Raw genomic sequence first — 56,457 nt, 5'->3', positions numbered from 1 at the left:
GCTGCCGAGCACTCCGTCGGCATCCGACCGAGCGCCGACCGAGCGCCGTGCGATCACCGGCGGAGCGCCGTGCGAGCCGCACCGTGCACGGTGCCGACCGCACGCGTGACCGTGAGCCCTGGACGCAGGGGGCGACGGGCGAGCCCCACGGTCTCCCGGCGCAGCGGCACGGGGCCCCGGTGAGCTCGCGGCCGGTCAGAGGGCGGCGACGACCACGTCGAGGCGGGTGCCCTGGGGGCCGGGGGCGCCGACCTCGACGGTCCAGCCGAGGTCGTGCAGCGCCTCGGCGAGCCGCGCCGGGGTGCGGGGGTTGGCGCCGTCCTCGAGCAGCCCGCGCACGAGGCGGCCCTTGGTGGCCTTGTTGAAGTGGCTGACCACCTTGCGCACCCCGTCGACCTCGTGGAGCACGCGCACGGTGGCCACGCGGCGCGCCTCCTCGGGCGAGGGGCGCCAGAAGGCGGCGTACGTCGAGGAGCGCAGGTCGACGAGCAGGCCGTCGCCGACGGCGTCGAGCACGGCCGGGCCCAGCGCCTCGCGCCACACCCCGGCGACGGGGCCGAGACCGGGCAGCGAGGTGCCGCCGGAGAGCCGGTAGGCGGGGATCCGGTCGGCGGGCCGCACCAGGCCGAAGACGCTGGAGACGACCGCGAGCCGGGTGGCGGCGCGGCGCCGGGCGGCGGGGGAGAGGGTGGCGGCGTCGAGCGCGTCGTAGACGACCCCGGCGTAGACCTGGTCGGCGCGCGCCGTGGGGCTCTCGCGCAGGCGCCGGTCGAGGTCGACGAGGTCGAGCTGGGTGGAGCCGACGTCGAGGGTGCGGGCCGCAGCCTCGGGATCGCCCTCGCACAGGGCGACCAGTGCGTCGACGACGCGCTCTCGGGCGGGGGTGAGCGAGGGGGAGGAGAGGGACCCGAGGTCGAGGGGCTTGCCACGCCGCGGCGCGGTCTTGCCCTCGCTGGGGGGCAGCAGCATCAGCACGTCGCTATGGTGCCTGCATGCCCAGCAACCGCGTGGTCCGGGTCCGCTCCTCCGACGACGGGGTGGCCGCGACCCGGCTGCGCGCCGGGATCGACCGCATCCGCGAGGAGCTGGAGGTCACCGAGGCCTTCCCGGCCGAGGTCGAGGAGGCCGCCGCGCGCGCGGCCGCTGCGCCCCGGCTGCCCGACCTCGACCGCACCGACCTGCCGCTGCTGACCATCGACCCCGAGGGCGCGCGCGACCTCGACCAGGCGCTGCACCTCGAGCGCAGCGACGACGGCGGCTTCGTCGTGCACTACGCGATCGCCGACGTCGCGGCCTTCGTGACCCCCGGCGACCCCGTGGACGTCGAGGCCCACCGCCGCGGCGAGACCCTCTACGCCGCCGACGCGAAGGTGCCGCTGCACCCGCGGGTGCTCAGCGAGGACGCCGCCTCCCTGCTGCCGGGGCAGGTGCGGCCCGCGCTGCTGTGGACGATCACCCTGAGCGCCGAGGGCGAGCGCACCGACGTCGTGGTCGAGCGGGCCCGGGTGCGCTCGACCGCCCAGCTGTCCTACGAGCAGGCCCAGGCCGCGATCGACGACGGCAGCGCGGCCGACTCGCTGCGGGTCCTGGCCGAGCTCGGGCCGATCCGCCTGGCGCGCGAGGCCGCGCGCGGCGGGGTGTCGCTGCCGCTGCCCGAGCAGGAGGTCGACGTCGACGGCGAGACCTGGCACCTCGAGTTCCGCCGGCAGCTGCCGGTGGAGGAGTGGAACGCCCAGCTCTCCCTGCTCACCGGCTTCGCAGCCGCCGCGCTCATGGTCTACGGCCGCGTCGGCCTGCTGCGCACCCTGCCGCCGCCGGACCCGCGCGACGTGCAGCGGCTGCACCGCACCGCCCGCGCGCTGGGCGTCGAGTGGCCCGCCGAGCAGCTCTACCCCGACTTCGTCCGCTCCCTCGACCCGTCGCTGCCCGCGCACGCCGCGATGGTCGTGGCCTGCACCCGGCTGCTGCGCGGCAGCGGCTACGTCGGCTTCGACGGCGAGGTGCCGGCCGACCCGCAGCACGCCGCGCTGGCCTCGGAGTACGCCCACGTCACGGCGCCGCTGCGCCGCTTGGGCGACCGGTACGCCGGGGAGGTGTGCGTCGCGCTGTGCGCGGGGGAGGACGTGCCCGCGTGGGTGCTGGCCGAGCTCCACGAGCTGCCGCGCACGCTGCAGCGCTCGGGCCAGCTGGCCGGTCGCTACGAGCGGGCGGTGCTCGACCTGGTGGAGGCCGGGGTGCTGGCCGGGCGCGTGGGCGAGGAGATGGCCGGCGTGGTCGTCTCGGTCGACGACGAGGGCCACCGGGGCACCGTCGTGGTGGCCGACCCCGCCGTGGAGGCCACGGTCACGGCGGCGGGCGAGCTGCCGCTCGGGGCCGACGTACGGGTCAGGCTGGAGAGCGCCGACGTGACGACCGGGAGGGTCGGGTTCGCGCTGGTGGAGTGAGCGCTGCCGCCGCGGGAGCGTCGTGGGGCGAGGTAGGCCGGCCCCCGGGTCTGCCGCGTCTCGTGCCGGGGGGAACGCGAGCCGCGTCGCAGCCACCCGGGGGGCCGTGGGTCCTACTCTCCCCAGCGCGCGGGGGCGATCACTCCTCCGATCGGACATTTCTGGCCGGGGACCCGGTCAGAAGCGTCCCGACGGGGCTCAGGTGTCGCGGCGCGGGCGCTCGTAGTCCGACGGCTCGCTGTCGATCATGAAGCCGCGGTCGGCCTTGATGCCCTCGACCATGCGGTGCAGCCAGTCCTCGTCGGAGGTCTCGATGTCGCGCTGGGCCAGCTCGCCGCGCAGGTAGTCGAGCAGCTCGGTCTGGCCGGTCGCGTAGGCGACCGAGGTGGAGTCGACCGCGGCCTGCAGGTCGGCGTCGTAGGTGGCCATGGGGTTCCTTCCGTCGGCGCCGCCGGTCGGCGGCAGGTGAGCAGTGTGACGTATGTCGGGGCGGTGCGCTCAGGCGGTGGTGCCGGGCTCCAGCCGCGCACCGGGCTCGAGCACCACGCCCTCGCCGACCGTGCACTCACGGCCGAGCAGCACGACGTGCTCGGGGTCGGGCCGCGAGGCCGTCTCGCGGGGCGCACCGACCATGGCGCCGACGCCCACGCGGCAGCGCACGTCGACGACGGCGTCGTGCACGGCGCTGCGGGCACCGACCACGGAGTCGGCGAAGAGCACGCTGTCGGTGACGATCGCGCCCTCCTCGACGACCACCCCGGGCCCCAGCACGCTGCGGTGCACCGACCCCGCGACCTGGCAGCCCGGGGAGACGAGGCTGTCGACGACGTCGGCGCCGTCGCGCAGCCGCGCCGGCGAGCGCTGCGGCTGGCGGGTGAGGATCGGCCAGTCGGCGCGACCCAGCACCCCTTGGTCGTCGAGGAGCAGGTCGTGGTGGGTGCGCAGGTACTTGTGGGGCTCGCCCAGGTCGCGCCAGTAGCCGTCGAGGGCCAGCGCCCGGGTGCGGCCCCGCTCCACCAGCCGCGGCACCAGGTGGTCGCCGAAGTCGTCGAGCCCGGAGTCGCCGGCCGGGCTGTCGGCGCCGAGCTCGCGGTGCAGCTCCTCGAGCACCTCCACCAGCACGACCGGGTCGTAGGCGATGACCTCGGTCGAGACCACCGAGGTCGCGGGCTCGTCGGGCTTGTAGGCGAAGCCGGTGACGAGGCCGTCGTCGTCGGCCTCGACGACCCCGTGGTCGCCCGCCTCGGAGGGGTCGACCTCGCTGGTGAGCAGGGTGCACTCGGCGCCGCGGTCGAGGTGGGCGGCGACGAGCTCGGCGTAGTCGTAGGTGTAGACGTGGTCGGCGCTCATCACCAGCAGGACGTCGGCGCCGAAGCCGGTGATCTGGTGGCGCAGCCGGTAGAGCTCGTCGGCGTTGCCCCGCGCGAAGCCCTCCTCGTCGAGGCTGCCGGTGCCCTCCTCGGGCATGAGCAGCCGCAGGCCGCCGCGGGTGCGGTCGAGGTCCCACGGGCGTCCGTTGGCGACCTCCTCCTCGAGCGTGCCGCCCTGGAACTGCACCGAGAGCCACACGTCGCTGATGCCGCTGTGGGTGAGGTTGGACAGCGGGAAGTCGACGAGCTGCAGGACGCCGGCCACTGGCAGCGCAGGCTTGGCGCGCTCCCGGGTCAGCACGTCCATGCGCCCACCGGCGCCACCGGCCTGGACGATCGCGAGCACGCGGGGTCTGGTCATGGGTCACCCAAGCACGGACGCCGACCCGCACGCGAGGCCCCCCGGGGTGGTGCGGGCACCACGCGCGCCGCGCCCCGACCCGGGGCTCCGGCCCCGGACGAGGCGCGGGCTCGGCTCAGGCCCCGGCGGCCAGCCGGTGCCGCACCACGCGGCGGCGCAGGGTGGGGGAGGAGACGACCTCGTAGCCGGCCTCGAGGAAGACCTGCAGGAGCCCGACCGACGCCTCGTCCCAGATGACGGTGCGCCCCGGGGCGGGCTCGATCGGGTAGCCCTCGAGGACGTGGGCGCCGACCTGCGCGCCGTACTCGACGGTGGCCGCGGCGAGCTCGTAGGTGAGACCGGCCCTGCGCCAGCCCGACCGCACCACGAAGCAGGTCACCGACCAGACGCCCGGCAGCTCGGGGTCCTGACGCATCCACGGCTGCTTGCGGCTCCAGATGCGGGGGTAGTGCTCGCGCGGCTCGACGGCGACCCAGCCGGCGGGCTCGCCGTCGACGTAGCCGACGAGGCCGGAGGTCGGGCCGTCGGTGCCGCAGGCGGTCTGCGCGACCAGCGCCGCCTCCCGCTGCTCCTGGGTGGTGTCGCGCCAGATCCAGCCCGGCGCCTTCAGGCCCTGGCAGCGGCACCTGCTCGCCCCGCCCGCCGCGAACACGGCCGCGACGTCCTCGGCGGAGGCGCGGTGGGCCGGGAGCCAGGTGAACTCGGGCATCTCGCGACCCTAGGACCTCGGCGTCCCGGGGTGAAGGGGCACGCGCGGTGCAGCGGACCCCGGAGTGCGGACGGGCTGGCCTGTAGGCCGGGTTCTGTGCCGGCTCGCGCCGGCGGCGACCATCCATCTACGACTGCCGTTGCCGACAGCCTCCAGCGGTCTACCCGTGCACTCGGGCGGGTCACCCTCAGACGTGCACGCGTGCGGGGCCTCGCGGCTCCGCACTTCTTGACCTTGCTCCAGGTGGGGTTTGCCTAGCCGCCCCGGTCGCCCGGGGCGCTGGTGGTCTCTTGCACCACCGTTTCACCCTTACCGCCTCGGGCCGGAGCCCTCGGCGGCGGTCTGTTCTCTGTGGCACTGTCCCGCGGGTCACCCCGGGTGGGCGTTACCCACCACCACGCCCTGTGGAGCCCGGACCTTCCTCGGCGCCTCCCGAGGGAGACGACGCGGTCGCCCGGCCAGCCCGTCCGCAGGAGAGAACGTACCGTGGGGGCGTGTCCTCCGACGACCTGGTGCCCCCGCCCCTCGTGTTCCCCGGCCAGACCGGCGCGGAGTCCGCCTACCGTGTCGCCCACGACCTGCTCGTGCGCCGCGCACCGGCCGAGGCGCTCGCCGTGCTCGAGCCCGCGCTCGCCCTCGACCCGACCAGCTCGGGGCTGCGGACCCTGCGCGCCTGGGCGTACCTGCTGCGCGCCCAGCTGACGAAGGCCGAGGCCGAGCTGGCCGGCCTGGTGGAGGACAAGCCCGACGACCTGTGGGCGCGCCACGCGCTGGGGCGCGCCCTGGAGCGGCAGAGCCGCCTCGCCGACGCCCTGCCCCACCTGCGGCTGGCCGCGGCGATGTCGGGCGACCCCGAGCACGAGGTCGCGGTGCTCCGCGTCGAGCGGCGCCTCGCCGAGGCCGGCGAGCGGTCCTTCGACGACCTGACCTGACCCCGACCTGACCCGGCCCCGACCTGACCCGGCCTCGGGGCCCGGGGTGGGTCAGCCGCCCTCGCGGTCGCCGCGGACCGTCGGGGCCGTCGGGACAGCGGCGTGCCCGCAGTAGCGCGGCGCCACCTCGCGCAGCGCCTCCAGCACCACCCGCACCGCGGCCCGCTCGGCCTGGTCGGCGCGGGCGAGCGCGGCGATGCGCCGGGTCTGCACGGGCGCGGCGGTGGGCAGCAGCACCGGCCTGCCCGCCCCCGAGCCGGCCTCCGAACCCGCCTCCGAGGCGGCTCCCGAGGCCGTGTCACCCAGGCGGGCGGCGTGGCGCGGGAGCAGGGCGAGGCCGTGCCCGGCACCCACGAGCGCCTGCTGGGTGCGCAGGTCGGCGAAGCGGTGCGTCACCTGCGGCGCCGGGGCGCCCGCGGCGGCGAACCACGCCAGCAGCGCCCGGTCGAAGGGCCAGCCGGCCGGCACCCCGACCCAGGTCTCGGCGCGCACGTCCTCGACCTCGACCGGCCGGGTGGTGCCGGCCAGGGGGTGGCCGGGCGGCACACCCACGTCGAGCGGCTCCTCGACCAGGTCGACCACCCGCACGCCGCGACGTCGCCACAGGGCCTGCGAGACCGCGCCCGACCACGGGCCGTCGACCGACGCGCGGTGGGCCAGGACGACGTCGGCGAGGTCGGTGCGCGCGGCGTACTCGTCGCCGTGGAGGTCGGCCTCGACCACCTCCAGCTCCAGACCGGGGTGGCGGGCGAGGGCGGTGAGCAGGTGGGGGAGCAGCCCCTGCGCGGCGGTGGGGAAGACGCTGAGCCGCACGGTGCCCCGCACCTCGCCGTGGTAGTCGTCCCACCGGGCCTGCACGCGCTCGAGCGCCTGCTCGACCTCGCCCGCGGCCTCGCAGAGCACCCGGCCGGCGTCGGTGAGCTCGACGCGGCGACCGACCCGGCGCAGCAGGCTGGCGCCGGCCTCGCGCTCCAGGGTCTTGAGCTGCTGGGAGACCGCCGTGGGGGTCAGGTGGGCGCGCCGGGCCACCGCGGTGACGGTGCCGAGCCGCTCGAGGTCGCGCAGCAGCCCCAGCCGCCGGACGTCGAGGTGGCGCGGGGGCGGGGCTTGCCCGGTCGGGACGTCCATGAAGGAAGACTACGCAGTTGCTGCAGCACGATGACATGGACCTTCACGGTGGGTGGCCCCAGGCTGGGAGCATGACTCTCACGCACGTCCCGCTCCGGGTGGACCGCCGGTGACCCGCCGCGACGCCCTGCTCGCCGTGCTCGTCTCGGTCTGCTGGGGCGTGAACTTCCTGGCCATCCACGCCTCCCTGGAGCACTACCCGCCGATGTTCCTGGTCGCGCTGCGCTTCGCCGTGATCGCGGTGCCCACGCTGCTGCTGGTGCGGCGCCCGCAGGTGCCCGCGCGCTGGCTGGTCGGCTACGGCGTGGGCTTCGGCGTGCTCCAGTTCGTGTTCCTCTACGCCGGCATGGCCGCCGGCATGCCGGTCGGGCTGTCCTCGCTGGTGCTCCAGGCCTCCGCGCCCTTCACGGTGCTGATCGCGGCGGCGTGCCTGGGCGAGCGCCCCTCCCGCGCGACCTGGGTCGGCATCGCGGTGGCCATGGCCGGGCTGCTGGTGATCGCGGCCTACCGCGGCCTGACGGTCTCGCTGCTGCCGACGGTGCTGGTGCTGCTGGGGGCGCTGGGCTGGGCCCTGGGCAACATCGCCTCGCGCCAGGCCCAGGCCCAGGCCGGGCCGGCGGGCGCCTCACCCTTCGCGCTCATGCTGTGGATGACGGTCGTGCCGCCGCTGCCGATGCTGGCGCTCTCGCTCCTGGTCGAGGGGCCGGACCGGATCCTCGCGTCGCTCGGCTCCGCCGTGGGTCCGGGCGCCGCGCCCGAGGCGGCCGCGGCCAACCTCGGCCTGCTCTACACCGTGGTGGTCGGCACCCTGGTCGGCAGCGGGCTGTGGACGCTGCTGCTGCGGCGCAACCCCTCCAGCGCGGTCGCGCCCTTCTCGATGCTGGTGCCGGTCACCGGCATCACGACCGCGTGGCTGGTGCTGGGCGAGACCCCCGCGCTGGCCGAGGTGCTCGGCGGGGTGCTCGTGGTGGGGGGTGTGCTGCTGCCCCACGCGTGGCGCCGGCGCCGGGGCTCGCGTGCGGCGGCGGGGGCGGGCTCAGGGGTGGGTGAGGACCTCGGCGCCGTCGGCGGTGACGAGGAGGGTGTGCTCGAACTGCGCCGAGCGCCGTAGGTCCTTGGTGGCCACCGTCCAGCCGTCGTCCCACATCGTCCACTCGTGGGTGCCGAGGTTGAGCATGGGCTCGATGGTGAAGGTCATGCCCACGTTGATGACGTCGTCGTAGTGCGGGTCGTCGTAGTGCGGCACCACGAGCCCGGAGTGGAAGTGGGTGCCGATGCCGTGGCCGGTGAACTCGCGGACCACGCCGTAGTCGAAGCGACGGGCGTAGGTCTCGATCACCCGGCCGATGACGTTGAGCCGTCGGCCGGGCTTGACCGCCCTGATCGCCCGGTCGAGGGCCTCGCGGGTGCGCTCGACCAGCAGCCGCGACTCCTCGTCGACGTCGCCGGCGAGGAAGGTGGCGTTGGTGTCGCCGTGCACGCCGTCGAGGTAGGCGGTGATGTCGATGTTGACGATGTCGCCGTCCTCGACCACGCGGCTGTCGGGGATGCCGTGGCAGACGATCTCGTTGACGCTGGAGCACAGCGACTTGGGGAAGCCGCGGTAGCCGAGCGTGGAGGGGTAGGCGCCGTGGTCGCACAGGAACTCGTGGCCGAGGCGGTCGAGCTCGTCGGTGGTGACCCCCGGCTGCACCGCCGCGCCGACGGTCTCGCGTGCCTGCGCGGCCAGGCGGCAGGCCGCGCGCATGCGCTCGATGGTCTCGGCGTCCTTGACCTCGCTGCCCTCGAAGGGAGCGGGGGCGGGACGGTCGACGTACTCGGGGCGCACGATGTGGGCGGGCACCGGGCGGCGCGGGCTGACGGCGGCCGGGGTCACGGGGGCGGCTGCGGGAGGGGTCACGGGCGTGAAGTGTAGTTTCGCCCCCATGGCTGACAGCGACGGCGAGTACTGGTTCAACGTCAAGCTCCACCGGGTGGAGACCACCGAGGACCTGAGCCCCAGCAAGGACCGGCTCGGCCCCTACGCCACGCGGGCCGAGGCCGAGCGGGCCCTGGAGAAGGCGGCCCAGCGCAACGAGGACTGGGACGGCGACCCGGACTGGAACGACGACGCCCCCGCCGCCGGCGGGGACCCCCGCTGACGGTGGCCCCCGGCTGGGGCGGGGGGCGGGGCCGACCCGGTCGCCCGCCGCGCCGCGCGGACGCCGCCTCCCCGTGGCCCTTCGTCGGCATGGCCGGCATGGCCGCGGTCTTCTTCCTGTACGCCGCGAGCGGCCCGGTCACGCCGTGGTGGGGCCAGGCCCTGCTGCTGGCCTTCTGGGCCCTCCTGCTGCTGGTGGCCGCGGCCTGGTGGAGCCTGCACCCCGGCTGGGTGCCGTGGGTGCCGGTGGTCGGCTTCGTGGTGCTCTTCGCGACGGTCGTCGCCGGGGCGGCCTGGTGGGGCTGGGCAGACTAGCCGCCCCACCACGCCGGCCCACCACGCCGCCCCCACCCCGCCGCCCTCACCACGGCAGCAGCGCCACCGCCGCACCGCGGTGCCCCGCGCTCAGGCGGTGGGCTCGGGCTCGGGCTCGGTCTGCTTCACCGACAACCGGGTCAGGCGCGCGCCCTCGCGGCCGGTGACGACGAGGGTGTGCCCACCGACAGCGAGGTCGTCGCCGACGTCCGGGATGCGCCCGAGGCGGTGCAGCACGTAGCCCGCGGCCGTCTCGTAGGGTCCGTCGGCCAGCTCCACGCCGGTCTGGGTCGCGAACTCCTCGATGGTCAGCGCGGCGTCGACCTCGCCGTCGTCGGAGGTGCGCTGGTGGGTCGCGGGGTCGTCGTACTCGTCGTCGATCTCGCCGACCAGCTCCTCGACCAGGTCCTCGAGGGTGACGATGCCGTCGGTGCCGCCGTACTCGTCGACGACGACCGCGAGGTGGGCCCGCTGCTTGCGCATCCAGGTCAGGGTGGGCAGCACCCGGTTGGTGCCGGGCAGGTGGGTCACCGCGCGCAGGTGCTGCTCGACGGTGTCGGTGGGGTCGTCGGGGTCGGCGCCGAAGAGGTCGCGCACGTGCACGAAGCCGCGCACGTCGTCGACGTCGCGCCCGATGACGGGGTAGCGGGAGAAGGGGTTGTCGCGGATCGTGGCGAAGGCCTGGGCCACGGTGTCCTCGACCCGCAGCACCGTCACGTCGGCGCGGGGCCGCATCACCTCCACCAGCGTGCGGTCGCCGGCGTCGAAGACGTCGACGAGGATCTGGCGCTCGCTCTCGCCGAGGCCCTCGTGCTGGTCGACCATGTAGCGCAGCTCGTCCTCGCTCATCTCCTCCGAGGCCGCGTGGGGGTCCCCGCCGACCAGGCGCACCACGGCGTCGGTCGACTTCGACAGCAGCCAGATCACCGGGCGCATGAGGTCGGCGAAGCGGTCGAGCGGCGGCCCGACGACCAGGGCGACGCCGGCGGAGCGCTGCAGCGCGATGCGCTTGGGCACCAGCTCGCCCAGCACGAGGCTGACGTAGGCCACCACGAGGGTCAGCAGGACCAGGGCGGCGGTGTCGGCCGCCGCCTCGGGCAGGCCCGCGCTGACGAGGAAGGGCGCGAAGTCGGGCGCGAGCGTCGAGGCGCCGTAGGCGGCGGAGAAGAAGCCGGCCACGGTCACGCCGATCTGCACGGCGGCGAGGAAGCGGTTGGGCTGGCGCGCGACGTGGGCGACGCGTCCGGCGCGCCCGCCGCGCTTCTCGAAGTCGCTGACCTGGCTCTCGCGCAGGGAGACCAGCGCGATCTCCGTGCCGGCGAACACCCCTCCGACGAGCACGAAGGCCAGCACGAGGGCTGCGTTGATCAGGGTCTGTTGGTCCACCGGGTCTCCTGGTGCGGGGGCGAGGTGGTGCCGAGCGTGCCTGATCGCCCCAAGGGGTGATCCGGATGCGGCCGGGGTCGGGCCGGGGTCGGGCCGGGGTCGGGCCAGGTCCGGTCAGGCCGGGGTGACCCGCAGCACGATGTCGTTCCCGTCGCCGTTGTCGGTGGTCAGCAGCAGCGCGCCGCCGGGGGCCTGGGTGACCTGGCGGATGCGGCCGTGCTCCTTCAGCGCCGCGGGGGCGCGGACCTTGCGCAGGTCACCCCGCGCGTCGAAGGTCAGGAAGAGCACCTCGGTGTCCTTGAGCACCGCCACGGCGAGGGCACCCCGCAGGGCGCCCCACTGCTTCCCGCGCACGAAGGTGGCACCGCAGGTGGCGACGGTCGAGGGGCCCGAGCGCCACCGGGCGGCGACCTGGGTGCCGGGCAGCGACCGGTCGGTCATCGGCACCTGCTCGTCGTAGCCGGGGACGGGGTGCCAGCCGTAGTCGCCGCCGTTGCGGAGCTTGTTGACCTCGTCGTCGCGGAAGCTGCCCTGCTCCACCGACCACAGGCTGCCGTCGGCGCGCTGGGCCAGGCCCTGCACGTTGCGGTGGCCGTAGGTGTGGACGTAGCGCTTGCTGCGCACCTTCGCACCGGGGAAGGGGTTGCCGGGCCAGGGGGCGCCCGTGCGGCGGTCGAGGCGCAGGGTCTTGCCGCCCAGCGAGGTCAGGTCGCGGGGGTTGGTGCCGACCGCGGCGTCGCCCGTGCCGACGAGCAGCGAGCCGTCGCGGGCGACGAGGAGCCGGCAGCCGCCGTGGCGCCCGGAGGAGGCGGGCAGGCCCTTGAGGAGCACCTTGGCGCGGGTCGCGGTGGTGGCGGCGTCGTCGAGGGTCCAGGCGACCACGCGCACGTCGTGGCCGCCGCCGGAGGTCGTGGCGCCCTGGCAGGTGTAGAAGCGCCCGTTGTCGGCGAAGCGGGGGTCGACCTCCAGGCCCATGAGGCCGGTCTCCCCGGAGACCCACACCTGGTCGGAGGGGAAGTCGACGTCGCGGGTCTCGCCACCCTCGACCACGGTGAGCGCGGCGCGGTCGCGCTGGGTCACCAGGAGCCGCCCCTCGCCGATGGAGCGCACGTCCCACGGGTGGTCGAGACCGGAGGCCACCCGCGACACCCTCAGCCGCGGCACGGCCCGGGGTGCGGTGACGGGGGCGGGGTGTGGGTCGGCGGTGCTCCCGGGAGCCGCGGTGCGGGAGTCCGTGGGGCCCTGGCCGTCGGGCGTCGCCTGTGCCGCCTGGGCGGTCGGTGCCGCGGGGGCGAGGAGCGCGGCGGCGAGCACGGCGGCGGCGCACGCGCTCAGGCGGCCGCCACGGTGGGCGGGACCGCCGGCGGGGCGGGTGGGGCGGCGGAGTCCGAGAGGGGCCATGGCGCCACGCTACGGCGCGACCCGCCCGGAGGCATCCACCCGATCGGTGGATCTCGTGTGGAGGAGCGCCCGCCGGGCGCTGCGGTGCCGGGTGTCGTGTTACCGAACCGGTGGGGTCGTGTCACCGCTGCGTGGACCGGCCGTGGGCCTGACGTCCGTAGTGTTCTACCCATCAGCCGGACCTTCCGGGGGGACGGACCGGCTGCCGACGGAGAAGGCGACGGAGGGTCGCGCGCTCCCGGGGGACCACGTGGCTGGGGGGCCACAGCGCCCCCGTCGTCGGACACACGAGGACAGCCCGCACGACGTTCCGGGGGGAGCGGCGCGCGGGCTGTCTCGTGCTGCCCGGAGGTCGCGTCAGAAGGTGTGCTCGGGGCCGGGGAAGGTGCCGCCCCTGACGTCAGCGGCGTAGGCACGGGCCGCGTCGAGCATGACGCCGTGCAGGTCGGCGTACTGCTTGACGAAGCGCGGCATCCGCCCGGTGCGCAGACCCAGGGCGTCCTGCCACACCAGCACCTGGCCGTCGCACTCGGGGCCGGCCCCGATGCCGATCGTGGGGATGCCCAGGGCACGGCTGACCTCGCCGGCGACGTCGCCGGGCACCATCTCCATGACCACGGCGAAGGCACCGGCGGCCTCGACCGCCCGCGCGTCGGCCAGCACCCGGGCGGCGGTGTCGCCGCGGCCCTGCACGCGGTAGCCGCCGAGGGTGTGCTCGCTCTGGGGCGTGAAGCCGATGTGGGCCATCACCGGCACGCCGCCGCGGGTGAGCAGCTCGATCTGGGGCGCCATCTCGGCTCCGCCCTCGAGCTTCACGGCGTGGGCGCCCCCCTCCTTCATGAAGCGCACGGCGGTGTCGTAGGCCTGCTGCGGCGAGCCCTGGTAGGAGCCGAAGGGCAGGTCGCCGAGCACCATCGCGCGCCGCGCCGAGCGGGCCACGGCGCGGGTGAGCGGCAGCAGCTCGTCGACGGTGACCGGGAGCGAGGTCTCGTTGCCGAGCACGTTGTTGGAGGCGGAGTCGCCGATGAGCAGGACGTCGATGCCGGCCTCGTCGAAGGTCTGCGCGGAGTACTGGTCGTAGGCGGTGAGCATCGTGATCCGCTCCCCGCGCTGCTTCATCTCGCGCAGGTGGTGGGTGCGCACGCGTCGTGCCGGGGCGGGTGCGGCGGCTGCGGTGGGCGCGGTAGGGGCGGCCGGGCCGGTGCCGTAGGGCGCGGGCTCCTCGGGCGCGGCGGACGACGGCACGGACGGGTCGGGCGACCCGGGGCTGGGCGTGCTCATGACGAGCTCCTTCGGCTGCGATCTCGCGGCTCCCGGATGGAGTCCACGGACTGCTCCCAGGCTAGGGGCGCGAGATGGCCGTGCGGCAGGTGCGCGAGCGGGTGGTGGTGCTCACACCGACGCGGCCCGACGTCAGCTGACGGGCCGGCCGGCCGCGTCGGCCGCGGCCTCGAGCTCGGCCACGACGATGCGCCGCATGCCGAGCATGGCCTGCATCGCGGCTCCGGCCCGTGCGGGGTCGGGGTCGGAGAGCAGCTCGCCGAGCCGGTCGGGCACGACCTGCCAGGACAGCCCGAAGCGGTCGGTCAGCCACCCGCACCGCGACTCCTCCCCGCCGTCGCCGAGGCGCCGCCAGTAGTGGTCGACCTCGGCCTGGTCGCGGCAGGCGATGCTGAAGGAGACCGTCGGCGTGAAGCCGGCGTGGAGCGGTCCGCCGTTGATCGCGCGGAAGGTGAGGCCGTCGAGGGTGAACTCCCCGGCCATCACCGTGCCCGCGGGCATCGGGGCGCCCTCGCCGTACCGCGACAGGTGGCCGACCGAGGACCGGGGGAAGATCGCGGTGTAGAAGGACGCCGCCTCCTCCAGCTCGTGGTCGAACCACAGGCAGGGGGTGATGCTGCCGGCGGGCCTGTCTCCTGTGCTGAGGCTCATGCGGGGGCAGACCACGGCGGGGCGGGGAAGTCATCGGCGCCGGCCTCGGTAGGTTCCTCCCCATGCGCGTCTTGGTCTCCGGCGGTGCCGGCTACATCGGGTCCCACACCGTCCTCGCCCTCATCGAGGCCGGCCACGACGTCGTGGTGGTCGACGACTTCTCCAACAGCAAGCCCACGGTCGTGGCCCGCCTCGAGGCGCTTTCCGGGCGCCACGTGCCGCTGCACGCCATCGACCTCACCGACGTCGACAAGACCTCCCACCTCTTCGCGGTGGAGGAGATCGACGCGGTGATCCACTTCGCCGGCTTCAAGGCCGTGGGGGAGAGCGTCGCGAAGCCGCTGGAGTACTACCGCAACAACCTCGACTCCACCTTCTCCCTCGTCGAGGCCATGCGCCGCCACGACGTGCACCGCCTCGTCTTCTCCTCCTCGGCCACCGTCTACGGCGACAAGGCCCCCCTGCCCTTCCACGAGGACTACGCCGACCTCAGCGCCCTGAGCCCCTACGGCCGCTCCAAGGTGATGATCGAGCACGTGCTCTCCGACGTCGCGGCCGCGACCCCGGGCCAGCGCACGGCGCTGCTGCGCTACTTCAACCCCGTGGGCGCCCATCCCTCGGGCGACCTCGGCGAGGACCCGCAGGGCATCCCGAACAACCTCATGCCGTTCATCGCCCAGGTCGCGGTGGGCCGGCGCGAGCGGCTCTCGGTCTTCGGCGACGACTACCCCACCGACGACGGCACCTGCGAGCGCGACTACATCCACGTCATGGACCTCGCCGCCGGCCACGTCGCCGCCCTGGAGCACCTCGACGACATGGCCGAGCCCGCGCGCGCCTTCAACCTCGGCACCGGGCACGGCACCAGCGTGATGGAGCTCTTCCACGCCTTCGAGCGGGCCGTGGGCCGCGAGCTGCCCTACGAGGTGGTCGGCCGGCGCCCCGGCGACCTGCCCCGCATGTGGGCCGACGCCACCCGGGCCCGCGAGGAGCTGGGCTGGGAGGCCACCCGCACCGTCGACGAGATGTGCGCCGACACCTGGTACTGGCAGTCGCGCAACCCGCACGGCTTCCCCGACGGCACCCGGCGCTGAGCGGTCCGGCCGGGGAGGTCCCCGGCGCGGGCATCCCTAGGCCGGCGCGGGCATCCCTAGGATGGGCACCGTGGACTTCTACTCGGCCTACGCCCAGGGCTTCGCTCGGGTCGCGGCCTGCACGGTGCCCGTCGCGATCGCCGACCCGGCGACCAACGCCGCGCGGGTGCTCGAGCAGGCCCGGGCCTGCCACGACGACGCCGTGGCCGTGGCCGTCTTCCCTGAGCTGTGCCTCTCGGGCTACTCCATCGAGGACCTCCTGCTGCAGGACGTGCTCCTCGAGGCCGTCGAGGACGCGATCGAGACCGTGCGCGCCGGGTCGGTCGACCTGCTGCCGGTGCTCGTGGTCGGGGCCCCGCTGGTGCACGGCACGCGCGTGCTCAACTGCGCCGTGGTGATCCACCGCGGCCGGGTCCTGGGCGTGGCACCCAAGTCGCACCTGCCGACCTACCGGGAGTTCTACGAGCGACGCCACTTCGCGCCCGGCGACGACCGGCGCGGCGCCACGCTGCACCTCGGCGGCCACGACGTGCCGCTGGGTCCCGACCTGCTCTTCACCGCCGAGGACGTGCGCGGGCTGACCCTCCACGTCGAGGTCTGCGAGGACATGTGGGTGCCCGTGCCGCCCAGCGCGGAGGCCGCCCTCGCCGGTGCCACGGTCCTGGCCAACCTCTCCGGCAGCCCGATCACCGTCGCCCGTGCCGAGGACCGCCACCTGCTGGTGCGCAGCGCCAGCGCGCGCTGCTCCGCGGCCTACGTCTACGCCGCCGCCGGCCAGGGCGAGTCGAGCACCGACCTGTCCTGGGACGGCCAGACCCTCGTGCACGAGTGCGGCGACCTGCTGGCCGAGGGCGAGCGCTTCGCCCGGGGCCCCGTGCGCACCGTGGCCGACGTCGACCTCGACCGGCTGCGCCAGGAGCGGCTGCGCCAGGGCACCTTCGACGACAACCGCCGCACCCACGCCGAGCGGGTCGAGGCCTTCCGCACCGTCTCCTTCACCCTCGACCCGCCCACCGGCGACGTCGGGCTGCGCCGCGCCGTCGACCGCTTCCCCTTCGTGCCCAACGACCCGGCGCGCCTCGCGCAGGACTGCTACGAGGCCTACGCCATCCAGGTCTTCGGCCTCGAGCAGCGCCTCACCGCGATCGGCCAGCCCAAGGCGGTCATCGGCGTCAGCGGCGGCCTCGACTCCACCCACGCCCTCATCGTGGCCGCGCGCGCCATGGACCGCCTCGGGCGACCGCGCAGCGACATCCACGCCTTCACCATGCCGGGCTTCGCCACCGGCGACGTCACGAAGTCCTACGCCACCCGGCTGGCCGCCTCCCTCGGCGTCACCTTCGAGGAGCTCGACATCCGCCCGGCCGCCGAGCAGATGCTGCGCGACCTCGACCACCCCTTCAGCGACGGTGCGCCCGCCTACGACGTGACCTTCGAGAACGTCCAGGCCGGGCTGCGCTACGACTACCTCTTCCGCCTGGCCAACCACCGCCGCGGCATCGTCGTCGGCACCGGCGACCTCTCCGAGCTCGCGCTGGGCTGGTGCACCTACGGCGTCGGCGACCAGATGTCGCACTACAACGTCAACGCCGGGGTGCCCAAGACCCTCGTGCAGCACCTCATCCGGTGGGTCGCCGACAGCGAGCAGTTCGACGAGGAGACCAACGCCCTGCTGCGCGAGATCGTGCTCCAGGAGATCACCCCCGAGCTCGTGCCGACCACCGAGGGCGAGCGGCCGCAGGCCACCGAGGACACCGTGGGCCCCTACCCGCTCCAGGACTTCACCCTCCACCACGTGCTGCGCCTGGGCATGCGCCCCAGCCGGATCGCGTTCCTCGCGTGGCACGCCTGGCGCGACGCCGACGCCGGTCAGTGGCCCGCCGGGCACCCGGTCGAGCGGCGAGCGGCGTACGACCTGCCCGCCGTGCGGCACTGGCTGGAGGTCTTCGTGACCCGCTTCTTCGCCAGCCAGTTCAAGCGCTCCGCACTGCCCAACGGACCCAAGGTCAGCGCCGGCGGCACGATGTCGCCGCGCGGTGACTGGCGCATGCCCTCCGACGCCTCGGCCGCCGCGTGGCTGGCCGAGATCGAGGCGCACGTCCCCCGCTGAGCGGCCCGTCAGCAGCGCCGGGCGCCGGCGCCGCGACCTTAGCCCGGCCTTAGCGGATCCATGGTTCGCGGTTAGCGCTGGTCGCGACAGTCTCTTCCTCGTCAGCACGAGACGAGGAGACACAGACATGAAGAAGGCCCTGCTGGTCGTCGCGGCGGTCGTCGTGGTCGTGCTCGTCGGAGGCGGCGCCTGGGCGATGCTCGGCGGCGGCACCGACCTGCAGACCCGAGGCACCTGCGGCAACGCGACCTACGAGCTCAGCGCCGAGGACGACGACGACAACCTCGAGGTGAACTTCGAGCTCCAGTCGGCCAGCGCCGGCGAGGCCTGGGAGGTCGTCGTCGAGCAGGACGGCACCGCGCTGTTCTCCGGCGAGCGCACCACTGACGAGGACGCCGAGCTCGACGTCGACGTGCTCGGCGACGAGGAAGCCGACGCCGTCTTCAGCGTCGTCGCCACGCCCCAGGGCGGCGAGGCCTGCACCGTCGACCTCGACTGAGGCCACGGCTCTGCCGCCACCACGGCTCCACCCGCTCCACCAGCTCGAACCGCTCCACCCGGCTCGACCCGCTCCACGCGGCTCGAACCGCTCCACCCGCTGGACCCATCCACCCATCCCCGCACCACCCGTCCCAGGAGGACCCACCATGATCAAGCGCACCGCCGCCCTGCTCGCCACGACCGCCCTCGTCGCAGTCCCGGCCACCACCCTCGTGGCGGCTCCCGCCCACGCCGTCGAGCGCGGCGGGGTCTGCGGCGACGGCCGCTTCTCCCTCGACGTCGAGACCGACGACGGCCAGTACGAGATCCAGGGCGACCTCGACAACGTCAAGGCCGGCTCCCGGTGGAAGCTCGTGCTCAAGCAGGACGGCAAGGTCATCTTCAAGGACACCCGCCGCGCCGACAACGAGGGCGACATCGACGTCGAGCGCACCCGCCCCAACACCGCCGGCAAGGACACCTTCCGCTTCATCGCCACCCGCGTCGGCGGCAGCCCCACCTGCTCCACCAAGGTCACCCTCTGACCTGACGGCACCCCGCGCGTGGCAGCGCGCACGGCACCACACGACGGGGCCGCTCCTCCGGGAGCGGCCCCGTCGTCGTGCTGCCCGCGCCGCTCGTGCCCTCCGTGCGTCCCTAGGTCGGCGGACCGAGCTCGACCCGCACCCGACCGCCGCCGGCGGGGGAGCGCTCCAGGGCCAGCGAGCCGCCCGACTCCTCCGCGGTGCGCACGGCGATGGCCAGCCCCAGGCCCGTGGACCCCGCGCCCGAGGTGCCGCGGGCGGTGACGTCGACGCCGTCGGGGAAGCCGCTCCCGGCGTCGTCGACGAGGAGCAGGACCCCACCGCCGGGACGCGGCGCCAGCTCGACGCGCAGGTCGGCGCCGTCGGGGGTGTGGGAGAAGACGTTGTCGAGCAGCACGTCCACCAGCGCCTGCAGGTCCTCCTCGGCCGCTCGCACCCGCGCCGGCACGGCGCCACCGGGACCGAGGTCGGGGTGGACGACCAGTGCGAGGGCGCGGCCCTGGTCCTCGGCCAGCGCCTCCCAGAAGTCCGTGCGGTCGGTGACCACCGCGACCGCGTCGGCCTCGGGCACCAGGCCCTCGCGCTGCGAGCGGCGGGCCTCGCGCACCACGTGGTCGACCGTGGCGTCGAGCTCGTCGAGGTCGGCGCCGAGCCGCTCGCGGTCGCCGGGGTCGGCCAGGGAGTCGACACGCAGGCGCAGCGCCGTCATGGGCGTCCGCAGCCGGTGCGACACGTCGGCGACCGAGTCGCGCTCGCGGGCGAGCAGCACCTCGATGCGACCGACCAGCCGGTTCATCGCGCCCGCGAGCTCGCGCACCTCGAGCGGCCCGCTCGGGGTCACCGGGTCGGGCCGCCGGCGGTCGCCCAGCTGCCCGGCGTACGCCGCGAGCGCGCGGACGGGCTGCACGAAGCCGCGTCCGATCCGGTCGGCCAGGGCGAGCGCGGCCAGCAGCAGGACCAGCCCGAGGGCCACCAGCGCGAGGTAGATGCGCAGGATGCCCGACTCCAGGCCGGGGGCCTCCACGCGGACCCGGATGACCGGGGTGTTGCCGGGAGCGGCGGTGTTGCCGCTCAGCGAGACCGGCACCAGGAACTCCGCGCCGCCCGCGACGTCGTCGACGCGGGCCAGGCCGGTGTTGCGGGTGGCCACGACGCGCCGGGTGGCCGCCCCCGACTCGGGCACCGAGTAGCCCTCGGGGTGGTCGGCGTCGGGCGGGTAGAAGACGGTCGTGGTGGTGCCGGTGCCGCGGTTGACCAGGCCGAGGTAGACGCTCACGGCGCCCGGGTCCTGCCCCGCGACGACCGTCTCGGTGGCCTGCACCTCCAGCGCGGCGCGCGAGAGCCGGTCCTCGAGGGCGTAGCTGCGCAGCAGCAGTCCCATCGGCACGAGCATGGCGAGCAGCACCATCGACACCGCGGCGGCGACGGTGAGGGTCAGGCTCCGGCGCATCGGCTCAGACGTCGCCGGTGTCGGTGCCGGTGTCGGTGCCGGTCACGGCCCGGGGTGTGTCCTCGGGGGCGGCGAGGCGCACCCCGACCCCGCGCACGGTGTGGAGGTAGCGCGGCTGCGAGGCCGACTCGCCGAGCTTGCGGCGCAGCCAGGACAGGTGCACGTCGACGGTCTTGTCCGAGCCGCCCCAGGCCTGGTTCCACACGTCTGTGAGGAGCTCCTTCTTGGTGACCACCTCGCCCTCGCGCTCGGCGAGGTGGCGCAGCAGGTCGAACTCGCGCGGGCTCAGGTCGACCGGGGTGCCGTCGAGGGTGGTGCGACGGGCGGCGACGTCGATCTCCAGCCCACCCACCACCAGCGAGGTGCGCGGGGCGCGCGCGCCGGAGCCGACGCGTCGCATGACCGCGCGGATGCGGGCCTCGAGCTGGGCGGTCGTGTAGGGCTTGACGACGTAGTCGTCGGCACCGGCGTCGAGGCAGCTCACCAGCGTGGGGTCGTCGTCGCGGGCGCTGGCCACGATCACGGGCACGTCGCTGACCGAGCGCAGCATCGAGAGCACCTGCGTGCCGTCGACGTCGGGCAGCCCGAGGTCGAGGATCACCAGGTCGGGGCGGGTCTCCACGGCCATGCTGAGGCCCTGCATGCCGGTGGGCGCGGAGGAGACGGCGTAGCCGCGCTCGCCCAGCGAGCGCATCAGCAGCGGGCGGATGCGCGCGTCGTCCTCGATGATCAGCACCTGCGCCACACCGCCGAACCTAGGCCATCGGGCCCCGGGCGGCGCTCACCCCGCCGGACCGTGGTCGCGGCGCGCCTTAGCCTGGCCTTAACCCTCGCTTGGGGTGCCGCTGGGGACAGGCGGCGCCCGGATCCGCGACCATGGGTGCGTGGACACAGGGGCGCGCACGGGCGACTGGCGCCGGGTGGTGGGCTACGCACTCGCCTGGGGCCTGGCCGCCGCGCTGGCGGTGACCATCGGCGTGCTCGCGGTGACCTCGCTGGGCGACAGCATCCGCGGCCGCGGCCCCCTGGGCAGCAACGAGCTGATCCGCAACGCCGAGCAGGACGACGACGCCCCCTACGACCCGCAGGGCGAGAGCATCCGCACGGTCGTGCGTGACGAGTTCGGCGGCTTCGTCGTGGAGTGCCAGGGGTTCACCGCCATCGGCGTCGAGCCCCGCCCGGCCCGGGGGTGGACGACGGTGAGCTACGAGACCGGTCCCGACGACGACGTCGACGCGATCTTCACCAGCGGCGCCCGCTCGATCGAGGTCGAGGTCTTCTGCAACGCCGGCGTGCCGACGGTGGCCGAGATCGAGCGCAAGACCCTCCCGTCGCAGGCCGACGCGGGCTAGGCACCGCCTGCCGAGCCCCACCTGCTCGGAGCCCCGCGGCGGCACTAGGCTGCGCCGCATGGGCAAGCAAGAGGACTTCGTACTCCGGGCGCTCGAGGAGCGCGACGTCCGCTTCGTGCGGCTGTGGTTCACCGACGTGCTGGGCTCGCTGAAGTCCGTGGCGGTCGCGCCGGCCGAGCTCGAGGGCGCCTTCAGCGAGGGCATCGGGTTCGACGGCTCGGCCATCGAGGGCTTCGCGCGCGTCTACGAGGCCGACATGCTGGCCAAGCCCGACCCGTCGACCTTCCAGATCCTGCCGTGGCGCAGCGGCGACGGGCCGGCCACGGCGCGGATGTTCTGCGACATCCTCATGCCCGACGACTCCCCGTCCTACGCCGACCCGCGCTTCGTGCTCAAGCGGACCCTGTCGAAGGCGGCCGAGAAGGGGTTCACCTTCTACACCCACCCCGAGATCGAGTTCTACCTCTTCAAGGACATGCCCGGCCGCGGCGAGGAGCCGGTGCCGGTGGACCGCAGCGGCTACTTCGACCACACCGCGCAGTCCGAGGGCGCCGACTTCCGCCGCGAGGCGATCACGATGCTGGAGTCGATGGGCATCTCGGTGGAGTTCAGCCACCACGAGGCCGGCCCCGGCCAGCAGGAGATCGACCTGCGCTACGCCGACGCGCTCTCCACCGCCGACAACATCATGACCTTCCGCACCGTGATCCGGGAGGTGGCGCTGAGCCAGGGCATCTGGGCCAGCTTCATGCCCAAGCCCTACACGACCCACCCCGGCTCGGGCATGCACACCCACGTCTCGCTCTTCGAGGGCGACGAGAACGCCTTCTACGAGGCCGGCTCGCAGTACTCCCTCTCGCGCACCGGACGTCAGTTCATCGCCGGCATCCTGCGCCACGCCCCCGAGATCTCCGTGATCACCAACCAGTGGGTCAACTCCTACAAGCGGATGATGTTCGGCGGCGAGGCCCCCTCCTACATCTGCTGGGGCCACAACAACCGCTCGGCGATGATCCGGGTGCCGATGTACAAGCCCAACAAGGGCCAGTCGACCCGCATCGAGCTGCGCACCATCGACGCCGCCTGCAACCCCTACCTCGCCTACGCCGTGGTGCTGGCCGCGGGCATGAAGGGCATCGAGCACGACTACGAGCTGCCCCGCGAGGCCGAGGACGACGTCTGGTCGCTCACCGAGCGCGAGCGCACCAGCCTGGGGATCGCGCCGCTGCCGAAGAACCTCAACGACGCGATCTCGATCGCCGAGGACTCCGAGCTGCTGGCCGACACCCTCGGCGAGAGCGTCTTCGACTTCTTCCTGCGCAACAAGCGCGCCGAGTGGGACGAGTACCGCGGCCAGGTCTCGGCCTTCGAGCGCGACCGGATGCTGCCGGTCATCTGAGCCCGACCCGACCGCCGGCTCCACCCGCACCACCCGACCGACGGAGAGGACTCCCGATGTCCCGCGCGACCGACCCCGCTCCTGGCACCGCTCCTGACACCGCTCCTGACACCGCTCCTGACACCGCGCCCGCCGGCGCGCGCCGGCGGCCCCGGGTGCTCGTGGTGCAGCACCAGGAGGACTGCCCGCCGGCCCTGGTCGGTCGCTGGCTGGAGGAGGCCGGCGTCGAGCTCGACGTGCGCCACCCCTACCGCGGCGACGCGCTGCCCGCCGACCTCGCCGCGCACGACGCGCTGCTGGTGCTCGGGGGGTCGATGGGGGCCGACGACGACGCCGACCACCCGTGGCTGGCCCCCACCAAGCAGCTGGTCCGTACGGCGACCCGCGCCGAGACGCCCGTGCTCGGGGTGTGCCTGGGCCACCAGCTGGTGGGCCGGGCGCTCGGCGGCCGCGTGGACCGCAACCCCCGCGGCCAGCAGGTCGGCCTGCTGGAGACCGGCTGGACCGCCGCCGCGGCCGACGACGCCCTGGTCGGCCCGGTCGCCCCCGGCGCCCGCCGCGGGGTGCACTGGAACGACGACCTCGTGGTCGAGCTGCCGCCCGGCGCGGTCGTGCTCGCCGAGACGCCGGCGGGGGAGGCGCAGGTCGTGCGCCACGCCCCCGGGGCGTGGGGGGTGCAGCTGCACCCCGAGGTCGACGCCGCGGTGGTGCGCGCGTGGGCCGTCGGCGACGCCGAGCGCCACGCCGCCCGCGGGGTCGACCAGGCCGCGGTGATCGCCGAGGTCGACGCCGCGCGGGCCGAGCTCGACGCGGCCTGGCGCCCGCTCGCGCAGGCCTTCGCCGACGTCGCGGCGGGCGACCTCGAGGCGGCGCGACAGCGGTGAGCGGCCCGCCGGCGGCACCCGCCCCGCAGAACCTCTCCCGGCTGGGCTTCCTCGACCCGCAGGCCGCCCGCGAGGGGCTCACCGCGCTGGGGGAGGCCGCCGAGCCGCTGCTGGCCATCGTGGCCGGCACGGCCGACCCCGACCAGGCCCTCGCCGGGCTGGTGCGCCTCGTCGAGGGCCTCGACGACCCTGCCGCGATGCTGCGCGAGATCGCCGACGACGAGGGCACCGCGATGCGCCTGCTCAGCGTGCTCGGCGCCAGCACCGCCCTGGCCGAGCACCTCGCGCGCCACCCGGAGCACTGGACCGAGCTGACCGACCCCGCGATCGGGTGCACGCGTCCCGCGGCGTACGCCCTGCGCGAGGACATGCTGCGCGTGGTGGGCGCCGACCCCGCTGACCCCACGCCGACCGCCACGGTGGTCGACCCGGTGGCCGTCGACGCGCTGCGCGTGGAGTACCGCCGGGTGCTGCTGCGCCTGGCCGCGCGCGACCTCTCCCACCACCTCGGCGTCGACGACGTCGCCGCCGAGCTCTCCGACCTCGCCGCCGCCACCCTGGAGGCCGCGCTCGCCATCGCCCGCCAGCGCGTGGGGGAGGGCGCGGGCCTGGCCCGCCTGGCGGTCATCGCGATGGGCAAGTGCGGGGGCCACGAGCTCAACTACGTCTCCGACGTCGACGTGGTCTTCGTCTACGAGGCCGTCGAGGGCGCCTCCGACAACGCCGCCAACCGCGCCGCGACCCAGCTGGCCGCCCACCTGATGCGCATCTGCTCCGACCCGACCGGCGAGGGCGAGATCTGGCCCGTCGACGCCAACCTGCGCCCCGAGGGCAAGTCGGGCCCGCTGGTGCGCACCCTGGCCAGCCACGAGGGCTACTACCAGCGCTGGGCCAAGACGTGGGAGTTCCAGGCGCTGCTCAAGGCCCGCCCGGTGGCCGGCGACCGCGCGCTCGGGCGCGCCTACGTCGACACCATGGGCCCGCTGGTGTGGACCGCGGTCGAGCGGGAGGGCTTCGTGGAGGAGACCCAGGCGATGCGCCGCCGCGTCGTGGACCACATCCCCAGCCGCGAGGCCGAGCGCCAGCTCAAGCTCGGCTCGGGGGGCCTGCGCGACGTGGAGTTCGCGGTGCAGCTGCTCCAGATGGTGCACGGTCGTGCCGACCCCTCGATCCGACCGCCCACGACCCTGAGCGCGCTGGCACGTCTGACCCGCGGCGGCTACATCGGCCGCGAGGACGGCGAGGCCCTGCACGAGGCCTACGCCTTCCTGCGCACGCTGGAGCACCGGATGCAGCTGCACCAGCTGCGCCGGCTGCACGTCGTGCCGGCCGACGAGGCCTCGATGCGCCGGCTCGGGCGCAGCATGGGCTACCTGCGCGACTCCGCCACCGCCCTCGACAAGGAGTGGCAGCACCACCGCCGTGAGGTGCGCCGGCTGCACCAGAAGCTGTTCTACCGCCCGCTGCTCGGCGCCGTGGCCCTGCTGCCGGGCGAGGAGGCCCGGCTCTCGCCCGAGGCCGCCCGCGCCCGCCTCGCCGCCCTGGGCTACCTCGACCCCGAGGCCGCGCTGCGCCACCTCGAGGCGCTCACGGGCGGGGTCTCGCGCGCCGCCAACATCCAGCGCACGCTGCTCCCGGTGATGCTGCAGTGGTTCGCCGAGGGCCCCGACCCCGACGCCGGGCTCTTCGGCTTCCGTCGCATCAGCGAGAGCCTGGGCGGGTCGCCTTGGTACCTCCAGACCCTGCGCGACGAAGGCCAGGTCGCCGAGCGGCTCGCCCACGTGCTCGCCACGTCGCGCTACGCCACCGCCCTGCTCGAGCGCGAGCCGCAGGGGGTGCGGATGCTGGGGGAGTCGCTGGCCCCCCTGGCCGCCGAGGCGCTGAGCGAGGAGATGCTCTCCGGAGCCGCGCGCCGCGAGGACCCCGACAAGGCCGTGCGGGCCGTGCGGGCCATCCGGCGCCGCGAGCTCTTCCGCATCGCCGCCGGCGACCTGCTCGGCCTCACCGACGTCACCGAGGTCGGGGCCGGGCTCTCCCGCCTCACCGACGCCACCCTGGAGGCCACGCTGGCGGTCGCCGGCGCCGCCGTACGCCGCCAGCGCGGGCTCGACGCGGCGCCCACCCGGGTGGCGATCGTGGCGATGGGGCGCTACGGCGGCTTCGAGCTGTCCTACGGCAGCGACGCCGACGTGATGTTCGTCCACGAGCCCGAGCCCGGCGCCGACCCCCACGTCGCCGCGACCTACGCCCAGGCCGTGGCCAACGAGGTGCGCCGGCTGCTGGCGGCCCCCGGTCACGACCCCGCCCTGGTCGTCGACGCCGACCTGCGCCCCGAGGGCAAGCAGGGCCCGCTGGTGCGGACCCTCGACTCCTACGCCGCCTACTACGCCAAGTGGTCGGCGGTGTGGGAGTTCCAGGCGCTGCTGCGCGCCGACGCGGTGGTCGGCGACGAGGGCGTGCGCCGGCGCTTCGAGGAGCTCGTCGACCCGCTGCGCTACCCCGCGGACGGTCTCTCCGAGGACGACGTGGTCGAGGTGCGACGGATCAAGGCCCGCGTCGACCAGGAGCGCCTGCCCCGCGGCGCCGACCCCGCCACCCACCTCAAGCTCGGTCGCGGCGGGCTGGCCGACATCGAGTGGACCGTCCAGCTGCTGCAGATGCGCTGGGCCGGCACCGTGCCCGGGCTGCGCACCTCGCGCACGCTGCCCGCGCTCGCCGCGGCGCGCGACGCCGGGCTGGTCTCCGAGGACGACGCCGAGGCGCTCACCGAGGGCTGGCGCCGGGTCAGCCGGATCCGCAACGCCATCACCCTGGTGCGTGGCGGCCCCAGCGACCAGCTGCCGCGCGACCCCCGCGAGCGCGCCGCCGTGGCGAGCATCCTGGGCTACCCGCCGAGCGGCTCGGAGGAGATGCTCAACGACCACCTGCGCCAGACCCGGATCTCGCGCTCGGTGGTGGACCGCGTCTTCTGGGAGTGAGCCGCCCGGTCGGTCCGCGGCGGCGCTCCCGCCGGCCCACCGACGGGTGAGGACGCGCGGCGGGGCGCGTGGCTAGCGTCGAGACCATGACCAGCACCCCTGACCAGGCCACCCGACTCCTCCAGCTGCACCGCGACCCCGCGCTGCTCACGGTCGTCAACGTGTGGGACGCCATCAGCGCCCGCGTCGTCGCCGACACCCCCGGCACACAGGCGCTCGCCACCGCGAGCCACTCGATCGCGGCCTCGTGGGGCTACGAGGACGGCGAGAACATCCCGCTCGACCTCATGCTGGAGGCGGTCGGGCGCATCGTCGCCACCACCGACCTGCCCGTCACCGCCGACCTCGAGGGAGGGTACGGCGACGCCGCCGCCACCGTCCGCCGCGCGATCGGCGTGGGCGTGGTGGGCGCCAACCTCGAGGACCAGCTGCGTCCCCTCGACGAGGCGGCCGCGCAGGTCGCCGCCGTGATGGAGGCCGCCCGCGCCGAGGGCGTGCCCGACTTCGTGCTCAACGCCCGCACCGACGCCTTCGTGCTCGGCGGCGACCGCGACCCCGAGGAGGTCCTGCGCGACGCCGTCGAGCGCGGCCGGGCCTACCTCGACGCCGGCGCCCCGCTGGTCTTCGTGCCCGGCCCGCTCACCGAGGAGCAGGTGACGACCCTGGTCGAGGCCTTCGGCCCGCAGCGCCTCACCACCATCGGCCTGCCCGGCACCCCCTCCCTGGCGCGCCTGGAGGAGCTCGGCGTCGCGCGCGTCTCCTACGGCCCGATGTCGCAGCGGGTCGCCCTCACCGCGCTCCAGGAGCTGGTCGAGGAGGTCCACCGCGGCGGCGGCGTGCCGTCGTCGATGCGCCCGCTGAACTGACCGTCCGGCGCGGCGCCCCCGGGTCGCCTCAGCCCGGCGCGGGCAGGGTGTCGGCGGAGCCGACGCGCCACACGGCGAGGCCGTGCAGGCCCAGCTCGGCGGCCAGGGCGCGACGCACGGCGTAGGACCGGGCGTCGGACCACCAGAGCCGGGTGCCGTCGGAGAGCCGCGCGGTCCACTCGCCCTCCGCGGCCCGCCAGCGCGCCGTGGCGCCGTCGGCCTCGACCAGCTGGCGCGCCCGTCGCACCAGCACGGTGTGGCCGGTGCCGCGCCGCGGCCAGGTGTAGCCGTAGCCGGCGACACCCAGGTCGAGCATCGCGGCGGGCACCTGCTCGAGTGCCGCGGTCACGCTGCGGCGCTGCCAGTCCAGTCCGCCGACCGGCCCCGGCCCCGACCAGGTGGGTCCGTGCTGGTCGTAGGTCATCAGCTGCACGAGGTCGACGACGTCGGCAACCTCCCCGAGGCGGTAGCCGCCCTCGAGGTAGCCCTCCCGCGACGTGCGCGCGGAGACGTCGACCGACAGCGCCGCGGCCTGCGGCAGGCGGGCGCGCAGCGCCTCCAGCAGCGAGACGAGCCCCCGGCCGTGGCGACGGCGCATCGACTCGAGGTCGACGTTGACACCGTCCCAGCCCTGGGCGGCCACGACGCGCGCGACGACCCGCGCCACGTGGCGCACGTGCGCCGGCTCGAGGAGCAGCCGGCCCACGGCGCGGGTGTCGAAGCCGCCGAGGCGGTTGCTGTAGTTGCTGAGCACCAGCTCCGCGCGCAGGCCCTCCGCGTGGGCGGTGCGCAGGAGCCGGGTCATGTCCGCGGTCGGACGCCCCACCCCGTCGCCGTCGGCGTGGAGGCCGACACCGGCCACGGTGAGGGTGTCCAGGCCCGCGGCGTTGCGCGCGACGAGACGGTCCGAGGCGCTGCCCACGGCGTACCCCGTGACCACCAGGCCGGGGTCGTCCGCGGTGGGGGCCGCGGGCCCGGCCGCGGAGGTCGGCGCCGTGAGGGTCAGCGGGAGCAGGAACGCGAGGAGCACGGTCAGGACGGGTGTGGCGCGGGGGAGTGGTCGGTGCACCGCCCCAGGCTCCCACGAGCCGGTCCCCGCGCGGTCTAGGTTGGCGGGGTGAGCGAGGACGCGAAGCGGTTCGGGTGCGTGGTGCTGGTCGACCGGCGGGGGTGGCTGCTGCTCCAGGAGCGCGACGAGCACCCGCGCATCGACCCCGAGAAGTGGGGCCTGTGCGGGGGGCACCTCGAGCCCGGTGAGGGCTGGGCCGAGGGCGCGGGGCGCGCGAGCTGGCCGAGGAGACCGGCATCGTGGTGGCGCACGAGGAGCTGCGCCTGCTGCGGGAGCTGCAGGTGCACCACGCGGCCTACGGCACCACCGACCCCGTCGCGGTCTTCGTGGCCGCCACCGACCTCACCGACGACGACGTCGTGCTGGGGGAGGGGCGCCGGATCGTGTTCGTCGAGCCCGAGCAGGCCCGGCGCCTCGACCTCGGGGGGAGCGCGAGCATCGCGGTGCCCGAGCTGCTCGACTCCGCGCTCTACCGCGAGCTCGGCGCGGGGGTGTGGTCGTGAGCGCCGCCCGCGGCGGGGGCGCCGGCGCCCCCGTGCCCCGGGTCCACGCCGTGCCCGGGCCGGGAGCCGAGGACGTCGTGGTGGCGACCGGCGGCCGGCACGAGGGCTCGGTCTACACCGGCACCGCCGACGGTGCCCTGTGGCGGGTGTCCCACGACGGCTCGCACCTCGAGCGCGTGGCCCGCACCGGCGGACGGCCCCTCGGCCTCGAGGTCGACCCCGAGGGCCGGCTGCTGGTCTGCGACGCCCACCGCGGCCTGCTGCGGGTCGACCCCGCCACCGGCACCGTCGAGCCGCTGCTGGCCGAGGTCGGCGGACGGCGCATGGTCTTCTGCAACAACGCCGCGATCGGTGACGACGGCACCGTCTGGCTCAGCGACTCCTCCACCCGCTTCGGCATCGAGCGGTGGAAGGACGACCTGGTGCAGGACACCCGCACGGGGCGGCTGCTGCGCCTCGACCCCGACGGCTCGGTCACCGTGGCCCTCGACGGGCTGGCCTTCGCCAACGGCGTGGCGCTCGCCGCCGACGGGTCCTACGTCGCGGTCGCCGAGACCGCCGCGCGCACCGTGGTGCGGCTGTGGCTCACGGGCCCGCGCGCCGGCAGCCGCGACCACCTGGCCACCGACCTGCCGGGCTACCCCGACAACATCGCCCGCGGCAGCGACGGGCTGGTCTGGGTCACGATCGCCAGCCCCACCGACCCCGTCGTCACCCGGCTCCAGCAGGGCCCCGCCTGGCTGCAGCGTGCCGCCACCCGGCTGCCCGCCCCGCTCCAGCCCAAGCCGGCCCGCACGCTGCGGGTGCAGGCCTACGACGACGCGGGCCGGCTCGTGCACGACGTCGACGGCGACGCGGGCGGCTACCACATGGTGACCGGCGTGCGGGAGCACGAGGGCCGGGTGTGGCTGGGGAGCCTGCACGAGTCGGCGATCGCGGTGGTCGACCTGTGAGGTCGTAAACTCGGGCCCATGGGACTCCTCGAGCAGATCACCGGACCCCGCGACCTGCGCGACCTGGCCGACGACGAGCTCGACGCCCTGGCCTCCGAGATCCGTGACGTGCTCGTCGCGACGTGTGCGCGCACCGGGGGCCACCTCGGCCCCAACCTCGGCGTGGTGGAGCTGACCCTGGCCGTGCACCGGGTCTTCGACAGCCCCCACGACCGCGTCGTGCTCGACACCGGCCACCAGTCCTACGTGCACAAGCTGCTCACCGGTCGCGCCGGGGACTTCGACGGCCTGCGCCAGGAGGGTCGCCTCTCGGGCTACCCCAGCCAGGCCGAGTCGCCCCACGACATCGTCGAGAACTCCCACGCCTCCACCGCGCTGTCCTACGCCGACGGGCTGGCCAAGGCCTACGCCATCCGGGGCGAGGACCGCCACGTCGTCGCGGTCATCGGCGACGGCGCGCTCACCGGCGGCATGGCCTGGGAGGCGCTCAACAACATCGCCGTCGCCCAGGACAGCCGGCTGGTCATCGTGGTCAACGACAACGGCCGCTCCTACACCCCCACGATCGGCGGCCTGGCCACCGCGCTGACGTCGCTGCGCACCAACCCGCGCTACGAGCAGCTGCTCGACCAGGTCAAGAAGCGGCTCAACTCCGTGCCGGCGGTCGGCGGCGCGGCCTACGACGCCCTCCACGCGGTGAAGAAGGGCCTCAAGGACGCCCTCGCGCCCCAGGGCCTCTTCGAGGACCTCGGCCTGAAGTACGTCGGCCCCGTCGACGGCCACGACCGCGCGGCCATGGAGCACGCACTGGCCCAGGCCAAGCGCTTCGGCGGCCCGGTCATCGTGCACGCGCTCACCCGCAAGGGCTTCGGCTACGACGCCGCGGAGCGCCACGAGGCCGACCAGTTCCACTCCCCGGGGCCCTTCGACGTCGACACCGGCGAGGAGAACCCCAAGGGCCGCATCTGGACCGACGTCTTCGCCGACGAGATCGTCCACATCGGCCAGCGCCGCAAGGACGTCGTCGGCATCACCGCGGCGATGATGCACCCCGTGGGCCTCCACCACTTCCAGGCCCGCTTCCCCGAGCGCACCTTCGACGTCGGCATCGCCGAGCAGCACGCCGCCACCTCGGCCGCCGGCCTGGCGATGGGCGGGCTGCACCCGGTCTTCGCCGTCTACGCCACCTTCCTCAACCGCGCCTTCGACCAGGTGCTGATGGACGTCGCGCTGCACTGCTGCGGCGTCACCTTCGTGCTCGACCGCTCCGGGGTCACCGGCGACGACGGCGCCAGCCACAACGGCATGTGGGACATGTCGATGCTCCAGCTGGTGCCGGGGCTGCGGCTGGCCGCGCCCCGTGACGCGACCCGGCTGCGCGAGCTGCTCAACGAGGCCGTGGAGGTCGACGACGCCCCCACGGTGGTGCGCTTCCCCAAGGGTCCGCCGCCCGAGGACGTCGAGGCCGTCGACCGGGCGGGGGGCGCCGACGTGCTCGTGCGCTCCGGTGCCCGCGACGTGCTCATCGTCGGCGTGGGCTCGATGGCGACGACCGCGGTGCAGGTGGCCGAGCGGCTCACCGCCCAGGGCATCGGCGTCACCGTCGTCGACCCCCGCTGGGTCAAGCCCGTCGACCCCGCGATCGTCGACCTGGCCCGCGAGCACCGCCTCGTGGTCAGCATCGAGGACAACGGCGTGGTGGGCGGCTGCGGCGCCGTGCTGCTGCAGACCCTCAACGAGGCCGGTGTGACCACCCCCGTGCAGCTGCACGGCGTGCCCCAGGAGTTCCTCGACCACGCCAAGCGCGGCGTGATCCTCGAGCGCATCGGCCTGACCCCGCAGACCCTGGCGCTGGGGATCGTGGAGCGGATCTCCGCCCTCGACGGCCCCGCGTCCGCTGCGGAGCCCGTCGAGCCCGTCGAGCCCGTCGAGCGCAGCGCCGAGGGCTCGCGGTAGCGGTGGCGAGCAGCGGTCCGACCCTCCCCGGGGGGTAGGGACGGCCCGCTGTCGGCGGTGGTGGTCGCGGATCCACCGCGCGACCCGCCCGGGGGACGCTCGCGACGAGCGCGGGTGGTGCTCTACGGTCTCCGGGTGAGTCGCACACGCACCGGTCTCCTGCGCACCAAGTCGATCGAGCAGTCGCTGGCCTCGGGGGACGACCCCGAGTTCGCGCTGAAGAAGAACCTCACCGCCCTCGACCTCACGGTCTTCGGCGTCGGCGTCGTCATCGGCGCCGGGATCTTCACCCTCACCGGCCGGGTCGCCGCCGACTACGCCGGGCCCGGGGTGGTGTTCTCCTTCGGCATCGCCGCGATCTGCTGCGCGCTGGCCGCGCTCTGCTACGCGGAGTTCGCCTCGACGCTGCCGATGTCGGGCTCGGCCTACACGTTCTCCTACGCCACGCTCGGCGAGCTGGTGGCGTGGATCATCGGCTGGGACCTGCTCCTCGAGCTGATGCTCGGAGCGAGCGTGGTGGCCCAGGGGTGGAGCACCTACTTCGTCACGCTGCTCGACCAGCTGGGCGTCACCTGGCCCGCCTCGCTCGGCCCCGACGCCACGTTCAACCTCGCCGCCTTCCTGCTGGTGGCCGTGCTCGGCGCCCTCATCGCCTTCGGCATCAAGGAGAGCCTGCGCGTCAACCTGGTGCTCGTCGCGGTCAAGCTCTTCGTGGTGCTCTTCGTCATCGTGGCCGGCCTGTTCTACATCGACGGCAGCAACTACACCCCCTTCGTGCCCGACGCCGCCGGCACGGCCGAGACCGGTGGCACCTGGCTGACCGCCCCGCTCGTGCAGCTGCTCTTCGGCATCGAGCCGCAGGTCTACGGCGTCCTGGGCGTGGTGTCGGCGGCCTCGGTCGTCTTCTTCGCCTACATCGGCTTCGACGTCGTCGCCACCACCGCCGAGGAGGCCCGCAACCCGCAGCGCGACCTGCCGCGCGGCATCCTGGGCTCGCTGGCGATCTGCACGGTGCTCTACATCGCCGTCGCCCTGGTCATCGTGGGCATGGTCAACTACCGCGACATCGACCCCGAGGCCGCGCTCGCCCGGGCCTTCATCGACCGCGGCCAGGACGGCATCGGCACGCTGATCTCGGCCGGCGCCGTGGCCGGTCTCACCACCGTGGTCATGACGCTGATGATCGGGGCCGTGCGCGTCTTCTTCGCGATGGCCCGCGACGGCCTGCTGCCGGTCAAGCTCGCCCGTGTCGACCGCCGCACCGGCACGCCGCTCACCATCACCATCGGCATCGTCGTCGTGGTGGCCCTGGTGGCCTCCCTCACGCCGATCGGCAAGCTGGAGGAGATGGTCAACATCGGCACGCTGACCGCCTTCCTCCTGGTCTCGCTGGCCGTGCCGGTGCTGCGGCGCAGCCGCCCCGACCTCGAGCGCTCCTTCCGGGTGCCGCTCTCGCCGGTGCTGCCGGTGCTCTCGGCGCTGATCTGCTTCTACCTGATGCTCAACCTGAGCGCGGAGACCTGGCTGCGCTTCCTGGTGTGGATGGCGCTCGGCTTCGCCCTCTACTTCGTCTACGGCCGCAGCCACGCCAAGCTCGGCCGCGCCGAGGCCGGCGCCGCGGCGCGCGACTGACCGCAGCCAGGGGAGGACCTCCGACCCTGGCCCGGGTCCGGCTCGGCGGGTAGGACGTCCACCGGGGCGCCCGGACGTCCCGGGACGGAGGACCAGCCGTGGCCGGCACACCGCCACCGTGGGACGACGCGGCCGCGTGGGTCACCGACGGTGGGCTCGAGACGGACCTGATCTTCCACCACGGCGTCGACCTGCCCGCCTTCGCCGCCTTCCCGCTGGTCGACGACGAACGCGGACGCGATCTCCTCGAGCACTACTACCTCGGGTACGCCGACGTGGCCCGCCGGGTCGGGGCGGGGCTGCTGCTCGAGACCCCGACGTGGCGCGCCGGCGCGGAGTGGGCCGCGTCGCTCGGCCACGACGTGCACGCCGCGGCGGGCCTCAACCACCGGGCCGTGGACCTGGTGCACGCCCTGCGTGGGCGACTGACCGACCTGCTCGCCGTGCGGGTCATCGGCACGATCGGGCCGCTGGGCGACGGCTACGTCGCCGGCGAGCGACTCGATCCCGACGACGCGGCCAGCCGTCACCTGCCGCAGGTGGCCGCCCTGGCGGGGGCCGGCGTCGACGCGGTGACGGCGTACACCATGACCGGGGCCGCCGAGGCGGTCGGCGTCGTGCGCGCGGCGCGCTCGGTCGGCGTGCCGGTGGCGGTGTCCTTCACCGTCGAGACCGACGGCACCCTGCCCGACGGCACCGCCCTGGCCGACGCGGTCCGCCGCCTGGAGCGCGAGGCGCCCGCCGACGGCTACCTCGTCAACTGCGCCCACCCCGACCACGTGGCGCGGGCCCTCGACGGCGGCGACGACAGCGGGGACGGCGACGACAGCGGCTGGCGCTCCCGCATCCTCGGCCTCCGCCCGAACGCCTCGACGCTGAGCCACGCCGAGCTCGACGCCGCCGAGACCCTCGACGAGGGAGACCTCGACCTGCTCGTGGACCGCACCGAGCACCTCCGGCAGCGGCTCCCGGCGCTGCGGGTGCTCGGCGGCTGCTGCGGCACCGACGTCTCCCACGTCGCCGCGCTGTGGGCCGGCCCTCCGGGTCGCGCCCTGCTGGGGGCGCGCTGAGCCGGGCCGCCGGCCGAGCCGGCTGTGGGTGGCGTCACCTGCTGGCGGTCCGCCGCACGGGCTGTCGCGACGAGCGGTCGGCGGGGGGAATACCGTGGTCCGCTACGGTGCTCGGGCCACCGACACCCGGCCCGCCTGCCCGGCGGGCCTCCGCCTCTGCGCCCGTCGCAGACCGTGCCGAGAGGACGCCGTGCCTGCCGAACCCCGCCTGGTGCACATCGTCGACGACGTGCCCGAGCTCGACGGCTCGCCCGAGCACCTGACCATGGTGCTGGTGCTCGACGGCTTCCTCGACGCCGGCAACGCCGCCGCCCGCGCCGCACGCCACCTCGTGGACCTCGAGGAGGACAGCCTCCTCGGCCCCCCGGCCGTGCCCTCGTCGAGCCGGGTGGTCGCGACCTTCGACGTCGACCAGCTGCACGACTACCGCGCCCGCCGCCCCGCGATCTCCTTCGTGCGCGACCACTACGCCTCCTACGACGCCCCGCGCCTCGTGGTGCGGCTGCTGCGCGACAGCGGCGGGACGCCGTACCTGCTGCTCCAGGGACCCGAGCCCGACAACCGGTGGGAGGCCTTCGCCCGTGCCGTGCGCGAGGTCGTCGAGCGCTTCGGGGTGACCCGGGTGGTCTCGATGGGCTCGGTGCCGATGGCCGTGCCCCACACCCGACCCGTGGCGCTGACCCACCACGCCAACGACCCCGAGCTGCTCCTCGGAGCCACGAGCCCGTGGCGCGGAGAGCTGCGTGTGCCCAGCAGCGCCCAGGCGCTGCTCGAGGTCAGGCTGGGGGAGTGGGGCCACCCCGCGCAGGGCTTCGTGGCCCACATCCCGCACTACCTCGCCCAGCTCGACTACCCCCGTGCCTCGGCGGCCCTGCTCGAGCAGGTCGAGCTGGCCGGGCGCCTCACCCTCGACCTGTCGGTGCTGCAGGCGGAGGCCGAGCAGCGCGAGGAGGAGATCACCGCCTACCTCGCCGACAACGCGGAGGTCGACGACGTCGTGCAGGCCCTGGAGCGGCAGTACGACGCCTTCGAGCGCGCCGAGGAGTCGGGCGGCAACCTGCTGGCCCCCGACGAGCCGCTGCCGACGGGTGAGGAGATTGGACAGCAGTTCGAGCAGTTCCTGGCCGGTCTGGAGGAGCCCGACGACCAGGGCCCCGACGTGGCGGGGCCCGACACCACCGGGCGGGACTGAGCGTGCCGCGCGACGCCCGGGAGCTGGTGGCGCTCCTCGACCTCGAGACCATCGACGACAACCTCTTCCGCGGCGCGGTCCAGCAGTCGAGGCTGCCGCGGGTCTTCGGGGGCCAGGTCGCCGCGCAGGCCCTCGTGGCCGCCCAGCGCACCGTCGACCCGGCCTACGCGGTGCACTCGCTGCACTCCTACTTCCTGCAGCCCGGCGACACCACGACGCCGATCATCTACGACGCCGAGCCGCTGCGCGACGGTCGCTCCTTCGCCACCCGCCGCGTGCTGGCGCGCCAGCACGGCCGGCCGATCTTCGCGCTGACCGCCGACTTCCACCGCCCCGAGCCCGGCCGCGAGCACCAGTCCCGGATGCCCGACGCGCCGGCGCCGCAGGAGTGCCTCGACCCCACCACGATGCTGCGCGAGGGCGACCGCTCCTGGGAGGAGTTCGAGGTGGCCGACCTGCGCTACGTCGGCAGCTCCCACGACCTGCTGCCGCCCGACCCCGAGCACCCGGGCCGCCAGCGGCTGTGGCTGCGGGTGCGCGAGCAGCTGCCGGAGGACCCCTTCCTGCACGTCGCGGCCTTCACCTACCTCTCCGACATGAGCCTGATGGGCGCCGCGCTCAGCCCCCACGGCCTGCGGCTGGGGTCGCGCGGCACGCTGGTGGCCTCCCTCGACCACGCCGTGTGGTTCCACCGGCCCTTCCGCGCCGACCAGTGGTGGCTCTACGACCAGGTCTCGCCGGCCGCCCAGGGCGGACGGGGACTGGTCAACGCCCAGGTGTTCACCCCCGACGGCACCCTCGTGGCGTCGGTGGCCCAGGAGGCGCTGCTGCGCCCGGTGGAGAAGGAGACGACATGACCAGCGGGCTCGTCCCCGACCCGGAGGCCGCGGTCGCCCACCTGCTGGGCCTGCTCGACCTGGAGCGGCTCGACGACGACCTCTACCGCGGCGCCACCGTCGACTACGGCCGCCCGCGGGTCTTCGGCGGCCAGGTCGCCGCGCAGGCGCTCATCGCGGGCATCCACACCGTGCCCGAGGGCTTCGAGGTGCACTCGCTGCACTCCTACTTCCTGCTGCCGGGCGACCCGCACGTGCCGATCGTCTTCGACGTCGAGCGCATCCGCGACGGCCGCTCCTTCCTGACCCGCCGCGTGGCCGCCCGCCAGCACGGGCGCCCCATCTACTACCTCACCGCCAACTTCCACCGCGCCGAGGAGGGCTTCGACCACCAGGACGCGATGCCGGAGGTCCCCGCGCCCGAGCAGGGTGTCGACCTGCTCTCGCAGATGGCCTCGCGCGGCGACGGCGAGGGACCCAAGCTGGCCCGCGAGTGGGGTGCGGTCGAGGCCCGCTCGATCGGCACCTCCGGCCACGGACTGGCCGACGACCCGCTGCACCCCGCTCGCGCCCAGCTGTGGTTCCGGATGGCGGCGGCGCTGCCCGACGACCCGCACCTCCACCTGGCCGCCTTCACCTGGGCCAGCGACATGAGCCTGCTGGGCGCCACGCTGGCCGCCCACGACCGTCCGGCCGGGGTGCAGATGGCCTCGCTCGACCACACGGTGTGGTTCCACCGGCCCTTCCGGGCCGACGAGTGGTGGCTCTACGACCAGTGGTCGCCGTCGGCCCACGGCGCGCGGGGTCTGGCCATCGGCAGGGTCTTCACCCGGGACGGCCTCCTGGTCGCCACGGTGGCACAGGAGGGCCTGATCCGGCCGCCCCGCGGCTGACCTGTGGCTGACCCGCGCACGGCGCTGGTCCAGAGGGCCTTACCATTACATCGCTGTAGTTCGTGACAGACACGCCGAGAGCGTGGTTTCGTGTGTCTACTCGTGTGACGGTTGACGACTCCTGGGGCTGATGAGCGCGAGGCACAGCGACGTGCCTCGTCGTGTCCGGTGGTCGCGACGTCCTCCGCGCGCCCACCTCGAGGACGTCCTCACCATGCCCCCCTGGTCCCCCCTCCCGTCCGAGCCCCGTGCCGTCCGTGGCCGCCCCTGGTCCACCCGCGTCGTGCTGGGCGCCACCGGACTGGCCCTGGTGTGCCCCACCCTCGTGCTCGCCGCGCCGGCGGGTGCGGCGCCGGACACGGCGTACGAGGTGCCGTTCCCGTGCGGCCAGACCTGGACCGGCACGACACGGTCCAGCCACAGCCCCAGCTCGCGGGCGATCGACTGGAACCGCACCGACGACGTCGACGACCCCGTCGTCGCCGCCGCGCCCGGCGTCGTCACCACGGCGGCGCCCACCGGCACCTCCGGCTACGGCCACTACGTGGTCATCGACCACGGCGGCGGGGAGAGCACCCTCTACGCCCACCTCAACGACGTCGTCGTCGTGACCGGTCAGAGCGTCGACCAGGGCGCCCAGATCGGCACCCTGGGCTCGACGGGCAACTCCACCGGCCCCCACCTGCACTTCGAGGAGCGCCAGGACCGCTCGGTGATCGAGGCGTGGTTCCACGGCGCCCCGTTCGTCTACGGCAGCACGGTCGACTCGCAGAACTGCGTGGACGTGCCGCTGGCCGGCAACTTCGCCGGCGACGCACCCGCGGAGCTCGCGGTCTACCGGCGTGCGGGCACCTCGGAGTTCCGGATCCAGCGGCCCCGTGCCAAGCCCCGCGTCGTGCGGCTGGGCACGTCGACCGACGACCCCGTGGTCGGTGACTGGGACGGTGACGGGCTCACCAACCCGGGCGTGCGCACACCGTCGACCAAGACCTTCACGCTGAAGACCGGGGCCGGGCTCGCCACGGTCGTGCTCGGCAACGCCACCGACGAGCCCGTCGCCGGCGACTGGGACGGCGACGGCCTGTGGGAGGTCGGTGTGTGGCGCGCCAAGACCGCGCAGTTCCGGATGCGGGCCGCCGACGGCACGGTGTCGACCGCCGTGCTGGGCGACGCCGACGACATCCCGGTCACCGGCGACTGGGACGGCAACGGCACCACCGACCTCGGCGTCTACGACCAGGCCACCGCGACCTTCACGCTGCGCCGCGTCGACGACGACGGGCTGGCCTGGACCGCCGACGTGGTCTTCGGCGAGCCCGGCGACCTGCCCGTGGTGGGCGACTGGGACGGCAACCTGCGCACCGACGTCGGCGTCTGGGACCCCGCCACCGCGACCTTCTCCGAGCGTCGGGCGACCTCACCCACGGCTGCTCGGGCCACGGTGCAGGACCTGAGGTTCGGCCGGGCGCGCTGAGGGCCGGCCCGGCACGCCCGGGCCGGGCCGGGCTCGGGTCGGTCGGGGTGCCGTCGGTCGGGGAACTGTCAGTCGGCGGCGAGGCGGGGGTAGTCGCTCCTGCGTCGGGGGTCGTCGGGGGCGACCGCGTGGGTCCGCCCCCACACGAGGAGCGCGTCCAGCACCGGCAGCAGGTCGTGTCCCGCGGGGGTGAGCGCGTAGCCGCCCCGCGCGCCCGCCGTGTCGCCCGCGGTGTCGGAGGTGCGGCGCACGACGCCGGACGCCTCGAGCGAGCGCAGGCGCGCGGCCACCCGGTCGCGAGGCGCCCCGGTGCCCCGCACGATGTCGGTGAAGCGCCCGCTGCCCATCGCCAGCTCGCGCACGACCAGCAGCGACCACCGCTCGCCGACCACCTCGAGCGCCGCCGCGGCCGGGCAGGGCCGCCCCGGCAGCGAGTCGAGCGCGACCTGGGGCACTGCGGGGGTCGAGTCGGGGGTGGAGTCGGGGGTCGAGACCGCCGGGGAGACCGGTGGGCGGATCAAAGAGTCGTTCACCGGTCCCTGCCCCCGGCGCCGGCCGGCCGGGCGCGCCGAGGCGTGCGACGGGGTGTCCAGGAGGTCCTCACCTGTGTACTGTCCTGCGGTGTGAGTTTGAATGTCAAACCCTCTTCCGGTCGCGTCAGCACGGGCCGGGAGGCGGGGGCGCGGGCGCTGCCCGTCGTCGCGCTGGGCACGGCCCTGGTCCTGGTCACCTACGTCACCCCGATGGCCACGCTGCCCGCCGCGGCCGCCGACCTGGGTGCCGGTCCCGCCGCGCAGGCGTGGGTGCTGAGCTCGATGAGCGTCGGCCTCGCCGGAGCCCTCCTCGCCACCGGCGTGCTCGGCGACGCCCTCGGTCGACGCCGCGTCTACCTCGCCGGCCTGGCGGCGGTCGGTGCCGGTGCCCTCGTGTGCGCGATCGCCCAGGAGCCGCTCCTGCTGATCGGGGCCCGCGTAGTGCAGGGCGTGGGCGGCGCCGCCGTGCTGGCCTGCGGGCTGGCCCTGCTCGCCCACACCCACGCCCCGGGGCCCGCGCGGGCCCATGCGACGTCGGTGTGGGGCGCCAGCGTCGGGCTGGGCATCGCCACCGGCGCCCTCCTCGCCGCCGCACTCGACCTCGGGTCGGGATGGCGCGAGACCTACGTCGTCACCGCAGCGCTGGCCGCGCTGCTGCTGGTCCCCTCGGTGCGGGCGCTGCCCGTCTCCACGCCCGCGGCGCGGCGCGTCGACCTGCCCGGGCTCGCCCTGCTGGTGCTCGGCATGTCGTGCCTGGTCGCGGCGCTGACGGAGGGGCGTGACGGCGTCGACGGCCCGGTGGTCGGCCTCGTCGTCGGTGGGGTCCTCGCGCTGGCGGCCATGGTGGTCGTCGAGCGGCGCGTGCGCGAGCCGCTGGTGGAGCCCGCGCTGCTGGCGCACCCGCGGTTCCGGGCGGCGACCGGGGGATCGCTGGTGCTCGGCCTCGGGATGATCGGCATCTCGTCGTACGTGCCGACGCTGGCGCAGGCCGGGCTGGGGGAGAGCCTGTGGGTCGGCAGCCTGCTCGTCGTGGCCTGGGCCGCGGCGAGCGTGGTGGCCTCGCTGCTGGTGCGCCTCGTGCGCCACCCGCTCGAGGGCGGCAGGCCCGTGGCGGTGGTGCTGCTCGTCGTGGCCGGTGGGCAGATGATCGGCTTCGGGCTCGACGAGGGCTCCGCGGTGACCCGGGTGGCGCTCGCCATGGTGGTCTCCGGTCTGGGCACCGGGGTGCTCAACGCACTGCTCGGACGCGAGGCGGTCGCCAGCGTGCCGCCGGCGCGCGCCGCCATGGGCTCGGGCGCCAACAACACCGCCCGCTACCTCGGCGCCGCCTGTGGCATCACCCTCACCGTGACCCTCGCGGCGCACGCCGGGTCGGGCGACACGGCACCGGCCGCGCTGGTCGCGGGCTGGAACGTCGCCGTCGTCGTGTCGGCCTCGCTCACCGTGCTCGGTGCCGCCGCCATCGCCGTCCTGGGGCGGCCCCGGACGTGAGCGCGCCCTCCTCGCCGGGGCGAGGAGGGCGCGATCGGCCGCCGCGACCGGGCCTGGTGACCGGGCGTGGTGACCGGGCGTGGTGACCGGGCGTCGTGACCGGGCGTGGTGACCGGGAGTCGTGACCGGGAGTCGTGACCGGGCGGGCGGTCTCAGAGCGCGGTGCTGCGTCCCACCACGTGCGGGGCGCCGGACCGCGGGTTGGTCAGCGCGAACGCGATGCCGTCGTCGAGCACCCGGGTGCCGAGCTCGACCGAGCCCGGCAGCAGGATCGGCTTCTTGAAGGCCGCGTCGACGCGCACCGCGTCGGGCAGCCGGTTCTCGATCGCGGCCACGCAGCGCGCCAGGCTCCACATGCCGTGGGCGATCTGGCGCGGGAAGCCCAGGGCCTTGGCCGTCCACGGGTACAGGTGGATCGGGTTGTGGTCGCCCGAGACGGCGGCGTAGCGGCGGCCCAGGTCGCCGGGCAGGCGCCACACGGTGCCGTTGGGCGAGGTGTCGGGGAAGGAGGATCCACTCGGTGCGTCGGCGTCGCCGCGTCCGCGGCGCAGGTAGGTCGAGGTGCTCTCCCAGACCAGCTCCTCGCCCACCCGTGCCTCGGCCACGAACTCGTAGACCGTGCCCTTGGGGTGGGGGCGGGGGGCTCCCACGCTGGTCGTCACGGCCAGGCTCTCGCCCACCGCGACCGGCCGGTGGCCGGTCACCGCGTTCTCCAGGTGCACCGTGCCGATGGCGGGTGCGGGGAACGACGGCTCGGTCATGATCGCCATGTGCAGCGGGAAGGCGAGCATGTGGGGGTAGGTCAGCGGCGCGGTGTCCTTGCTCGGGAAGCCGCAGACCTCGGCGTAGGCCTCGACGTGGGCCCGCTCGACGGTCACCGGCGGCCGGGTGAAGGTGAGCCCGGCGAAGGACGACGCCGGCCCCTTCCTCACACCGGGCAGGGAGCCGACGACGGGGATCGACGGGAGGGCGGCCTTGAGCAGCGTGGGCACGGCCCCGGAGCCGGGGGTGACCAGGCGGGGGGACTGCGGCGCCCCGGTGCCGGCCACGTCAGGCCCCCAGCATCATCTGGCCGCACACGCGGACCACGTTGCCGTTGACGGCGCTCGACGCGGGGTCGGCGTACCAGGCCACGGTCTCGGCGACGTCGACGGGCAGACCGCCCTGCGACATCGCGTTGAGGCGCTGACCGACCTCGCGGGTCGCGAACGGCACCGCCGCGGTCATCTGCGTGATGATGAAGCCCGGCGCCACGGCGTTGACGGTGATGCCGTCGGTGAGCTCGCCCTTGAGGGAGTCGACGAGGCCGATGACGCCGGCCTTGGAGGCGGCGTAGTTGGTCTGGCCGACGTTGCCCGCGATGCCGGCGATGCTCGCCACGCCGACGATCGAGCCGTGGGCGTTGACGACGCCCTGGTCGAGCAGCTCGCGGCTGATGCGCTCCGGGGCGGTGAGGTTGACGGCGATGACCGACTCCCAGCGGTCCTCCGACATGTTGGCGAGCTTCTTGTCGCGGGTGATGCCGGCGTTGTGGACCACGACGTCGACGCCGCCGTGCTTGTCCTTGAGGTGCTGGGCGATCCGCTGCGGGGCGTCCTTCGCGGTGATGTCGAGGGTCAGCCAGTCACCGTCGAGCTCGTTCATGAGCTTCACCAGGCCGTCGGCGGCCTGGGGCACGTCGACGCCCACGACGGTGGCGCCGTCGCGGTGCAGGACCCGCGCGATCTGCTCGCCGATCCCGCGGCTGGCGCCGGTCACGAGGGCCACCTTGCCGGCCAGGGGGCGGGTCCAGTCGGTGACCGCGGGCGCGTCGGTCGAGCCGGTGGCGCCGATGCGCACGACCTGGCCCGACACGTAGGCCGACTTCGGGGAGAGCAGGAAGCCCAGCGTGCTGGCGACCGACGCCTCGGCGCCCTCGGCGACGTAGACCAACTGCACCGTGCCGCCGCGACCGATCTCCTTGCCCAGGCTGCGGGTGAAGCCCTCCAGGGCGCGCTGCGCGACGCGCTCGCCCCCCTCGAGGAGCTCCGGCGGGGTGCCGAGCACGACGACGCGCGGGCAGGTCGCGAGGCTGCGCATGAGCGGGGTGAAGAAGTCGCGCAGGGCGATGAGCTGGTCGGAGGACGTGAGGCCGGTGGCGTCGAAGACCAGGCCCTTGAGCCTGGATCCCTCGGCCGGGGCGTCGGTGCTCTCGACGCCGAGCTGGGAGAGGATGCCGCCGAGCGACTCGGCGAGGCGGCCGCGTCCCCCGACGGCGACGATGCCGTCGACGAGCGGAGCGCCCTCGGCGTACCGCTCGAGCTTCATGGGGGCGGGGAGGCCGAGGTTCTTGACCAGCAGCTTTCCGAGCGGGGACTGCGAGAAGCTCTGGTACTTGTCGCTCATGCGGGTGGTCCTCCGTGTGGTGGTGGGAGATCGTGGGGCACGGTCATGCAACCCGATGTGTAACTCAGCGTCCACACATCGTGACGTGCCCCTCACAGGCTTCACTGCGAGGCCTGTCGACGCAAGGATGACCCTATGCAACCCACCACTCGTCGCGTCGCCGTCATCGGCGGCAACCGCATCCCCTTCGCCCGGTCCAACACGGTCTACTCCGACGCGTCGAACCAGGACATGCTCACCGCCGCCATCGACGGCCTCGTGACCCGCTTCGGCCTCGAGGGCGAGCGCCTCGGCGAGGTCGTGGCCGGAGCCGTGCTCAAGCACAGCCGTGACTTCAACCTCACCCGCGAGGCGGTGCTGGGCTCCAAGCTCTCACCCGAGACCCCCGCCACCGACATCCAGCAGGCCTGCGGCACCGGTCTCCAGGCGGCGATCCAGGTCGCGAACAAGATCGCCCTGGGCCAGATCGAGGTCGGTATCGCCGGTGGCTCGGACACCACCTCCGACGCACCGATCGCCGTGGGGGAGGGACTGCGCAAGATCCTCCTCGAGGCCAACCGGGCCAAGGACCTCAAGGGTCGCCTCGCGGCCCTGGCCAAGGTGCGTCCCGGCGACCTCGTGCCGAGCATCCCCCAGAACGGCGAACCCCGCACCGGGCTGGCCATGGGTGATCACGCCGCGCTCACCGCGCTGGAGTGGCAGGTGGGTCGTGAGGAGCAGGACGCCCTCGCCGCGACCTCCCACCAGAACCTCGCCAAGGCCTACGAGGCCGGCTTCCTCGACGACCAGATCACCCCCTTCCGCGGGCTCGAACGCGACCAGAACCTGCGCCCCGACTCCTCGGTGGAGAAGCTGGCCAAGCTCAAGCCGGTCTTCGGCAAGGGCGAGGCCGCGACGATGACCGCGGGCAACTCCACCCCGCTCACCGACGGTGCCTCGGTGGTGCTGCTCGCCTCGGAGGAGTGGGCCGAGGAGAAGGGCCTGCCCGTGCTGGCCTACCTCACGGCCTACGAGACCGCCGCGGTCGACTACGTGCACGGCGGCGAGGGTCTGTTGATGGCCCCCGCCTACGCGATGGCGCGCATGCTGCAGCGCGAGGGCCTGAGCCTGCAGGACTTCGACTTCTACGAGATCCACGAGGCGTTCGCCTCGCAGGTGCTCTCGACCCTCAAGGCCTGGGAGGACCCGGTCTTCTGCAAGGAGCGCCTGGGTCTCGACGCCCCGCTCGGCTCGATCGACCGCTCCAAGCTCAACGTCAACGGGTCCTCGCTCGCCGCGGGGCACCCGTTCGCCGCCACCGGCGGACGGATCGTCAACGTCCTCGCCAAGCTGCTCGCGGAGAAGGGCAGCGGTCGGGGAGTCATCTCGGTCTGCGCTGCCGGCGGTCAGGGCGTCACCGCGATCCTCGAGCGCCCCTGAGTCTCCACCGCACACCCACCAGGCCCGTCCGACGAACGTCGGGCGGGCCTGGTGCGTCGGGACCGGGGTGTCCTAGACGCCGAGGGACGCCATGGCCAGCGCAGAGGCGACGAGGTACTGACGCACCTGCTCCGGCGAGATCTCACCGACGGTGGGGATGCCCGGCGCCGCCTCCTTGACGAGGATCCCGACCCGCGCGAGCTGCAGGGCGCCGAGGCCGCTGGCGTACAGCGTGTTGGCCAGCAGGGTCGGGTCGCCGACACCGAAGGCCCCGCGTCTGGTGCCGTCCTCCAGGACCGTGGAGAGCACGGCCAGGCACGTCGAGATGCCCCGGCCGAGGCGGAAGAGGGCACCCTCGGAGATCTCGTCGAGGAGCTCGGGGCCGGAGCGCCGCATGAGGGCCTGGGCGCAGTCGACGAAGGCCGGGTGGGCCAGCCCGTAGTCGACGAAGGCGCCGACGATCAGCTGCAGACGCTCCCGCGGCTCCTCGGCCGAGGCAGCGGCGGCCTGGAGCGCGGCGTGGAGCTCCTCGAGGTAGCCCACCAGCGTGAGGGCGAAGAGCTCCTCCTTGCCGGTGAAGTGGCGGTAGACGATCGCTCGGTTGATGCCGACGGCCTTGGCGATGTCCTCGATCTGGGCGTCGCGCACCCCGCGCTGGTCGAAGAGCGCGCGGGTCGCCGCGATGATCTCCTTCTCGCGGGCGCGCCGGCGCGCAGCCGCGGCGGATCGCCGTCCGTCCGTCTCTGAGGCAGTGACCATCCCCGTATCGTACGACTGGTGCAACTCGCAGTTGCACGGCTGTGACGGGACCGTCAGTCCTCGTCGTGCGGTGGGTCCGGATCTGGTCGGGCACCTGCGGCGCGGCGGCGGGTCCTGCCCCAGCCTGAGGGCGTGGCGTGTGCGTCGGACCGGTCCTCCGAGGCGTCGTGCGGGCCCAGCGCGTCGCCGGGCGTGGAGCATGCGCGCGAGCCGGTCTCCGACAGACCTGTCGGTGGGAGGAACTCCGGTCGGCCGTCCGAGCCCGTCCGCACCTGCCACGGTGTGTCGTGGATGGTGCGGTGGTGGTGCCCGCAGAGCAGCGCCAGGTTGCCCAGGGCGGTGGGGCCGCCGTCGGCCCAGTGCTCGACGTGGTGGGCGTGGCACATCACCGGGGGACGTCCGCAGCCGGGGAAGGTGCAGTGGGTGTCGCGAGCCACCAGGGCGCGCCACAGCGAGGCTGAGACCACGCGCGCCTCGCGGCCCAGGTCGAGCACGGCGGACTCCGCGCCGAGGACGGCGGGGATGACGGTGGCGTCGCACGCCATCCGCCGCACCGTGCCGGCGCTCAGCGTGAGGCCGTCGTCGGTCTCCCCGCCGCGCGTGGCGCCGACGGCGTCCCGCAGTTGCTCCCAGGGGATCGTGACGCTCACGCGGGTGCGCTCGCCGTGCGATCCGGGCACCGCGTCGGTGTCGAGCGCGTGCTGCGCCACCTGCACCAGGGCGTCCCAGGTGCGGGCGCCGTGGTCCCGGGGGTCGCTGAGCCGCTCACCGGTCTGCGGGTCGACCGACGGGGCGGGGGCGGTGAGCGGCAGCAGCGCCTGGCGCAGGACCGCGGCGTCCTCGGCGCTGCCGCGCCCGCGGACCCTGACCCCGCCCGCGCCGTCGTCGCTGATCGACAGGAACCGACGGCGGTGGGACGCGCGGGCCAGACGGTCGCGCTGGCGCTCGCGCTCCCGCGCGGCGCGCCCGGGGTCCACCTCGTCGACCACGCGTACGGCGGCCCGCGCGAGGTCGGTCGCGTGGAGGTGGTCGGCCTTCTCCAGCAGCGAGGTCTCGGCCCGCGTACGCAGGGCGGTCTCGGCGGGCAGCTCCTCGACGGCGTCGATCACGAGGGCGGCCTGCTCGGGGCTGACGGTGCCGGCGACGAGGGCGGCCAGCGTGGCCGCCCGGTCGCCGGCCAGCTCGTGGGCGTGGGCGACGGCCTGGCGACCCTGGGAGACCCGGAGACCCGCGACGTGGGTCAGCCAGTCGGCGGTGGAGCCCCAGCCCAGGCTGCGGCGGGCGAGGTCGCGACGATCGATCTCCACGAGGGCCCGCGCCTCGGCGGCCCGCAGTGCCGACCGGGCCGCGACGAGGTCGAGGGCGCTCGCCAGCAGGTCGTCGTCGCCGAGCACGTCCCAGGGCGCGTCGGCCAGGGCGCCGAGGGCGGCCCGGGCCCGCGCGGCGAGGGTCTCGGGTGGCCGCGTCGCGGCCGAGGTGAGGGCGGTCATGGACATGGCCACAGCCAACCGTCCACGCCGTCCGCGGGGGCCGATGGTGGGTGCACCTGGGGAGCATTGACGCCACGACCGCGGCTGTGGACGCCTCGTGGTCAGCGGAGGAGGCCGACACGGTGGTGTGCCGGGCTCGGTGGGGGTCGGGGCTACTTCCTCGCGCGTCGCCGGGTCAGGGGGCGGTGGAGAGCTCGACCTCGAAGGTCGTGGCCCTCGCGAACTCGTCCAGCGAGGTGAGGCCGATCGTCGTCGCCGCTCCGGACTCCACCAGGGACAGGCCGGTCAGCGTGCCCAGCCTCTGCTGCCCACCGACGGCTGTGACCTCGACGCGGACGTCGACAGCGTCCTGGCCGTCGTTCGTGACGCGGATCGAGCCCGTGAAGTACCCGAGCGACTGGTCGTTGGTCACCCTCAGGTCGGTCCATGAGTAGCGCCCCGCGTCGCCGCCGGAGGCCGAGCGGAGCTCGTCGGCCCCGACCGTGTCGGTCGTGGTGACCTCCTCGACATCGGTCGGGTCCCGGTCCGCCCCGCCCCCGGCGGGCCCCGTGCATCCGCCGCTCAGGAGGACGGCGCCGACGAGGCCCGCCGCCACCACGATGGGCGGCATCCTCATGGTGTGTGCCCCTCTCGGAAGTGCGCCCGCACGGCGGCGATCGTGTCGGCCTGCTCGGGGCCCTTGTCGTCGCGGTAGCGCACGACCCGGGCGAAGCGCAGCGCCAGCCCACCGGGGTAGCGGGTCGAGCGCTGCACGCCGTCGAGCGCGATCTCGACAACCTGCTCGGGGCGCACGTGGACCACGTGGCCCTCGCGGTGGGTCTCGAGGCCCAGGAACCGCTCGGTCTGCCAGGCCAGCGTCTCGTCGGTCATGCCCTTGAAGGTCTTGCCCAGCATCACGAAACCGCCGGCGCCGTCGGCGGCGCCGAGGTGGATGTTCGACAGCAGGCCCGTGCGGCGACCCGAGCCCCACTCCGCGGCGAGCACGACGAGGTCGAGGGTGTGCACCGGCTTGACCTTGACCCAGCCCGCGCCGCGGCGGCCCGCGTCGTAGGAGGACGACAGCGACTTCACCACCACCCCCTCGTGGCCGGCGGCGACGACCTCGGCGGCGAAGTCCTGGGCCTGCCGCCCGGACGGGCCCGCGAGACGGGCCACCCGGTGCTCGGCGGGCACGAGCGCGTCGAGCGCGGCGAGGCGGGTCTCGAGGGGCTCGTCGAGCAGGTCGCGGCCGTCGAGGTGGAGGATGTCGAAGAAGTACGGGGTGACGTGGAGCCCGTCGTCGCTGGCGCCCTGCGCCGTGCGCGAGGCGGTGTCCTGGAACGCGCGCGGTCGACCGTGCTCGTCGAGGGAGAGGGCCTCGCCGTCGAGGACCACGCTCTCGGCGTCGAGGGCGAGGGTCACGGCGACGACCTCGGGCAGCCGGTGGGTGATGTCGTCGAGGGAGCGGGTCGCGATGACGACCTCCTCGCCGCGGCGGTGCACCTGCACCCGGATGCCGTCGAGCTTGGTGTCGACGACCACGCCACCACCCACGGCTCCGGCCTTGACCAGGCCCGCCGCCACGTCCGGCGCCGAGGAGGCGAGCATGGGCAGCACCGGCCGCCCCACCTCGAGCCCGAAGCCGGCCAACGCGTCGGCGCCCCCGGTGAGGGCGGCCACCCCGGCGGCCACGGTCGAGCCCGCCAGCATCGCCGCGCGGCGCACGTCGGCGACCGGCACCTGCGCCACGGCGGCCACGGCCTCCTGCACGACGGCGTCGAGCGCGCCCTGCCGCACCTCGCCGGTGACGGCCCCGCGCAGCCAGGCCTGCTCGGCGGCGTCGGCGCGCCCGAAGAGGTCGGCCACGGCGGCGGCGCGAGCCGACTGCGAGCCCGGGCCCGCGAGCGCCGACAGCGCCGTGAAGGCCCGGTCGACCTCGACCACGTCGAGCCCCGCCGTCTCGGCGGGCGGCGGCAGGTCGGCGACCGACCGCCACCCGAGACCGGTGCGACGCTGGCGCAGGGAGCCGCCGAGGTAGGTGACCACGACGTCGACCTCGTCGGGCCGGGCGTGGTCGAGCCGGCGCAGGAGTGCGGCCAGGGCCTCGACCTTCGCCTTGCGGGAGCGGGTCGCGGCCACCGCCTCGGAGGTGGCGACGACGTCGGCGAGCAGCATCCCCCCATTGTGGCGACCCCCACCGACACCGCCTCACCCCGACGAGGGCCCGCGGGTCGACGTCCCTCGGTCCGGGCGCGCACCGTCGGCGCCCTGGCGTAGCGTCGTGCCCGTGAGCGAGTCGTCGGCGACCAGCGGCGGGCAGGTCAGGGTGTGGCGCCCGGCGTGGGCCTGTCCGGCGGCGCGGGTGCTGCGGCTGCACAAGCGCGGCGGCGGCGACCCGACCTACCGCATCGACGGTGAGCGGCACTGGCGCGGCATCCGCACCCCGGAGGGGCCCGCCACCCTGCTGGTGCACCCCCGCCCGGGCCTGGGCGAGGTGCACGCCGAGGCGTGGGGGCCCGGGGCGTCCTGGGCCCTGGAGTCGGTGCCGGCGATGCTGGGCGCCGACGACGACTGGTCCGGTTTCGAGCCCCGCCACCCCGTCGTGGCCGAGGCCCGCCGCCTCCACCCCGACCTGCGCCTGGGCCGCACCGGCCTGGTCATGGAGGCGCTGGTGCCGGCGATCCTGGAGCAGAAGGTCACCGGCCAGGAGGCGTTCGCGGGCTTCCGGATGCTCGTCCACCGCTTCGGTGAGCGCGCGCCGGGTCCGGGGGAGCAGCTGCGGCTGTGGGTGCAGCCGCCACCGGAGCGGCTGCGCACCATCGCCTCGTGGGAGTGGCTCCAGCTGCACGTCGATCCCCAGCGCTCGCGCACCCTGGTCACGGCCGCGCGCGTGGCCGACGCCCTCGAGCGCACGGCCACCCTCGCCCCCGAGGAGGCCGACCGGCGGCTCCGGACCTTGCCCGGCATCGGGGTGTGGACGAGCGCGGAGGTCCGCCAGCGCGCCCACGGCGATCCCGACGCCGTCTCCTTCGGGGACTACCACGTGGCCAAGGACGTCGGGTGGGCGCTGACGGGCGAGCCGTTCGACGACGAGGCGATGGCGGCCTACCTCGAGCCGTGGCGTCCCCACCGGGGGCGGGTGCCGATGCTGCTGGGGGCGGCCGGCCTCCACCGGCCGCGCCGCGGCGCGAAGATGGCGCCGCGCACCCACCTGCCCTCCCGCGTCACCCGCCCCTGAGCGGTGGGGTGTGCCGCCGCGGCGGGCGGAGAGGTCAGCCGGCCAGGCGCTCCAGCGCGTCCTGGTCGATGACGGTGATGGTGCGCTGGCGCACCTCGATGACGCCGCGACGCGAGAGCGAGGCCAGGGCCTTGTTGACCGTCTCGCGCGCCGAGCCCACGAGCTGGGCGAGCTCCTCCTGGGTGAGCTGGTGCTCGACCCTGAGGTGGCCCTCGTCGGTGGTGGTGCCGAACTTCGAGGCCAGGTGGCGCACGGTGCGAGCCACGCGGCTCGGCACGTCGGCGAAGGCGAGGTCGGAGACGGTGTCGTTGGAGCGGCGCAGCCGGCGGGCGAGGTCCTGCAGCAGCGCCACCGCGATCGCCGGGTCGCGCTCGAGCTCGCGGTCGAAGACGTCCCGCTCCAGCTCCAGCAGGTGTGCGCGGGTGATGGCGGTGACCGTGGCGCCGCGCTCGCGGCCGTCGAGCAGGGCCATCTCGCCCAGCATCTCGCCGGGGCCCACCACCGCCAGGATGGTCGGGCGCTCGTCGCGGTTGGCGCGGGTGACCTTCAGCGCGCCCTCGCGCACGAGGTACATCGTCTCGTGCCGGTCGCCCTGGGCGAACAGCGTGGCGCCGCGCTCCACGACGACCTCGGTCATCAGGGGAAGCAGGGCCGCGACGGCGCCGAGGTCGTCCGGTGTGGTGGGGCCGGGGTCGAGCGGGGTCACGGATCCTCCGAGAGGCAGGGAGTCGGGCACGTCACCACATGATCGGACACGACGGGGGGTCGAGGCGAGCGGACGCCGGATGAGGTACGCCACTCCCGCTCGCCGGCGCCTGGCCCCGGGGGCCCGACGCGCCGGTCCGCGGGGTCCCAGGACGGTTGCTGCGACTCCGTGTCACACTCACGTGAGCCGAGTCACACCTGCCGGAGGACCGATGAGCACCGACCTCGACCTGCTGCGCACCGCCGACCGCGAGTCCGCCGCCGCCTTCTTCGCCGCGGCCCCCGCCGAGGGTCTGGTCGCCGCGGTCGCCGCGACGCCCGACGACCGGCTCGTCGAGCTCCTCGGGCGCCCCCAGGTCCGCGCCGCCGCCGTCACCGGCATCCTGCGACGCCTCGACGAGTACGCCGACCCCGCGCGGCTGGCCGACCTCAAGGGCTCGGTCCGCTTCGAGCTGGCCACCAGCGACGGTGGGGTCGAGACGCGGGGCCTGGCCTTCGCCGACGGGGTCATCGAGCCCCTCGTGGAGGCGTCCGCCCTCGGGGCGGACCCCGCGGGGGCCGACGTCGTCCTGCGCAGCACCCTGCTGCGCTTCGCCCGGCTCGTCACCGGCCAGGGCAACGCGGCCCTCGACTACCTCGCGGGCCACCTCGAGGTCGAGGGCGACGCGATGCTGGCGCTGGGCGTCGGTGGCCTGTTCCGGGTGCCCGGCCACGACGAGGTGGCCGTCGACCCCACCGCCCTCGACCCGGTCGAGGTCGCCACGGCGGTCGCGGAGGCGAGCACCGACCACCTGCGCTCGGTCATGGCCGGCGGCTTCCGACCGGTCGTGCTCGACGAGGTCTTCCGCCGCCTGCCCGACTTCGTCGACGCCCGCCGCTCCTCGCGGCTGCGCGTCGCCGTCGGCTTCCGCCTGGCGCCCAGCGGCGACCTCCCGGCCGACCGCTACCTGGTGCGCATCGACCGCGGGCACACCACCGTGGAGCGCACCGAGACCGGCGACGACGGTCGGGACGGTCGGGACGCCACCATCGTGTGCGAGGCCCACGACTTCCTGCGCCTGGCCACGGGCCAGCTCAGCGTCATGACCGGCGTGCTCCGCGGCCAGCTGAAGGTCCGCGGCGACCGGGCCAAGGCGCTGCAGCTCGCCGGGGCCATCGACTTCCCGAGGGCCGCCCCGCAGCGCGCCCGGCGCTGAGGCCCGACCAGCCCGGTCCCGACCAGCCCGGTCCGGAGCAGCCCGGACCGGAGCGCCGGTCCCGAGCGGTCGAGCCGCCGAGCCGGCGGAGCGGCGCGCCTCAGAGCAGGGGGCGCAGCGGGCGCAGCACGAGCTCGGTGAACTTGCGGTGCAGGTCGCGGGCCTCCCACTCGCCACGGGTGAGCTCGAGGCTGTTGGACTCGTCGACCATCCAGATCTCCTCCAGCGTCTTGGCCAGCGACTCGTCGATGACCTCGACGTTGACCTCGTAGTTGCCCGAGAGGCTCAGCCGGTCGATGTTGGCGGTGCCGACCGTGGTCCACGTGCCGTCGACGGTGGCGGTCTTGGCGTGCACCATCGCGTCGCGGAAGCGGAAGATGCGCACCCCGGCGTCGAGCAGCTGGGAGAAGTAGCCGCGCGAGATCCAGTCGGCCACGATGTGGTTGGACTTCAGCGGCACCAGCAGGCGCACGTCGACCCCGCGGCGCGCGGCGGCCCGCAGGGCGTCGACGAAGTCCTGGTCGGGGATGAAGTAGGCCTGCGTCATCCACACGTTGCGGCTGGCGCGGTTGATGGCCTCGAGGTACATCGACCGGATGGGGAACATCCACAGCCGCGGCACGTTGCGCTGGATCCGGATCCGCGGCTCCCACACCGAGCTGGTCTCCAGCAGCAGCGGCCGCTCGCTCACGCCGATGAGGCGACGGCGGTTGAGGTTCCAGAAGTCGGCGAAGGCACGCTGCAGGTCCCACACGCCGGGGCCGGTGATCCGCACGTGGGTGTCGCGCCACTCGGTCTCGTAGGCGTCGCCGATGTTGTAGCCGCCCACGAAGCCGACCGTGCTGTCGACGACCAGGATCTTGCGGTGGTCGCGGCCGTAGCGGCGGACGTCGAAGAAGCGCCAGCCGGCGGCGTAGACGGGGTAGCGCAGCACCTTGACCTGGCGGGGGAAGCGCTTGAAGACGGGGGAGACGACCAGGTTGGCGAACCCGTCGTAGATGCAGTAGACGTCGACGCCGCGGTCGGCGGCCGCGACGAGTGCGTGCTTGAACCGCTCGCCGGTCTGGTCGCCCTTCCAGATGTAGGTCTCGAAGAGGATCTGCCGCTCGGCGCCCTCGATGGCCGCGAGCATGTCCTCGTAGAGGTCCTGGCCGTAGGTGTAGGTCGTCACCGCGCCGTCGCCGATGTCCACCGTGCGCGGCGGCGTGGTCGGGAAGGGCTTGGGGTGCTTCCCGCGGCGGCGGTAGGAGTCGACCAGCGACATCGCGACCGCGATGACCAGGGGCACGCCGAAGACGCTCAGCAGGGTCCGGCGCAGCAGGGTGACCACACGGTCGGCGACGCTCGGCGGTCGCGGTCTCACGGGGACAACCTAGCGTCACGGTGGGGAGTGTCGGTGGCCGGTCGTAGGCTCGCAGCATGCGACCCGTCACCGATCTCGAGCGCCGCGTGGCCCCCTTCAAGGTCGTCTCCGACTACGAGCCCTCCGGAGACCAGCCGACCGCCATCAAGGAGATCACCCGCCGCATCAACGACGGGGTCGAGGACGTCGTCCTCCTCGGTGCCACCGGCACGGGCAAGACGGCCACCGTGGCCTGGGTGGCCGAGCAGGTGCAGCGCCCCATGCTGGTGCTCCAGCCCAACAAGACGCTGGCCGCGCAGTTCGCCAACGAGCTGCGCCAGCTCTTCCCCGACAACGCGGTCGAGTACTTCGTGAGCTACTACGACTACTACCAGCCCGAGGCCTACGTGCCGCAGACCGACACCTACATCGAGAAGGACTCCTCGATCAACGAGGAGGTCGAGCGGCTGCGGCACTCGGCCACCAACTCGCTGCTGACCCGACGCGACGTCATCGTGGTCTCGACGGTCTCCTGCATCTACGGCCTCGGCACCCCGCAGGAGTACGTCGACCGCATGCTGCGGCTCAAGGTCGGCGAGGAGCGCGACCGCGACTCGATCCTGCGCCAGCTGGTGGAGATCCAGTACACCCGCAACGACATGTCCTTCACCCGGGGCACCTTCCGGGTGCGCGGCGACACCCTCGAGATCTTCCCGGTCTACGAGGAGCACGCGATCCGCATCGAGTTCTTCGGCGACGAGATCGAGCGGCTCATGAGCCTGCACGCCGTCACCGGCGAGGTGCTCACCGAGGACACCGAGCTCTACGTCTTCCCCGCGACCCACTACGTCGCCGGCCCCGAGCGCATGGAGCGGGCCATCAAGGGCATCGAGCTGGAGCTGGAGGACCAGCTCGCCGCCTTCGAGAAGCAGGGCAAGCTGCTCGAGGCCCAGCGGCTGCGCATGCGCACGACCTACGACGTCGAGATGATGCGCCAGGTCGGCTCCTGCTCCGGCATCGAGAACTACTCGATGCACATGGACGGGCGCACCCACGGCTCGGCGCCCAACTGCCTGCTCGACTACTTCCCCGAGGACTACCTCCTCGTCGTCGACGAGTCCCACGTGGCGGTGCCGCAGATCGGTGGCATGTACGAGGGCGATATGTCGCGCAAGCGCAACCTCGTCGACCACGGCTTCCGCCTCCCCAGCGCCATGGACAACCGACCGCTGCGGTGGGAGGAGTTCCTCGAGCGGATCGGTCAGACGATCTACCTCTCCGCGACCCCGGGCGACTACGAGCTGGACAAGGTCGGCGGCGACACCGTCGAGCAGATCATCCGCCCGACCGGCCTCATCGACCCCGAGGTGGTGGTCAAGCCCACGAAGGGCCAGATCGACGACCTCATCCACGAGATCCGGCTGCGGGCGGAGAAGGACGAGCGGGTCCTGGTCACCACGCTGACCAAGAAGATGTCGGAGGACCTCACCGACTACCTCCTCGACGCCGGCATCCGCACCCGCTACCTCCACTCCGAGATCGACACCCTCAAGCGCATCGAGCTGCTGCGCGACCTGCGCCTGGGCGACTACGACGTGCTGGTCGGCATCAACCTGCTGCGCGAGGGCCTCGACCTGCCCGAGGTGTCGCTCGTCTCGATCCTCGACGCCGACAAGGAGGGCTTCCTGCGCTCCGACAAGTCGCTCATCCAGACCATCGGCCGAGCCGCGCGCAACGTGTCGGGCCAGGTGCACATGTACGCCGACAAGATCACCCCCTCGATGGAGATGGCGATCGAGGAGACCAACCGCCGCCGCGACAAGCAGATCGCCTACAACAAGGCCCACGGCGTCGACCCGATGCCGCTGCGCAAGAAGATCGCCGACATCACCGAGATGCTCGCCCGCGAGGACGAGAACACCCAGGCGCTGCTCGAGACCTGGGCCGGCACGGCCGCCACGGGACGCGCCGGCGGTGTGAAGGTCCGTCAGCCCACCCCGGTGCTGGGGGAGAAGGCCGCCGGGACCCACGCCCCCGACGTCTCGGGCATGCCCAGCGCCGACCTCGCCCAGCTCATCCAGGACCTCACCGAGCAGATGCGCACGGCGGCGGCCGAGTTGCAGTTCGAGGTCGCGGCCCGCATGCGCGACGAGATCTCCGACCTCAAGAAGGAGCTGCGGCAGATGATGGAGGCCACCAAGTGAGCCTGGCGGGCCCCGACGCGGCGGCGGTCGTGCGCGAGGTGCAGGTGACCCTCGACGCCGCCGACCCGCGCGGGCTGGCCGGCTTCTGGCGCGCCGTGCTGGGCTACGTCGACGACGAGCCCCCGGCTGGGTTCGACACGTGGGAGGCGGCCCTGGAGGCCTGGGGCGTGCCGCCCGAGGAGCGGGGGCGGGCCTGGGCCGTCCACGACCCCACCGGCAGCGGCCCGCGGCTGTTCTTCCAGCGGGTGCCCGAGGCGAAGACCACGAAGAACCGCGTGCACCTCGACGTGCGGGCCGCGCCGGGTCTCAGCGGCGAGGCGCGCATGGCCGCGCTCGAGGCCGAGTGCGAGCGCCTGGTCGCCCTGGGCGGCAGCCGGCTGCGGCGTGTGGACGCCGACGGCGCCGACGAGGGCATCATCGTGATGGCCGACCCCGAGGGCAACGAGTTCTGCCTCGACTGAGGCCCGGCCCCTGCCCCGACCACTGCTCCGACCACTGCTCCGACCACTGCTCCCAGCACCGGTCCGTCCGGCGCCCGACCCCTGGTGCGGCGCCGACGTCGCGCGGGAGCAGGATGGGGGAGTGAACCCGACCGTCGAGCCCACGCTCCGCGCGGCCCTCCCGGTGTGGACCGTCGGCCTGCTGATCTACCTGCTGGCGGTGTTCCACCGCTCCTCCCTGGCGGTCGCCGGCCTGGCCGCGACCGAGCGCTTCGACATCTCCGCGGCCCAGCTGGCCACCTTCACGATGCTGCAGCTGCTCGTCTACGCCGCGATGCAGGTGCCGGTCGGGCTGCTCGTCGACCGGTTCGGCTCGCGCAGCGTGCTGCTGACCGGCGCCGTCGTACTCTCCGCGGCCCAGG

General features: G+C 74.4%; 52 protein-coding genes, 1 other RNA gene and 1 pseudogene. 31 read left to right on the top strand and 23 right to left on the bottom strand.

Translation table 11 applies throughout. The annotated features are described in order from the left end of the window. Positions 1-195: 195 nt before the first annotated feature. On the bottom strand, positions 196-969 hold the full coding sequence (yaaA, locus tag LPA27_RS08045) for a peroxide stress protein YaaA (RefSeq protein ID WP_228942118.1): 774 nt from the start codon (positions 967-969) through the stop codon (positions 196-198). A 23-nt stretch (positions 970-992) separates the two neighbouring features. Here yaaA and LPA27_RS08040 point away from each other — a divergent pair, with 23 nt between their 5' ends. Further along, positions 993-2,444: an RNB domain-containing ribonuclease gene (locus LPA27_RS08040; protein WP_056903944.1), complete on the top strand. Its 1,452-nt coding sequence runs from the start codon at positions 993-995 to the stop codon at positions 2,442-2,444. Between the two features lie 198 nt (positions 2,445-2,642). Here the strand turns inward: LPA27_RS08040 and LPA27_RS08035 are convergent, their stop codons facing one another. The 4 genes from LPA27_RS08035 to rnpB all read right to left on the bottom strand — a co-directional run bounded on the left by LPA27_RS08035 (position 2,643) and on the right by rnpB (position 5,350). Then, the gene (locus LPA27_RS08035) at positions 2,643-2,873 is read right to left on the bottom strand and encodes a hypothetical protein (protein WP_056864272.1); all 231 of its coding nucleotides are present in this window, start codon (positions 2,871-2,873) and stop codon (positions 2,643-2,645) included. A 69-nt stretch (positions 2,874-2,942) separates the two neighbouring features. After that, positions 2,943-4,175: a glucose-1-phosphate adenylyltransferase family protein gene (locus LPA27_RS08030; RefSeq protein ID WP_056903945.1), complete on the bottom strand. Its 1,233-nt coding sequence runs from the start codon at positions 4,173-4,175 to the stop codon at positions 2,943-2,945. A 115-nt stretch (positions 4,176-4,290) separates the two neighbouring features. Continuing rightward, entirely contained in the window at positions 4,291-4,884 is a 594-nt protein-coding gene (locus LPA27_RS08025) for a GNAT family N-acetyltransferase (protein WP_228942117.1), read from the bottom strand. Positions 4,885-4,951: 67 nt separating this feature from the next. Continuing rightward, an RNA gene (rnpB, locus tag LPA27_RS08020) (RNase P RNA component class A) lies at positions 4,952-5,350 on the bottom strand. A 28-nt stretch (positions 5,351-5,378) separates the two neighbouring features. Between rnpB and LPA27_RS08015 the strand changes: the two genes are divergently transcribed. Next, positions 5,379-5,816, top strand: a complete 438-nt coding sequence (locus LPA27_RS08015; protein ID WP_228942116.1) for a tetratricopeptide repeat protein — start codon at positions 5,379-5,381, stop codon at positions 5,814-5,816. Between the two features lie 51 nt (positions 5,817-5,867). Here LPA27_RS08015 and LPA27_RS08010 read toward each other — a convergent pair whose 3' ends face one another. Beyond that, complete coding sequence (locus LPA27_RS08010; protein ID WP_228942115.1) at positions 5,868-6,944, bottom strand: LysR family transcriptional regulator; 1,077 nt, start codon at positions 6,942-6,944, stop codon at positions 5,868-5,870. 109 nt (positions 6,945-7,053) lie between these two features. Between LPA27_RS08010 and LPA27_RS08005 the strand changes: the two genes are divergently transcribed. Then, positions 7,054-8,055 (top strand): EamA family transporter, encoded by a 1,002-nt coding sequence (locus tag LPA27_RS08005; RefSeq protein ID WP_082502854.1) that lies wholly within the window; start codon positions 7,054-7,056, stop codon positions 8,053-8,055. Here the strand turns inward: LPA27_RS08005 and map are convergent. Next, complete coding sequence (gene map / locus LPA27_RS08000; RefSeq protein ID WP_228942114.1) at positions 7,981-8,844, bottom strand: type I methionyl aminopeptidase; 864 nt, start codon at positions 8,842-8,844, stop codon at positions 7,981-7,983. The two genes, LPA27_RS08005 and map, sit on opposite strands and share 75 nt — an antisense overlap. Before the next feature lie 25 nt (positions 8,845-8,869). Here map and LPA27_RS07995 point away from each other — a divergent pair, with 25 nt between their 5' ends. After that, on the top strand, positions 8,870-9,085 hold the full coding sequence (locus tag LPA27_RS07995) for a hypothetical protein (RefSeq protein WP_056864277.1): 216 nt from the start codon (positions 8,870-8,872) through the stop codon (positions 9,083-9,085). Between the two features lie 89 nt (positions 9,086-9,174). Then, complete coding sequence (locus LPA27_RS07990) at positions 9,175-9,399, top strand: hypothetical protein (RefSeq protein WP_156697876.1); 225 nt, start codon at positions 9,175-9,177, stop codon at positions 9,397-9,399. A gap of 90 nt (positions 9,400-9,489) precedes the next feature. Here LPA27_RS07990 and LPA27_RS07985 read toward each other — a convergent pair whose 3' ends face one another. The 4 genes from LPA27_RS07985 to LPA27_RS07970 form a co-directional block, all read right to left on the bottom strand. Further along, positions 9,490-10,785, bottom strand: a complete 1,296-nt coding sequence (locus LPA27_RS07985) for a hemolysin family protein (protein WP_228942113.1) — start codon at positions 10,783-10,785, stop codon at positions 9,490-9,492. 114 nt (positions 10,786-10,899) lie between these two features. Beyond that, positions 10,900-12,186 carry a PQQ-dependent sugar dehydrogenase gene (locus LPA27_RS07980; protein WP_228942112.1) on the bottom strand — a complete coding sequence of 429 codons (1,287 nt, stop codon included), beginning with the start codon at positions 12,184-12,186 and terminating at the stop codon, positions 10,900-10,902. Between the two features lie 357 nt (positions 12,187-12,543). Continuing rightward, the gene (gene panB, locus LPA27_RS07975) at positions 12,544-13,467 is read right to left on the bottom strand and encodes a 3-methyl-2-oxobutanoate hydroxymethyltransferase (protein ID WP_267477195.1); all 924 of its coding nucleotides are present in this window, start codon (positions 13,465-13,467) and stop codon (positions 12,544-12,546) included. Positions 13,468-13,599: 132 nt separating this feature from the next. Beyond that, on the bottom strand, positions 13,600-14,118 hold the full coding sequence (locus LPA27_RS07970; protein ID WP_228942111.1) for a VOC family protein: 519 nt from the start codon (positions 14,116-14,118) through the stop codon (positions 13,600-13,602). 62 nt (positions 14,119-14,180) lie between these two features. Here LPA27_RS07970 and galE point away from each other — a divergent pair, with 62 nt between their 5' ends. From galE to LPA27_RS07950, 4 genes are all read left to right on the top strand, one after another. Beyond that, complete coding sequence (gene galE / locus LPA27_RS07965; RefSeq protein WP_056864283.1) at positions 14,181-15,212, top strand: UDP-glucose 4-epimerase GalE; 1,032 nt, start codon at positions 14,181-14,183, stop codon at positions 15,210-15,212. Positions 15,213-15,273: 61 nt separating this feature from the next. Then, the gene (locus LPA27_RS07960; protein ID WP_228942110.1) at positions 15,274-17,322 is read left to right on the top strand and encodes an NAD(+) synthase; all 2,049 of its coding nucleotides are present in this window, start codon (positions 15,274-15,276) and stop codon (positions 17,320-17,322) included. A 127-nt stretch (positions 17,323-17,449) separates the two neighbouring features. Then, positions 17,450-17,821 carry a hypothetical protein gene (locus tag LPA27_RS07955; RefSeq protein WP_228942109.1) on the top strand — a complete coding sequence of 124 codons (372 nt, stop codon included), beginning with the start codon at positions 17,450-17,452 and terminating at the stop codon, positions 17,819-17,821. Positions 17,822-17,969: 148 nt separating this feature from the next. Then, the gene (locus LPA27_RS07950) at positions 17,970-18,347 is read left to right on the top strand and encodes a hypothetical protein (protein WP_056864285.1); all 378 of its coding nucleotides are present in this window, start codon (positions 17,970-17,972) and stop codon (positions 18,345-18,347) included. A 112-nt stretch (positions 18,348-18,459) separates the two neighbouring features. On the opposite strand, the gene LPA27_RS07945 is transcribed toward LPA27_RS07950, so the two are convergent. Beyond that, the gene (locus tag LPA27_RS07945) at positions 18,460-19,797 is read right to left on the bottom strand and encodes a sensor histidine kinase (protein ID WP_056903955.1); all 1,338 of its coding nucleotides are present in this window, start codon (positions 19,795-19,797) and stop codon (positions 18,460-18,462) included. Between the two features lie 4 nt (positions 19,798-19,801). Next, positions 19,802-20,542, bottom strand: coding sequence for a response regulator transcription factor (locus tag LPA27_RS07940; RefSeq protein WP_228942108.1), 741 nt, complete (start codon positions 20,540-20,542; stop codon positions 19,802-19,804). A gap of 139 nt (positions 20,543-20,681) precedes the next feature. On the opposite strand from LPA27_RS07940, the gene LPA27_RS07935 reads away from it, so the two are divergent. From LPA27_RS07935 to LPA27_RS07915, 5 genes are all read left to right on the top strand, one after another. Continuing rightward, the gene (locus LPA27_RS07935; protein ID WP_228942107.1) at positions 20,682-21,149 is read left to right on the top strand and encodes a hypothetical protein; all 468 of its coding nucleotides are present in this window, start codon (positions 20,682-20,684) and stop codon (positions 21,147-21,149) included. 58 nt (positions 21,150-21,207) lie between these two features. Next, positions 21,208-22,548: a glutamine synthetase family protein gene (locus tag LPA27_RS07930; protein ID WP_056903958.1), complete on the top strand. Its 1,341-nt coding sequence runs from the start codon at positions 21,208-21,210 to the stop codon at positions 22,546-22,548. Between the two features lie 56 nt (positions 22,549-22,604). Continuing rightward, entirely contained in the window at positions 22,605-23,432 is an 828-nt protein-coding gene (locus LPA27_RS07925) for a type 1 glutamine amidotransferase (RefSeq protein WP_228942106.1), read from the top strand. After that, on the top strand, positions 23,429-26,410 hold the full coding sequence (locus LPA27_RS07920) for a bifunctional [glutamine synthetase] adenylyltransferase/[glutamine synthetase]-adenylyl-L-tyrosine phosphorylase (protein WP_228942105.1): 2,982 nt from the start codon (positions 23,429-23,431) through the stop codon (positions 26,408-26,410). Before LPA27_RS07925 ends, LPA27_RS07920 begins: the two co-directional genes overlap by 4 nt. An 86-nt stretch (positions 26,411-26,496) precedes the next feature. Continuing rightward, complete coding sequence (locus LPA27_RS07915; RefSeq protein WP_228942104.1) at positions 26,497-27,276, top strand: isocitrate lyase/PEP mutase family protein; 780 nt, start codon at positions 26,497-26,499, stop codon at positions 27,274-27,276. A gap of 28 nt (positions 27,277-27,304) precedes the next feature. On the opposite strand, the gene LPA27_RS07910 is transcribed toward LPA27_RS07915, so the two are convergent. After that, the gene (locus tag LPA27_RS07910; protein ID WP_228942103.1) at positions 27,305-28,345 is read right to left on the bottom strand and encodes a glycosyl hydrolase family 18 protein; all 1,041 of its coding nucleotides are present in this window, start codon (positions 28,343-28,345) and stop codon (positions 27,305-27,307) included. Positions 28,346-28,393: 48 nt separating this feature from the next. On the opposite strand from LPA27_RS07910, the pseudogene LPA27_RS19390 reads away from it, so the two are divergent. From LPA27_RS19390 to LPA27_RS19345, 10 genes and pseudogenes are all read left to right on the top strand, one after another. Next, positions 28,394-28,498, top strand: a pseudogene (locus tag LPA27_RS19390) (hypothetical protein); the annotation flags it as partial. An 86-nt stretch (positions 28,499-28,584) separates the two neighbouring features. Then, positions 28,585-28,848, top strand: a complete 264-nt coding sequence (locus tag LPA27_RS07905) for a hypothetical protein (protein WP_228942102.1) — start codon at positions 28,585-28,587, stop codon at positions 28,846-28,848. Further along, positions 28,845-29,801: an SMP-30/gluconolactonase/LRE family protein gene (locus tag LPA27_RS07900; protein ID WP_228942101.1), complete on the top strand. Its 957-nt coding sequence runs from the start codon at positions 28,845-28,847 to the stop codon at positions 29,799-29,801. The genes LPA27_RS07905 and LPA27_RS07900 overlap by 4 nt, the downstream gene beginning before the upstream one ends. An 18-nt stretch (positions 29,802-29,819) precedes the next feature. Then, complete coding sequence (dxs, locus tag LPA27_RS07895; RefSeq protein ID WP_228942100.1) at positions 29,820-31,757, top strand: 1-deoxy-D-xylulose-5-phosphate synthase; 1,938 nt, start codon at positions 29,820-29,822, stop codon at positions 31,755-31,757. Positions 31,758-31,892: 135 nt separating this feature from the next. After that, positions 31,893-33,389, top strand: coding sequence for an amino acid permease (locus LPA27_RS07890; RefSeq protein WP_056904288.1), 1,497 nt, complete (start codon positions 31,893-31,895; stop codon positions 33,387-33,389). A 98-nt stretch (positions 33,390-33,487) separates the two neighbouring features. After that, entirely contained in the window at positions 33,488-34,459 is a 972-nt protein-coding gene (locus tag LPA27_RS07885; RefSeq protein WP_228942099.1) for a homocysteine S-methyltransferase family protein, read from the top strand. Positions 34,460-34,649: 190 nt separating this feature from the next. Next, the gene (locus LPA27_RS07880) at positions 34,650-35,651 is read left to right on the top strand and encodes a PAC2 family protein (RefSeq protein WP_228942098.1); all 1,002 of its coding nucleotides are present in this window, start codon (positions 34,650-34,652) and stop codon (positions 35,649-35,651) included. Between the two features lie 2 nt (positions 35,652-35,653). After that, a complete protein-coding gene (locus LPA27_RS07875) occupies positions 35,654-36,508 on the top strand; it encodes an acyl-CoA thioesterase (RefSeq protein WP_056864296.1) in 855 nt (284 codons plus the stop codon). Then, entirely contained in the window at positions 36,505-37,380 is an 876-nt protein-coding gene (locus tag LPA27_RS07870; protein ID WP_228942097.1) for an acyl-CoA thioesterase, read from the top strand. Before LPA27_RS07875 ends, LPA27_RS07870 begins: the two co-directional genes overlap by 4 nt. Positions 37,381-37,594: 214 nt before the next feature. Then, positions 37,595-38,854, top strand: a complete 1,260-nt coding sequence (locus LPA27_RS19345; protein WP_324251249.1) for a M23 family metallopeptidase — start codon at positions 37,595-37,597, stop codon at positions 38,852-38,854. A 68-nt stretch (positions 38,855-38,922) separates the two neighbouring features. Here LPA27_RS19345 and LPA27_RS07860 read toward each other — a convergent pair whose 3' ends face one another. Further along, positions 38,923-39,387, bottom strand: coding sequence for a winged helix-turn-helix transcriptional regulator (locus tag LPA27_RS07860; RefSeq protein WP_228942096.1), 465 nt, complete (start codon positions 39,385-39,387; stop codon positions 38,923-38,925). A gap of 90 nt (positions 39,388-39,477) precedes the next feature. Here LPA27_RS07860 and LPA27_RS07855 point away from each other — a divergent pair, with 90 nt between their 5' ends. Beyond that, a complete protein-coding gene (locus LPA27_RS07855) occupies positions 39,478-40,878 on the top strand; it encodes an MFS transporter (RefSeq protein WP_228942095.1) in 1,401 nt (466 codons plus the stop codon). Between the two features lie 152 nt (positions 40,879-41,030). On the opposite strand, the gene LPA27_RS07850 is transcribed toward LPA27_RS07855, so the two are convergent. Next, on the bottom strand, positions 41,031-41,927 hold the full coding sequence (locus LPA27_RS07850; RefSeq protein WP_228942094.1) for a MaoC/PaaZ C-terminal domain-containing protein: 897 nt from the start codon (positions 41,925-41,927) through the stop codon (positions 41,031-41,033). Between the two features lies 1 nt (position 41,928). Next, positions 41,929-43,263 (bottom strand): 3-oxoacyl-ACP reductase, encoded by a 1,335-nt coding sequence (locus LPA27_RS07845; protein WP_228942093.1) that lies wholly within the window; start codon positions 43,261-43,263, stop codon positions 41,929-41,931. Between the two features lie 135 nt (positions 43,264-43,398). On the opposite strand from LPA27_RS07845, the gene LPA27_RS07840 reads away from it, so the two are divergent. Continuing rightward, on the top strand, positions 43,399-44,682 hold the full coding sequence (locus LPA27_RS07840; protein WP_228942092.1) for an acetyl-CoA C-acetyltransferase: 1,284 nt from the start codon (positions 43,399-43,401) through the stop codon (positions 44,680-44,682). A 72-nt stretch (positions 44,683-44,754) separates the two neighbouring features. On the opposite strand, the gene LPA27_RS07835 is transcribed toward LPA27_RS07840, so the two are convergent. The 4 genes from LPA27_RS07835 to LPA27_RS07820 all read right to left on the bottom strand — a co-directional run bounded on the left by LPA27_RS07835 (position 44,755) and on the right by LPA27_RS07820 (position 49,085). Further along, on the bottom strand, positions 44,755-45,441 hold the full coding sequence (locus LPA27_RS07835; RefSeq protein ID WP_056864302.1) for a TetR/AcrR family transcriptional regulator: 687 nt from the start codon (positions 45,439-45,441) through the stop codon (positions 44,755-44,757). Between the two features lie 53 nt (positions 45,442-45,494). Further along, on the bottom strand, positions 45,495-46,937 hold the full coding sequence (locus tag LPA27_RS07830) for an HNH endonuclease signature motif containing protein (protein WP_228942091.1): 1,443 nt from the start codon (positions 46,935-46,937) through the stop codon (positions 45,495-45,497). Positions 46,938-47,106: 169 nt separating this feature from the next. After that, positions 47,107-47,547: a hypothetical protein gene (locus LPA27_RS07825; RefSeq protein WP_228942090.1), complete on the bottom strand. Its 441-nt coding sequence runs from the start codon at positions 47,545-47,547 to the stop codon at positions 47,107-47,109. After that, positions 47,544-49,085: an ATP-dependent DNA ligase gene (locus tag LPA27_RS07820; protein WP_228942089.1), complete on the bottom strand. Its 1,542-nt coding sequence runs from the start codon at positions 49,083-49,085 to the stop codon at positions 47,544-47,546. The genes LPA27_RS07825 and LPA27_RS07820 overlap by 4 nt, the downstream gene beginning before the upstream one ends. Positions 49,086-49,197: 112 nt before the next feature. On the opposite strand from LPA27_RS07820, the gene LPA27_RS07815 reads away from it, so the two are divergent. Continuing rightward, a complete protein-coding gene (locus tag LPA27_RS07815) occupies positions 49,198-50,148 on the top strand; it encodes a DNA-3-methyladenine glycosylase family protein (RefSeq protein ID WP_228942088.1) in 951 nt (316 codons plus the stop codon). Positions 50,149-50,182: 34 nt separating this feature from the next. Here the strand turns inward: LPA27_RS07815 and LPA27_RS07810 are convergent, their stop codons facing one another. Next, on the bottom strand, positions 50,183-50,854 hold the full coding sequence (locus tag LPA27_RS07810) for a Crp/Fnr family transcriptional regulator (protein ID WP_056864307.1): 672 nt from the start codon (positions 50,852-50,854) through the stop codon (positions 50,183-50,185). Between the two features lie 211 nt (positions 50,855-51,065). On the opposite strand from LPA27_RS07810, the gene LPA27_RS07805 reads away from it, so the two are divergent. Next, positions 51,066-52,049 carry an SCP2 sterol-binding domain-containing protein gene (locus LPA27_RS07805; protein ID WP_228942087.1) on the top strand — a complete coding sequence of 328 codons (984 nt, stop codon included), beginning with the start codon at positions 51,066-51,068 and terminating at the stop codon, positions 52,047-52,049. A 100-nt stretch (positions 52,050-52,149) separates the two neighbouring features. Here LPA27_RS07805 and LPA27_RS07800 read toward each other — a convergent pair whose 3' ends face one another. Beyond that, the gene (locus LPA27_RS07800; RefSeq protein ID WP_156697880.1) at positions 52,150-53,412 is read right to left on the bottom strand and encodes a phospholipase D-like domain-containing protein; all 1,263 of its coding nucleotides are present in this window, start codon (positions 53,410-53,412) and stop codon (positions 52,150-52,152) included. Positions 53,413-53,468: 56 nt separating this feature from the next. On the opposite strand from LPA27_RS07800, the gene uvrB reads away from it, so the two are divergent. From uvrB to LPA27_RS07785, 3 genes are all read left to right on the top strand, one after another. After that, positions 53,469-55,595 (top strand): excinuclease ABC subunit UvrB, encoded by a 2,127-nt coding sequence (uvrB, locus tag LPA27_RS07795; protein WP_228942086.1) that lies wholly within the window; start codon positions 53,469-53,471, stop codon positions 55,593-55,595. After that, positions 55,592-56,056 (top strand): VOC family protein, encoded by a 465-nt coding sequence (locus tag LPA27_RS07790; RefSeq protein ID WP_228942085.1) that lies wholly within the window; start codon positions 55,592-55,594, stop codon positions 56,054-56,056. The genes uvrB and LPA27_RS07790 overlap by 4 nt, the downstream gene beginning before the upstream one ends. Positions 56,057-56,177: 121 nt before the next feature. Continuing rightward, positions 56,178-56,457 (top strand): MFS transporter (locus LPA27_RS07785; protein ID WP_324251248.1); only part of this gene is annotated, 280 nt, incomplete at its 3' end.

Origin of the sequence: Nocardioides sp. Leaf374, from assembly GCF_916862475.1 — a bacterium.
In the GTDB taxonomy this organism is placed as follows: Bacteria; Actinomycetota; Actinomycetes; order Propionibacteriales; family Nocardioidaceae; genus Nocardioides; species Nocardioides kribbensis.
This window is presented reverse-complemented; position numbering and strand designations above follow the sequence as displayed.

Excerpts from the sequence above, each read along its gene's own strand:
- galE (WP_056864283.1), top strand. The coding sequence starts at position 14,181 with ATGCGCGTCTTGGTCTCCGGCGGTGCCGGCTACATCGGGTCCCACACC.
- LPA27_RS07980 (WP_228942112.1), bottom strand. The coding sequence starts at position 12,186 with ATGGCCCCTCTCGGACTCCGCCGCCCCACCCGCCCCGCCGGCGGTCCC.
- yaaA (WP_228942118.1), bottom strand. The coding sequence starts at position 969 with ATGCTGCTGCCCCCCAGCGAGGGCAAGACCGCGCCGCGGCGTGGCAAG.
- panB (WP_267477195.1), bottom strand. The coding sequence starts at position 13,467 with ATGAGCACGCCCAGCCCCGGGTCGCCCGACCCGTCCGTGCCGTCGTCC.
- dxs (WP_228942100.1), top strand. The coding sequence starts at position 29,820 with ATGGGACTCCTCGAGCAGATCACCGGACCCCGCGACCTGCGCGACCTG.
- LPA27_RS07840 (WP_228942092.1), top strand. The coding sequence starts at position 43,399 with ATGCAACCCACCACTCGTCGCGTCGCCGTCATCGGCGGCAACCGCATC.
- LPA27_RS07970 (WP_228942111.1), bottom strand. The coding sequence starts at position 14,118 with ATGAGCCTCAGCACAGGAGACAGGCCCGCCGGCAGCATCACCCCCTGC.
- LPA27_RS07835 (WP_056864302.1), bottom strand. The coding sequence starts at position 45,441 with ATGGTCACTGCCTCAGAGACGGACGGACGGCGATCCGCCGCGGCTGCG.
- LPA27_RS07825 (WP_228942090.1), bottom strand. The coding sequence starts at position 47,547 with ATGAGGATGCCGCCCATCGTGGTGGCGGCGGGCCTCGTCGGCGCCGTC.
- LPA27_RS08030 (WP_056903945.1), bottom strand. The coding sequence starts at position 4,175 with ATGACCAGACCCCGCGTGCTCGCGATCGTCCAGGCCGGTGGCGCCGGT.
- LPA27_RS08040 (WP_056903944.1), top strand. The coding sequence starts at position 993 with ATGCCCAGCAACCGCGTGGTCCGGGTCCGCTCCTCCGACGACGGGGTG.
- LPA27_RS07945 (WP_056903955.1), bottom strand. The coding sequence starts at position 19,797 with ATGCGCCGGAGCCTGACCCTCACCGTCGCCGCCGCGGTGTCGATGGTG.
- LPA27_RS07820 (WP_228942089.1), bottom strand. The coding sequence starts at position 49,085 with ATGCTGCTCGCCGACGTCGTCGCCACCTCCGAGGCGGTGGCCGCGACC.
- LPA27_RS08010 (WP_228942115.1), bottom strand. The coding sequence starts at position 6,944 with ATGGACGTCCCGACCGGGCAAGCCCCGCCCCCGCGCCACCTCGACGTC.
- LPA27_RS07805 (WP_228942087.1), top strand. The coding sequence starts at position 51,066 with ATGAGCACCGACCTCGACCTGCTGCGCACCGCCGACCGCGAGTCCGCC.
- LPA27_RS08035 (WP_056864272.1), bottom strand. The coding sequence starts at position 2,873 with ATGGCCACCTACGACGCCGACCTGCAGGCCGCGGTCGACTCCACCTCG.
- LPA27_RS07955 (WP_228942109.1), top strand. The coding sequence starts at position 17,450 with ATGAAGAAGGCCCTGCTGGTCGTCGCGGCGGTCGTCGTGGTCGTGCTC.
- LPA27_RS19345 (WP_324251249.1), top strand. The coding sequence starts at position 37,595 with ATGCCCCCCTGGTCCCCCCTCCCGTCCGAGCCCCGTGCCGTCCGTGGC.
- LPA27_RS07990 (WP_156697876.1), top strand. The coding sequence starts at position 9,175 with ATGGCCGGCATGGCCGCGGTCTTCTTCCTGTACGCCGCGAGCGGCCCG.
- LPA27_RS07930 (WP_056903958.1), top strand. The coding sequence starts at position 21,208 with ATGGGCAAGCAAGAGGACTTCGTACTCCGGGCGCTCGAGGAGCGCGAC.
- LPA27_RS07915 (WP_228942104.1), top strand. The coding sequence starts at position 26,497 with ATGACCAGCACCCCTGACCAGGCCACCCGACTCCTCCAGCTGCACCGC.
- uvrB (WP_228942086.1), top strand. The coding sequence starts at position 53,469 with ATGCGACCCGTCACCGATCTCGAGCGCCGCGTGGCCCCCTTCAAGGTC.
- LPA27_RS07870 (WP_228942097.1), top strand. The coding sequence starts at position 36,505 with ATGACCAGCGGGCTCGTCCCCGACCCGGAGGCCGCGGTCGCCCACCTG.
- LPA27_RS07830 (WP_228942091.1), bottom strand. The coding sequence starts at position 46,937 with ATGTCCATGACCGCCCTCACCTCGGCCGCGACGCGGCCACCCGAGACC.
- LPA27_RS07925 (WP_228942106.1), top strand. The coding sequence starts at position 22,605 with ATGTCCCGCGCGACCGACCCCGCTCCTGGCACCGCTCCTGACACCGCT.
- LPA27_RS08025 (WP_228942117.1), bottom strand. The coding sequence starts at position 4,884 with ATGCCCGAGTTCACCTGGCTCCCGGCCCACCGCGCCTCCGCCGAGGAC.
- LPA27_RS07845 (WP_228942093.1), bottom strand. The coding sequence starts at position 43,263 with ATGAGCGACAAGTACCAGAGCTTCTCGCAGTCCCCGCTCGGAAAGCTG.
- LPA27_RS07995 (WP_056864277.1), top strand. The coding sequence starts at position 8,870 with ATGGCTGACAGCGACGGCGAGTACTGGTTCAACGTCAAGCTCCACCGG.
- LPA27_RS07960 (WP_228942110.1), top strand. The coding sequence starts at position 15,274 with ATGGGCACCGTGGACTTCTACTCGGCCTACGCCCAGGGCTTCGCTCGG.
- LPA27_RS07950 (WP_056864285.1), top strand. The coding sequence starts at position 17,970 with ATGATCAAGCGCACCGCCGCCCTGCTCGCCACGACCGCCCTCGTCGCA.